General features: G+C 40.9%; 46 protein-coding genes and 1 pseudogene. 17 read left to right on the top strand and 30 right to left on the bottom strand.

Annotated features, from left to right (window positions below; genetic code table 11):
- Positions 1–44 precede the first annotated feature (44 nt).
- Positions 45–293 (top strand): DUF4143 domain-containing protein, encoded by a 249-nt coding sequence (locus CHX27_RS15945; protein WP_094486750.1) that lies wholly within the window; start codon positions 45–47, stop codon positions 291–293.
- A 61-nt stretch (positions 294–354) separates the two neighbouring features.
- Here CHX27_RS15945 and CHX27_RS10580 read toward each other — a convergent pair whose 3' ends face one another.
- The gene (locus CHX27_RS10580) at positions 355–735 is read right to left on the bottom strand and encodes a hypothetical protein (RefSeq protein WP_243388985.1); all 381 of its coding nucleotides are present in this window, start codon (positions 733–735) and stop codon (positions 355–357) included.
- A 65-nt stretch (positions 736–800) separates the two neighbouring features.
- Here CHX27_RS10580 and CHX27_RS15940 point away from each other — a divergent pair.
- Positions 801–941: pseudogene (locus CHX27_RS15940) on the top strand (OmpA family protein); the annotation flags it as partial.
- Between the two features lie 35 nt (positions 942–976).
- Here CHX27_RS15940 and CHX27_RS10570 read toward each other — a convergent pair.
- Positions 977–1,747, bottom strand: coding sequence for a Rossmann-fold NAD(P)-binding domain-containing protein (locus tag CHX27_RS10570; RefSeq protein ID WP_094486747.1), 771 nt, complete (start codon positions 1,745–1,747; stop codon positions 977–979).
- A 541-nt stretch (positions 1,748–2,288) separates the two neighbouring features.
- Between CHX27_RS10570 and CHX27_RS10560 the strand changes: the two genes are divergently transcribed.
- The 4 genes from CHX27_RS10560 to CHX27_RS15935 all read left to right on the top strand — a co-directional run bounded on the left by CHX27_RS10560 (position 2,289) and on the right by CHX27_RS15935 (position 4,694).
- Positions 2,289–2,651, top strand: a complete 363-nt coding sequence (locus CHX27_RS10560) for a single-stranded DNA-binding protein (protein ID WP_094486746.1) — start codon at positions 2,289–2,291, stop codon at positions 2,649–2,651.
- Positions 2,652–2,802: 151 nt separating this feature from the next.
- A complete protein-coding gene (locus tag CHX27_RS10555; protein WP_207758957.1) occupies positions 2,803–3,753 on the top strand; it encodes an NAD(P)-dependent oxidoreductase in 951 nt (316 codons plus the stop codon).
- A gap of 106 nt (positions 3,754–3,859) precedes the next feature.
- Positions 3,860–4,264, top strand: a complete 405-nt coding sequence (locus CHX27_RS10550; protein WP_094486744.1) for a DUF4234 domain-containing protein — start codon at positions 3,860–3,862, stop codon at positions 4,262–4,264.
- Positions 4,236–4,694 carry a DUF2752 domain-containing protein gene (locus tag CHX27_RS15935; RefSeq protein ID WP_094486743.1) on the top strand — a complete coding sequence of 153 codons (459 nt, stop codon included), beginning with the start codon at positions 4,236–4,238 and terminating at the stop codon, positions 4,692–4,694. The genes CHX27_RS10550 and CHX27_RS15935 overlap by 29 nt, the downstream gene beginning before the upstream one ends.
- A 446-nt stretch (positions 4,695–5,140) precedes the next feature.
- Here CHX27_RS15935 and CHX27_RS10540 read toward each other — a convergent pair whose 3' ends face one another.
- From CHX27_RS10540 to CHX27_RS10530, 3 genes are read right to left on the bottom strand one after another with little or no spacing between them, the layout of a single operon-like run.
- Positions 5,141–6,541: a DUF5689 domain-containing protein gene (locus tag CHX27_RS10540; RefSeq protein WP_094486742.1), complete on the bottom strand. Its 1,401-nt coding sequence runs from the start codon at positions 6,539–6,541 to the stop codon at positions 5,141–5,143.
- An 11-nt stretch (positions 6,542–6,552) separates the two neighbouring features.
- Positions 6,553–7,164: a choice-of-anchor J domain-containing protein gene (locus CHX27_RS10535; protein ID WP_094486741.1), complete on the bottom strand. Its 612-nt coding sequence runs from the start codon at positions 7,162–7,164 to the stop codon at positions 6,553–6,555.
- A 12-nt stretch (positions 7,165–7,176) separates the two neighbouring features.
- Positions 7,177–10,029 carry a carboxypeptidase-like regulatory domain-containing protein gene (locus CHX27_RS10530; RefSeq protein WP_094486740.1) on the bottom strand — a complete coding sequence of 951 codons (2,853 nt, stop codon included), beginning with the start codon at positions 10,027–10,029 and terminating at the stop codon, positions 7,177–7,179.
- Between the two features lie 133 nt (positions 10,030–10,162).
- On the opposite strand from CHX27_RS10530, the gene CHX27_RS10525 reads away from it, so the two are divergent.
- From CHX27_RS10525 to CHX27_RS10515, 3 genes are read left to right on the top strand one after another with little or no spacing between them, the layout of a single operon-like run.
- Positions 10,163–11,263, top strand: a complete 1,101-nt coding sequence (locus CHX27_RS10525; RefSeq protein ID WP_094486739.1) for an endonuclease/exonuclease/phosphatase family protein — start codon at positions 10,163–10,165, stop codon at positions 11,261–11,263.
- The gene (locus CHX27_RS10520; RefSeq protein WP_094486738.1) at positions 11,263–11,619 is read left to right on the top strand and encodes a hypothetical protein; all 357 of its coding nucleotides are present in this window, start codon (positions 11,263–11,265) and stop codon (positions 11,617–11,619) included. Before CHX27_RS10525 ends, CHX27_RS10520 begins: the two co-directional genes overlap by 1 nt.
- A complete protein-coding gene (locus CHX27_RS10515; protein ID WP_094486737.1) occupies positions 11,620–12,150 on the top strand; it encodes a 3-hydroxyanthranilate 3,4-dioxygenase in 531 nt (176 codons plus the stop codon).
- 46 nt (positions 12,151–12,196) lie between these two features.
- Here the strand turns inward: CHX27_RS10515 and recJ are convergent, their stop codons facing one another.
- The 5 genes from recJ to CHX27_RS10490 form a co-directional block, all read right to left on the bottom strand.
- Positions 12,197–13,888, bottom strand: a complete 1,692-nt coding sequence (gene recJ / locus CHX27_RS10510) for a single-stranded-DNA-specific exonuclease RecJ (RefSeq protein ID WP_094486736.1) — start codon at positions 13,886–13,888, stop codon at positions 12,197–12,199.
- A 126-nt stretch (positions 13,889–14,014) separates the two neighbouring features.
- Complete coding sequence (locus CHX27_RS10505) at positions 14,015–14,605, bottom strand: hypothetical protein (protein ID WP_094486735.1); 591 nt, start codon at positions 14,603–14,605, stop codon at positions 14,015–14,017.
- Positions 14,606–14,608: 3 nt separating this feature from the next.
- Entirely contained in the window at positions 14,609–15,898 is a 1,290-nt protein-coding gene (locus tag CHX27_RS10500; protein WP_094486734.1) for an ATP-binding protein, read from the bottom strand.
- Between the two features lie 89 nt (positions 15,899–15,987).
- The gene (gene rsmI, locus CHX27_RS10495; protein ID WP_094486733.1) at positions 15,988–16,668 is read right to left on the bottom strand and encodes a 16S rRNA (cytidine(1402)-2'-O)-methyltransferase; all 681 of its coding nucleotides are present in this window, start codon (positions 16,666–16,668) and stop codon (positions 15,988–15,990) included.
- A gap of 2 nt (positions 16,669–16,670) precedes the next feature.
- On the bottom strand, positions 16,671–17,639 hold the full coding sequence (locus CHX27_RS10490; RefSeq protein ID WP_094486732.1) for a glycoside hydrolase family protein: 969 nt from the start codon (positions 17,637–17,639) through the stop codon (positions 16,671–16,673).
- Between the two features lie 184 nt (positions 17,640–17,823).
- On the opposite strand from CHX27_RS10490, the gene CHX27_RS10485 reads away from it, so the two are divergent.
- The 6 genes from CHX27_RS10485 to CHX27_RS10460 all read left to right on the top strand — a co-directional run bounded on the left by CHX27_RS10485 (position 17,824) and on the right by CHX27_RS10460 (position 25,197).
- Entirely contained in the window at positions 17,824–18,441 is a 618-nt protein-coding gene (locus tag CHX27_RS10485; protein WP_094486731.1) for a thymidine kinase, read from the top strand.
- Positions 18,441–20,864 carry a bifunctional UDP-N-acetylmuramoyl-tripeptide:D-alanyl-D-alanine ligase/alanine racemase gene (locus CHX27_RS10480; protein WP_094486730.1) on the top strand — a complete coding sequence of 808 codons (2,424 nt, stop codon included), beginning with the start codon at positions 18,441–18,443 and terminating at the stop codon, positions 20,862–20,864. The genes CHX27_RS10485 and CHX27_RS10480 overlap by 1 nt, the downstream gene beginning before the upstream one ends.
- Before the next feature lie 45 nt (positions 20,865–20,909).
- Entirely contained in the window at positions 20,910–21,293 is a 384-nt protein-coding gene (gene mscL, locus CHX27_RS10475) for a large conductance mechanosensitive channel protein MscL (protein WP_094486729.1), read from the top strand.
- 168 nt (positions 21,294–21,461) lie between these two features.
- Positions 21,462–22,454 carry an aspartate-semialdehyde dehydrogenase gene (locus CHX27_RS10470; RefSeq protein WP_094486752.1) on the top strand — a complete coding sequence of 331 codons (993 nt, stop codon included), beginning with the start codon at positions 21,462–21,464 and terminating at the stop codon, positions 22,452–22,454.
- Positions 22,455–22,559: 105 nt separating this feature from the next.
- A complete protein-coding gene (locus CHX27_RS10465) occupies positions 22,560–22,919 on the top strand; it encodes a DoxX family membrane protein (protein ID WP_094486728.1) in 360 nt (119 codons plus the stop codon).
- Positions 22,920–23,088: 169 nt separating this feature from the next.
- Positions 23,089–25,197, top strand: coding sequence for a prolyl oligopeptidase family serine peptidase (locus tag CHX27_RS10460; protein WP_094486727.1), 2,109 nt, complete (start codon positions 23,089–23,091; stop codon positions 25,195–25,197).
- 51 nt (positions 25,198–25,248) lie between these two features.
- Here CHX27_RS10460 and CHX27_RS10455 read toward each other — a convergent pair whose 3' ends face one another.
- On the bottom strand, positions 25,249–25,914 hold the full coding sequence (locus CHX27_RS10455) for a queuosine precursor transporter (protein WP_094486726.1): 666 nt from the start codon (positions 25,912–25,914) through the stop codon (positions 25,249–25,251).
- A 317-nt stretch (positions 25,915–26,231) separates the two neighbouring features.
- Here CHX27_RS10455 and CHX27_RS10450 point away from each other — a divergent pair, with 317 nt between their 5' ends.
- A complete protein-coding gene (locus CHX27_RS10450; RefSeq protein ID WP_094486725.1) occupies positions 26,232–27,410 on the top strand; it encodes an acyl-CoA dehydrogenase family protein in 1,179 nt (392 codons plus the stop codon).
- 279 nt (positions 27,411–27,689) lie between these two features.
- On the opposite strand, the gene CHX27_RS10440 is transcribed toward CHX27_RS10450, so the two are convergent.
- The 19 genes from CHX27_RS10440 to CHX27_RS10350 form a co-directional block, all read right to left on the bottom strand.
- Positions 27,690–28,022, bottom strand: a complete 333-nt coding sequence (locus tag CHX27_RS10440; protein ID WP_094486723.1) for a 2Fe-2S iron-sulfur cluster-binding family protein — start codon at positions 28,020–28,022, stop codon at positions 27,690–27,692.
- A gap of 12 nt (positions 28,023–28,034) precedes the next feature.
- Positions 28,035–29,087: an NAD(P)/FAD-dependent oxidoreductase gene (locus CHX27_RS10435; RefSeq protein WP_094486722.1), complete on the bottom strand. Its 1,053-nt coding sequence runs from the start codon at positions 29,085–29,087 to the stop codon at positions 28,035–28,037.
- Between the two features lie 153 nt (positions 29,088–29,240).
- Positions 29,241–29,495, bottom strand: a complete 255-nt coding sequence (locus CHX27_RS10430) for a NifU family protein (RefSeq protein ID WP_094486721.1) — start codon at positions 29,493–29,495, stop codon at positions 29,241–29,243.
- An 11-nt stretch (positions 29,496–29,506) separates the two neighbouring features.
- On the bottom strand, positions 29,507–30,649 hold the full coding sequence (locus tag CHX27_RS10425; protein ID WP_094486720.1) for an Mrp/NBP35 family ATP-binding protein: 1,143 nt from the start codon (positions 30,647–30,649) through the stop codon (positions 29,507–29,509).
- Between the two features lie 52 nt (positions 30,650–30,701).
- Positions 30,702–30,947: a hypothetical protein gene (locus CHX27_RS10420; protein WP_094486719.1), complete on the bottom strand. Its 246-nt coding sequence runs from the start codon at positions 30,945–30,947 to the stop codon at positions 30,702–30,704.
- Positions 30,937–31,521 carry a DUF420 domain-containing protein gene (locus CHX27_RS10415; RefSeq protein WP_094486718.1) on the bottom strand — a complete coding sequence of 195 codons (585 nt, stop codon included), beginning with the start codon at positions 31,519–31,521 and terminating at the stop codon, positions 30,937–30,939. The genes CHX27_RS10420 and CHX27_RS10415 overlap by 11 nt, the downstream gene beginning before the upstream one ends.
- 1 nt (position 31,522) lies before the next feature.
- Positions 31,523–32,197: an SCO family protein gene (locus CHX27_RS10410; protein WP_094486717.1), complete on the bottom strand. Its 675-nt coding sequence runs from the start codon at positions 32,195–32,197 to the stop codon at positions 31,523–31,525.
- A complete protein-coding gene (locus tag CHX27_RS10405) occupies positions 32,197–32,835 on the bottom strand; it encodes a hypothetical protein (protein WP_094486716.1) in 639 nt (212 codons plus the stop codon). The genes CHX27_RS10410 and CHX27_RS10405 overlap by 1 nt, the downstream gene beginning before the upstream one ends.
- 77 nt (positions 32,836–32,912) lie before the next feature.
- Complete coding sequence (locus CHX27_RS10400; protein WP_094486715.1) at positions 32,913–33,263, bottom strand: cytochrome C oxidase subunit IV family protein; 351 nt, start codon at positions 33,261–33,263, stop codon at positions 32,913–32,915.
- 12 nt (positions 33,264–33,275) lie between these two features.
- Positions 33,276–34,307, bottom strand: a complete 1,032-nt coding sequence (locus tag CHX27_RS10395; protein WP_094486714.1) for a cytochrome c oxidase subunit 3 — start codon at positions 34,305–34,307, stop codon at positions 33,276–33,278.
- Positions 34,308–34,350: 43 nt separating this feature from the next.
- The gene (locus CHX27_RS10390; RefSeq protein ID WP_094486713.1) at positions 34,351–34,929 is read right to left on the bottom strand and encodes a cytochrome c oxidase subunit 3; all 579 of its coding nucleotides are present in this window, start codon (positions 34,927–34,929) and stop codon (positions 34,351–34,353) included.
- Positions 34,929–35,852, bottom strand: coding sequence for a heme o synthase (gene cyoE / locus CHX27_RS10385; protein ID WP_094486712.1), 924 nt, complete (start codon positions 35,850–35,852; stop codon positions 34,929–34,931). Before cyoE ends, CHX27_RS10390 begins: the two co-directional genes overlap by 1 nt.
- A 258-nt stretch (positions 35,853–36,110) precedes the next feature.
- On the bottom strand, positions 36,111–38,210 hold the full coding sequence (locus CHX27_RS10380; RefSeq protein WP_094486711.1) for a gliding motility protein RemB: 2,100 nt from the start codon (positions 38,208–38,210) through the stop codon (positions 36,111–36,113).
- Positions 38,210–38,959 (bottom strand): deoxyribose-phosphate aldolase, encoded by a 750-nt coding sequence (deoC, locus tag CHX27_RS10375; RefSeq protein ID WP_094486710.1) that lies wholly within the window; start codon positions 38,957–38,959, stop codon positions 38,210–38,212. The genes CHX27_RS10380 and deoC overlap by 1 nt, the downstream gene beginning before the upstream one ends.
- A gap of 65 nt (positions 38,960–39,024) precedes the next feature.
- The gene (locus CHX27_RS15930) at positions 39,025–39,333 is read right to left on the bottom strand and encodes a VanZ family protein (protein ID WP_394335697.1); all 309 of its coding nucleotides are present in this window, start codon (positions 39,331–39,333) and stop codon (positions 39,025–39,027) included.
- Positions 39,334–39,406: 73 nt separating this feature from the next.
- Entirely contained in the window at positions 39,407–39,787 is a 381-nt protein-coding gene (gene gcvH, locus CHX27_RS10365) for a glycine cleavage system protein GcvH (RefSeq protein ID WP_094486708.1), read from the bottom strand.
- A 48-nt stretch (positions 39,788–39,835) separates the two neighbouring features.
- Positions 39,836–47,113 (bottom strand): T9SS outer membrane translocon Sov/SprA, encoded by a 7,278-nt coding sequence (gene sov / locus CHX27_RS10360; RefSeq protein WP_449403967.1) that lies wholly within the window; start codon positions 47,111–47,113, stop codon positions 39,836–39,838.
- Complete coding sequence (ruvA, locus tag CHX27_RS10355; RefSeq protein ID WP_094486707.1) at positions 47,114–47,698, bottom strand: Holliday junction branch migration protein RuvA; 585 nt, start codon at positions 47,696–47,698, stop codon at positions 47,114–47,116.
- Positions 47,699–47,856: 158 nt separating this feature from the next.
- Entirely contained in the window at positions 47,857–50,139 is a 2,283-nt protein-coding gene (locus tag CHX27_RS10350) for an NADP-dependent malic enzyme (RefSeq protein WP_094486706.1), read from the bottom strand.
- A 356-nt stretch (positions 50,140–50,495) separates the two neighbouring features.
- On the opposite strand from CHX27_RS10350, the gene CHX27_RS10345 reads away from it, so the two are divergent.
- Positions 50,496–50,948 (top strand): 6-pyruvoyl trahydropterin synthase family protein, encoded by a 453-nt coding sequence (locus CHX27_RS10345; protein ID WP_094486705.1) that lies wholly within the window; start codon positions 50,496–50,498, stop codon positions 50,946–50,948.
- Positions 50,949–51,038 lie beyond the last annotated feature (90 nt).

Here is a 51,038-nt window from a genome sequence, read left to right as displayed (position 1 = left end):
AGCTGGAAATTAATTTAATACAATTTTTGTCGTGTACTTAGAAATTGTTCTATTGGCGCTCGCAAGCGGGTGTTGAGATTGATTTATTAATTGAGAAAGGCCTCAAACTTTTTCCGATCGAAATTAAATCGGGTCAAACTTTTCAAGAAAATTGGTTCAGGAACTTGAATTTGTTCAAAAGCTACTCGAAGGAAACGAGTCCGCTAACCATAGTATACGGAGGCGAGAATTTTAGTTTTAGTAACAAAAACAAACTAGTGAACACATTCTCGCTGGCCGAACTGTTTGATTGAGGATTCGTTAGATGAATAGTGCTTGAAAATTTCGCGCCATTTCATTGCCAGTTTTTTTGCTCTAGAAATTCATAAACGATTTTTTTGGTATTGAATCTGAGAAGTAGGTTTTTTTGTGAAGTNCTTTGGTAATGTTTGCCTTGTTGTATTCGAAGGTAATTTCATTGAGTACCACTTCGGTTTCGGTGATTTTCACTTCAATTGGTGCTAGAGGCGCTGCTACGGTTACTTTTCCGTTTGGCGATTTAGCGATGGCAAACACGCCGTTTTCAAAACCGTCTTGTGTGGCTTGAATGCCGTAGGCTTTATTACACTCTACCGTGTAGCTTACCAAACCATTGGCATCGGCAGTTTGGGTTTGAATCGGGTTTTGTTTCTCATCGAGTATGGTTACCTGTGCTCCTGGGAGTGGATCGCCGGTTTTTAGATTGGTTACGGCAATCTGCGCCTCGACCGCACACAGGGGTTCGATCAGGTAAATGTCGTCGTTTCCGGTGCGGTTGCTGNATCTCTAAAGGAATTGCCAGCAACCGAATCGCCGGAAAAGGATTCGGAGAAAGCGAACCCAAAATCGATTGCAAAGAAAACTGCACCGAAGAACAATACGCCATTAACAGACGTAGCGAATTCCTAATCGTGAAGAAGTAAAGGGAAAACGAAAATTAAAATTAAAAAGGTCGAACTTAATTGTTCGGCCTTTCTAATTTATCATTAATCCATTTATATCCAAAATCTTCAACTTTATTAACAAGTTCATAAGCTGTTAGCTCCTCTGTGTCAAAATAGAAATGTGGACTTGGCACTCTAAAAGCTCGACTAGACTTTTTATAGTATTCAAATTTAGAAGGATGATAAGGAGCTACGGCAGTTAACAAACTTGGCAATCTTTCAAAATGATTAAAGAGAAAATCTATAGTACCACAGCAGTCTTCAATAGAAATCAAATTCACTAAATCTGCACCATTAATAGCCGAGTTTGATCTTGCCAAGGATAGAACAGGATGGCGATCAGTTCCTATCAGTCCGCCAAACCGTAGAACTTTGAATAAAGAATTTTCTAGGAAAACTATTTCTGACTGTTCTAATAGTATCTTTCGTTCCGATTGAAACAAACTTCCAGCTCCAATTGAACTAATAAAAATTGTTTTAATACCAATTGATACTATTGTAGTCTTCAATTTTTCAAGTAGGATTAAATAGTCTTCAGGTATTTTTGCCGAACTTGGAGGCAAGGCGATAATAATATGGCTTGCCGACTTCAAAATCTCAGAAATAGAATTTGGTAAATTGTCAGAAAACAAGTCTAGTGCACAAACGTTCGTTTTGGCGTCTAATTGATATCGGAGAGCGGCACTTCTTTTAATTCCTATTATTCTTTCAAAATGAAGCTTATTGGCTAAAGCATAATTTTGCCCAAGCCATCCAAACCCGATAATTAATAGTTCTTTTTTCATGGTTATTCTCTTTTCACAAGTAAGTAGTGCTCATTATCGAACATTCTATATCCTTGGTCGTAAATGTAAAAGTAATTTTCGCCGTTAGACGATCTCTCAATCATTGTTATCAGGTTAAAATCAAATCCGCGAATGACTAAACTTGCACGATTAGTTTTAGTAATTCCTTCACAGTTTAATTCACACAATATTCTGTGGTTCTTGCGTAGTCTTTCGTTAATCATCCTAACAAAACGACCACCTGATCGGTTGAGCTGATTGTGATGTTCAATGCGGCATGCATCACTGCAGAATTTTCTTCCATCTCTTCCAACAAGCTTTGTTTGGCAAACAATACAATTTTTTGTCATGGCGTATAATTTTAAGATGGTGTTAAAATTAAAATAGGAATTTGAATTTAGATTACGGAAAAACCGTAAAAATGTAATTGTTAATAACATAGCTAAACGTTTATAAACGTTTATTGATGAAAAAATACATTGTTGTTTAAATTCAAACACAGAAATTTGTTCTTATTAACAAAAACATTTATTGAAAAGCCATGGAAACAATTATTAGAAATCGCGTTATTCTACGCGGACACGCAGGTTCAGATGCAAAAGTGAAAACGTTCGACAGCAATCGAAAAATCGCGACGATTAGTATAGCAACCAACGAGAGCTATACCAACAGAGCTGGTGATAAAGTTGAAGAAACGAGCTGGCATCGTGTTATAGCCTTCGGAAAACTTGCCGATTTAGCCGAACAGCACGTTTTGAAAGGTAAGGAAATAGGAATTGAAGGAAAATTAAGTTCTAGATCTTACGAAGATGCAGCAGGCAACCGGCGTTATGTTACAGAAATTATTGCTAATGAGATTACTGTTCACAGCAAGAAAGAGGAAGAAGCTAAAGCAGAAAACTAGCGTAAACTCTTAAAGCGCTTCGGTGGCGATTTCTTTCCGCAGTTTTTGCACGACATCGATAGTAACGTTAATCCTCTACTTCGTATAGTTTTATCATTTCGAATTATCAATCGTGTTCGGCGTTTTCTGTATCTTCGATTAAAAAGAAATTTTGAAACGAATCGTTCACATAGATAAAAACCATCCAAGCTTGGTAACTGGACTAAGTGCTTTAGGTTTTGAAAACGTACTTCTTAATGAATTGCCTAGGTCTGAAGTTCAGAAACAGTTACATACGTATGACGGTATAGTTATCCGAAGCAGATTTCCCTTAGATGCTACTTTCTTGGAATCCGGCACTAATTTGAAGTTTATATGTCGAATTGGTGCCGGCCTTGAGAATATTGATCTCAAGTATTGTAAGGAAAAGCGAATTGAAGTTATTGCAACACCCGAAGGGAATGCAAACGCCGTGGGTGAACACACGCTGGGTTTACTTCTAAATCTAATGAATAAAATTAAAAAGGCAGATAAAGAGGTTTGTGCGGGACTCTGGCAGCGAGAAGCAAATCGTGGTTATGAAATCGATGGAAAAACAGTCGGAATAATTGGATACGGCGTTATGGGCAGCGCTTTTGCACGAAAATTAGCTGGCTTCGACTGTGAGGTTTTATTTTATGATATCGTTACAAAAGAAGCAGAGTACAATCATAAGCAAGTAGATATTACAGATCTTTACCAGAAAGCAGATGTTATAAGCCTACATGTCCCACAAACACCACTCACGCATTATTTAGCAAATAAAAAATTCTTTGATTCCTTTAAAAAGCCGATCTGGTTGCTTAATGTTGCTCGTGGTTCTGTTTTGGAAATTAACGCTCTAGTTAATGCACTAGAAGACGGAAAGGTTCTGGGGGCAGGTTTAGATGTACTGGAGTACGAAAGTACTTCTTTTCAAGCTAGTTTTGATCTGGAATCCAATCCAGATCTGCAATATTTAACTACCGCGACTAATGTCATTTTAACGCCACATATTGCTGGCTGGAGCTTCGAAAGCGAAGTGAAAATGGCACAGATAGCTATTTCAAAAATAAATGACTTCTATACACATGGGCGACATTAGACACTTCGTATTTTCTGACGCCGGTCGTATTTTCAAGTTTGAGAAGAAAAAGTCAACATCTGTTCGATATTTGTTAAAAAAATATTAAATTCGTTTCTTTTACGTTATGGAAAATTCGCAACCAACTGAATCTTGGAATACACCAAAGCAGCAACTTCCTTCTGATATTCCTGTTTTTAGAGTCGACCCACTTCTTGTACTTATTCTTGGGATAATCACATGTGGACTTTACCTAATTTATTGGAATATAAAAATTGGAGATGTGATGAATGCAGCGAATAAAAGGGAAGTAGTTTCCGGCCCAGTTGCTATCTTGGCAGGTTGCTGTTATCCAGTTAATGTTTACTTCTTTTACGTGGTGGCAAAAGATGGTCTACCAGCGGTCTATCAACTAAGCAACCGACCGCAGAAAGATGATACTACCCTGCTTTTGATCCTAGGATTTTTATTACCAATGGTGGCAGCAATGATAGTTCAAGGAGATGTCAACAAGCTATACGACCAAGCGTAACGATTTATTTGTTTTTACCCTATTTTCAATATTGATTATAGGAGTACCTCTAGCATTGATGCTCAATTCGAGCAGTAGTGAATTGCAATCTCAGCAATCGTTTTGTCCTTTTAAAATGTTAACGGGTCTTCCTTGTCCCGGATGTGGAATTACTAAATCAATCGTTGCTTTGTATGAGGGCAATTGGGTTGAGAGCATTAACTACAATCTTTTCGGAGTAGTAGCTTTTGTTTTGTCGGCTCTGTTTTTATCTATTCGAATTTTGTTAAAGACCGAGCAAATAAATATCTTATACTACCGTTTTTTCGTTAATAAAAAACTTACAATAAGTCTTGCTATAGGCATGGGCGTATATCACAGTATTCGCTTATACTATTTTTTGAGCTCTCACACATTCGATGATGTGCTTCGCGAATCAATTTGGCGATGAGTTCTATTAAAAACTAAAACTAAAGCTTTTTAAACAATTCTACCAATTACTAAAGTCTAAAAAGTAGAAACTCTTCTTTTGGGATAGTTGACAAAAAACAGATGCGCTACTGTCAAGCATTTAAAACTTCAAAAACAAACAACAAGGTGTAAAGAAATTTAAAATTGCTGTAACTACCATATCAAGTAGAATTATATAGGCAAAAATAGATTTAAAATCAAAAGCTATTCTTGCAACGTCGGCTTCCATCAGTAAGTGAAATACGCACCTATTCTAAAGCTACAAACAGATTCTAAGTAACTTACAAAGTTTACTGCATTTCTTTATGAATCTATTAATTACAGAAAGTTCTTAAGTAAAACACTAGTAAAATGAACCGTAGACTAATATGCAATAAAAAAGCCACCCTTTAACAGAGCGGCTTTATTAGTATGATTAACAAAAACCTAGTTAATAACGATATTATCGATCTGCATGGTTGTTGTAAGACCTGCTAAACCACTGCCAACATATTCAAAAACAAAGTAACCGTTTCCTGTAAGTGAGGCGGGTATTGCGTAGCTACCGCTGTTGGTAAAATTGGCTGGATAGCCACTTGTCAAACCCGCAGAAATAGTAAAGCTCGAAGTAATATCAACTAAGTTACTACTATTTACAATTGCGCCAGGAGTATAATTCTCAGCCGTTATATAATAAACTTTTAACACAGCGCCGTTCGTAAAACCTGCTTTAGACTGGAAAGAGAAAGTATTTGCTGTACCAAAATTAACCGGCACGTAAAATAGAGTTCTATTATCCTCTGGCGTTCCACCAAAAGAAGACATTTGGATGTACTTGTTTCCTCCAAAAGTTCGAACTTCCCAGTATCTTGATCCTGCAAACGGATCGTTAACATAGGCAGGGAAGGAACGGTTAGCTGGGGAAGTAGTTGTGTACGACTCGAAGTTTTCGTTTAAAGTGTTCACAAAATTCAATTGACTTCCAACTAGCGTTGGCGCTAAATCAACTGCAAGTCGTGGTTGGTCTAACATAATGTCGCGTGTTGTGCGTGCTAGGAATTGATAGTCACTTCCGAATTTTGTTAGAATACCGCGGACTTTTCCACTGTTTTGAGTTGCAATATCGCCCGCAAAAGACGCAAAACTTGATGTTCTGAAAATAATTCTGTTGTTATTGCGATCTTGTAGAAGGTGATTGGTTGCACCGCCTAAGTCGTTCGCAGCTTCATAGAGCGATCTTCCAACAACTTCATCTACAAATTGCACACCGTCGAGCTCGATCAATGTATTTAAGTTCGCATCGTTTAACGCTTGAGGAATTGTTAATGTGCGCACTAGTTCGCTTTCTGGCGCTATAGTACACGATTTCACAACTACTTTTCCTACATTAAACATCGAAATTCTTCCTACCGCAAAATCTCCAGAATCTAATTGGAACGCACTTCCGATACGCATAGAACCGTTGTAAATGTCGGTGTATTGGTCTTTCATTTTGATGTACACTTTCATACCCACTGGATAATTAGTGAAAGCACCAACGATATCTACGGGTACGCTAAATGCAACTGGTTGCTGACCAGTAGCTGGTTTGGTTTGCAGCGAAATACTTTTGTAGAAGTTTCCACCTTCGTCGCTTGAAACTACGTAGGCTTCAATTACATCGTCTCCCGTATATGGGAAAGCCGGATCAACTACCGGAGGCACTTGATTAATAATTTCCTGAACAGTTTTAGTCACCGTCAAAACATTATCTGCACAATCAGCAGAAGGCTCGGCAAAATCGTCATTAACGCAACTATTTACTGTTACAGCAAATAATCCGAATGCTAGATATCTTAATAATTTCATTTTCTTAAATATTATTTGTTGTAGTACACTCTAAACGAATCTATTTGGTATGATCCGTCCAAAGCACTGTTTGAACCGGAACCGGTATATTTAAAAGCTATACGCACTTTACCAGCTACATCATTCAAACTGATTTCCCCTGAATCTTGAAACTCAAAGTAAGTAGCGTCTGGAGTAGGTAAATTCGCTACGATAGGCGTCCAAGTAGCAGCGGCAATGTTGGTGCCATCGTAATTTGTAGAGTAAAAAACCTCCAACTTATTCTGTGCAGATGAAACGTAACTCTGTGAACTTTGAAATCTCAAAATCTCACCTTCTTGCTTATCTAAATCAATCTCTGGGCTAATTAACCAACCGATTGTACTCGCATCTGTCGACTGGAATGGGCTAAATTCCGCATAGCCGTTCCCTTGATAAATCTGTTGTTTCCACAAAACAGTTCCAGCTGTTGCTACGTTTTGCCAACCATCAATGGTTAACAAGGTATTATCTGCTGAATGCAAGAAGTCTTCAAAAGCTACCACCGGAGTGATATCTGGAATTGAAGTGTCATCTTCCTGTGTACAAGCGCCTGCCAGAATGCTTAATCCAGCGAAAGCTAAAAATTTAAATGCTGTTTTCATATCTGAGACTACTTAAAAGTTTATGTATAAATTTATGAAATATGTTCTTCCAAAACCGTAAAAGTAACGGTTTCCAAAAGCAGGAGTTCCGCTTGATACGTCTTGATTTAGTTCTCTCAAGTTTGCATTACGAGCTTGTTCAAATCCACCAGTTTTGTACTCGGTATCAAAAACGTTATTTATAGATGCAAAAAATCCAAAAGTGTTGCCTTTAATTCTCCAAGATTTACCTCCTGTAAGGTTTACTAAAGTGTATGGATCGAATTTTTCTTGCTTCAACAATTCGCGTGTTAGCTCAGGAGTAGCTTCTGGGAAAGGTAAGTTAAAAGGATCATTGAAGTTCGTAACGAAATCGTTCGTTCTCAATAAAGGTGCAATATCGATGTACGTATCTGCTAAATAGTTCACATTCGCCCCAATCCACCAAAATTTCGGATCGCGATATTCTAAGCCAAAGCTATATGCTTGTTGAGGCATACCAGCCTGACGATAATTGTCAATCAAAGCTTTACCTCTAGACGAAACTGGATTCAAAATCTCAGCATTGTCGGCAGCGGTTGAATCGCTATTTAAGAAAAGGTTCGGATTTCCATCAAAAATATACTCGCCATAAGATGCTGCAACTGTGGCTTTCAACGTAGACGTAATTTGGTACTCTGAACCGAATTCGAGTCCCATATTTCTGCGCCCAACTTCAGTCATGGTTTGTGCAACGAATGCCGATTCTGCTCCATCTCCACCTTCGTCTAGCACAGCGTCAGCGAAAAAGAACGTATTGGTAGTTGCATTTCTAACGCGGGTGATGAATCCGGTGAGTTTAAGTTTGAAAGTTGGAGTTCTCAAAATGTAACTTAAATCCATACTGGAAACATTTTCACTTTGGATGTTGTCAACAACATTGTTGTTTAATCTCGCGTTGAAAAATGTATTTCGCATTGTTGGTGCCTTAGTTAGGTGCGCACCATTGAAGTTGATGAAATTTCTTCCTGTTAATTTCCAAGTGAATCCGCCTTTGAATGCAAAGTTTTCGAAATCAACATTTTCGCTATCTCCAAAAGAGTTGTTTGGATAAATTCCATTTCTATAAAGACCTTCTCTTTGGTAGTTTGTAGCTGTAAACGATTGCGCTAAATAGAAATCTACTTTTCTGTAATTGAATCGGAATTGTGTGAAGGCATCTAGTGTGTTTGCACGAAGAATATAATTGTAACCATAACGATCTCCCACACCTACATTGCGGTTCGGGTTGTTCAAATCGGGTTGCGCTGCGTCTCCCGTGAAGAAAAAGTCGTAATCTGCGAAGTATGTTCCACCCAAGAGGTCAAGTACGTTTTGGAAATTCTCGGAACGCAATGTTCTGTATGAAACGCCCGCGTTTAGCGCTATGTTATCTGATAATTGTGAACTCAAAATAGAGTTAGCTACCCATAATTTATCGTCGGTACGATCTTCGTAAAGAATATAATTACTTCTTCCGTCTACGCTACTGCGGTTTGCTCGGTAAATAGCGTCCCAATTGATTTGACGGTTATTTAAGAACGTTTGTCGAGCTTGGTCGGCTAAAGCAACGTTAGCAGGATCATCTCCTTGGAAATCAGTATAGTCATCTAAGTTCCAAAGCGAAGTGTAGTAGCTAGGTAGGTTTCTGTAGTAGGTTGGTTCCCATAAAAATCCAATGCTATTTCCGTTGGCATCAATACCTGTAGCTTGTTCTGCGGCATCGATACGAGAGTTTCCAATCTTACCAAACTGATGCATTACGTTTGTAGTCAGTTTGTTTTTATCATTAATTTTCCAGTAGTGGCTCAACATGAAAACAGGCTCTTCTACTTCGCGAACACGACTATTTCTGCGTTCACCTTCCTGATAACCCCACCACGAGTTGTATTTAACCCCTGCTAAGTCTGTAACTTCTTGCGTGTTCGCCGAGTTTCTACCACGCTTGTTCTGCGCATAAATTGCTGTAAAGTTCAAGCTGTGATTTTCTCCAATTTTCTTTTCTACTGAAGCAAATAATGAGTTCGCATCGTAATCCGTGCCTTCAAAGTAACCTTGAGTTGCCCAACGACGACCAGCAGAAACAACGTAAGCCCAGCCATCTTTATTCATGCCCGAAGCATGAGTTCCCATAATTCTGTACGAATAGTTGGTATTTGTTCCAGCGAAAGAAACACGAGAACCTGGACGGTAAATCGACGCACGCGTATTAATTTCCTGTGTACCTAATATTCCGCCAAAGGTATAATCCGACGGAGCTGTACCAAAGGTAAACTCTTGGTTACGTGTTGCATCGTTTAGTCCTCCCCAGTTACCCCACTGTGGGCGACCATCAAGGATTTTATTCATGACAACGCCATTAATCATCGTTGTTCCGTACTCGTTATCAAGTCCACGTATTCTAAAACGCGCCTGACCCCAGTTGAAAGCAGCCGCTTGCTGGTAAACGTCGCGAGTAGCTTGTAAAAGCCCCGCCGTGTTTTCAGAACCAGAGTTGTCGTCACCTAAATCGTTTTCTACAATAGTAATTAAAGCTAATTGCTGTTCCTCGGTTTGGTCTTCTGTTAAAACAATTGTTCCCAAATCAAGGGTTTGCCCTTCTTCAATTTTAACATTCAAAAGTTGTCTGTTAAATCCGGCGCTAAGTACACTCACGATCTGGCTTCCTACCGGCGCCTTATCAATCGTAAATTGCCCAAGTTCATTTGTAAATGTTGTTAGAGCAGAATTTTCAACGCTAACAACTACGCCTTGTAATGGCTGTTTGGTTTTAGAATCAACTACAAGTCCGGTTACCTTAGATTCGGTCTGTGCCCAACCTACCAAAACCTGCAAAACAAGTAGTGTACTGATTACGAGTCTCTTCATATAAATATAAAAGTTAATAAAATGTCAAGATTAATTTTTTCTTAACGGGTGCAAAAGTATAGCATTAATTAATATTATCTACTTTTGTGACCGACTTTAAATCGATTCTTCATATTAATTTAATATTCTACTTATGCGAATTTCTAAATGGAATGCCATAATTGTTCTTTTTTTTGCATTTCAGGCCTCATTTTCACAGGCTAAAAAGTATTATGTGCATACCGTTGCGTTTTACAACTTCGAAAATTTATTCGACACCATCAACAATCCAAATAATGATGAAGAATGGTTGCCTAACGGTGCTCAAAACTGGACATCGAAGAAATATAAGAAAAAATTAACAAATCTGTCGCGTGTTTTGTCTGAAATCGGAACTTCAGATCAACAAAAAGAAATGCCCGTACTTATTGGTGGTGTGGAAATTGAAAATCGTGGCGTACTCGAAGATTTAGTGAAACAACCGAAAATGCTGCCGGGAAATTACGGTATCGTTCATTACGATTCGCCAGATAAACGCGGAATCGATGTGGCATTGCTCTACCAAAAAAAGCATTTTAAGCCTACCAGCTACAAGAATATTCCACTCTTAATTTACAGAAACAATCAAAAAGTTAAGGAAAAGAAAGAGGAAGAAGAAGTTTCGGACGATAAAATTGAAGTAGCTACCGACGACCGCGTGTACACCCGAGACATATTATTAGTTACGGGCTTACTCGATGGCGAAGAAATTCACGTTTTAGTAAATCACTGGCCGTCGCGTTCCGGAGGTGAGAAAAAAAGTAGTCCGTTTAGAGAAGCTGCTGGAAAATTGAATCGAAAAATCATGGATTCGCTCTTTAAAATTAATCCAAAAGCGAAAATAATTACCATGGGCGATTACAACGACGGCTCATACAACAAATCTATTAAACTTGGAATTGGCGCTAAATTGAAGAAAGATGAAGTGAAAGAAGGCGACATCTACAACCCGTTCGAACAAATGGCTAAAGAAGGACACGCAACGCTTTTTTACCGTGACAGTGGCGATATTTTCGACCAAATTATGGTTTCTGAAGGATTGGTAAAAGGTGATTACAGCTCATTCAAATATTGGAAAGCGGGAATTTTTAATAAGTCGTATTTAATTCAAACCGACGGTCAGTACAAAGGATATCCGCTGCGCCATTCTGCAAACGAAATTGGTTATAGCGACCACTTTCCCGTTTATATTTATCTGATTAAAGAAGGTAAGTAATGAAAAAGGTTCTTGTTCTTTTGGTGTTTTTCGCTTTCGCGGAAACCTTCGCGCAGGATACAATTTCCACGAAAGTAATTACCAATTTTATTGGCAAAGACAAATTTGTTAAGGGAAAAGTGGTTGGCGTTCGTAAATCAACCGAAACGAATTTGATTACGCTTAATATCGACGTAGCATTTCCCAATAATATTTTTAGCGTAGTTGTTAGCGAAAAGTTGCTTAACCGGCTAAAAATTGATTACAACAAACTGAAAGACAAAAATATCGTAGTAAAAGGAGTCATTGTTAACGGAAAGGAGTCTGGAGGTTTACCTTCGATAATCAATCCGCAAAAGTTCGCAATCGTCAAATAGATGGAAGCACCGTTTAACCTTTTTACTTGGATTTCCGAAAACAAAGAACTCCTAAAACCACCCGTTGGCAACAAACAACTTTTTGTAGAATCGGGCGATTACATCATCATGATTGTAGGTGGTCCGAACGCTCGAAAAGATTTCCACTATAACGAAACCGAAGAATTCTTCTTTCAGCTGGAAGGCACAATTGAATTAAAAATTCAAACAGAAAACGGTTTAGAAATTAAAAAACTTGGTCCGGGAGATGTGTATTTACATCCTGCGAAAACACCACATTCGCCCGTTCGTTCGGCTAATTCGGTAGGTTTGGTTATCGAGAGAAAGCGCGACAATCAAGGTTTTACCGATGGTTTGCTTTGGTATTGCGAAAATTGCAATCACAAACTTCACGAAGTTTATTTTGAGCTGAAGAATATCGAAACCGATTTCCTTCCGCATTTCAAAGCATTTTATGCCAACGAAGAATTAAGAACCTGTTCGGTATGTGGCACAAAGATGGATACCGATCCAAGATTCGTTAGCAACTGATTCAATACAAATCCTTCGATTATTGTAACCCGATTGCAGCATTGAGTTAAACCGATTTTCGAAAGTCAATCACAATTAATTGAAGCTTTCTGACGTCGCGAAATTCGTTATAGTTAATCGTGTACACAACATCAACACTACCCGAAGCCTCGTCAACTCTTGAGCCTTGCTTAAAAGCTATCGCCGTAATTTTTCGCTGATCGTCGAGTTCCAATTCAAAACTCAAATGCGATTTATCTTTGCCAACTGTTCGCGCCGAGGCAGCAATTCGTACATTTTTGCTTAAAAAAACAGGTTTCATGTGTGCGGGTCCAAAAGGTCCAAGCCTGCTGTAATTAGCAACCAAATTATCCGACACGCGTTGGATGTCGATTTCCATGTCGATTTCGATTTCAGGCTCGAGCGTTTCCGGTGCGCGCAATTCCTGAACTACTGCATTAAAGGCTTTTTTAAATTCGATATAGTTTTCCGGTAAAATCGTCATTCCTGCGGCAAAAGTGTGTCCGCCAAATTGCACCAAGTGTTGCTGGCAGGCTTCTAAAGCTTGATACAAATCAAATCCCGCAACCGATCTTCCCGAAGCAGCGTAAACTCCTTTACTTTTAGTAAAAACCAAAGTGGGTCGGTAATGCGTTTCAATTAACCGCGAAGCTACAATCCCGATTACGCCCTTGTTCCAATGCGCATCGAAAACGACTGTAGCGGGTGCCTCCTCCTCTTTGTTTTTACGAATTTGTTCCAAAGCTTCTACCGTCGTTTGTTGATCAAATTCACGTCGCGTTTCATTGTACGATTCTATCGCGTCGGCAAAAGATTGCGCTACTTGTTCGTCGGTTTCAATCATCAATTCTACCGCGTCTCGTCCGAGATTAATTCGACCTGCGGCATTTATTCGTGGCGCAAACACAAAAACCAAGTCTTCTAAATCGAGCACTTTCTTTTTCGATTTCTGCTTCAAAGCTTTTAATCCAACGCGGCAATCTCGATTAATAAGTTCCAAACCAAAATACGCCAAAATCCGATTTTCTCCCGTCAACGGAACTATGTCTGCCGCTATCGCAATAGCCACAAAATCGAGTAAACTCCACACAAAGTCGGTGTCGTTTTCCAATTTACTTTCTATGGCCTGAACCAGCTTAAAACCAACACCACAGCCGCAGAGCTCTTTGTACGGATACGCACAATCAACTCGTTTCGGATCCAAAACGGCCACTGCTTCAGGAATAATAGCACCGGGTAAATGATGATCGCAAATAATAAAATCAATTCCAAGTGTTTTTGCATACGCCACTAGCTCAACCGATTTAATTCCACAATCGAGCGCAATGATCAAAGTAAAGTCGTTATCGGCGGCAAAGTCGATTCCACGTTTCGAAACGCCATAACCTTCGGTGTACCGATCGGGTATGTAATGAGATACCGAAGTTGTTTTTGTAGCTAAATAGGTGTACATCAACGAAACGGCTGTAGTTCCATCTACATCGTAATCGCCAAAAACCAAAATGCGTTCGTTTTGATTAAGTGCTTGTAAAACACGATTCACGGCAACGTCCATATCGCGCATCAAAAACGGATCATGGAGCGCGCTTAAATCCGGGTTGCAAAATTCTCGAGCAGTGTCAAAATCGCGAATGTTGCGTTGCAAAAACAAGCTAGCTAAGATTTCGCTTTTTATTCCGGCTGCTTGTAAGGCTTGTATTTCGTGAAGTTCGGGTAGTGGTTTTAATTTCCAGCGCATAAATTTTCTGTATGGAATAGAGCTAACGAAAGTAAGTGCTTTTTCGGATATGGAATTACGGCTTTTCCGTAAAACTTATGCGGTAAAATCTTCAATATTTAAATTGATCCAGTCAACGCAGAATCTTTAAATTGATAATTGTCGAAGAGATTTAATTGAGACACTGTTTTGTAGCCTTACTATAATGTTTCTTTTAGATTTCAGTTTGAGTAACAAAGCTGGACTTAAAATAAAATTTGGGAACGGTTCACTTTGAAGTGGTAATGAAGCTACTAAATAAGAATTATTAAGAGTACTAATTACATTTTCTTGAACGTAGTAGTATCTAGTTTTATAAAGTTGTTTTAGTGCTTTAGTAAGATTTAAACTATTCCTATTCGGTAAATTGCTATACTTTAATTCACAGAATAAAACCCATGTATTTGCTAAGTCGGAGTTAGGAAAGAAAACAGCCTCACACTGTGTTTTGGTTTTTCCATTTTTATGACGAAAACTAGTATGATCAAAAATCAATCCTCTAAAATCAATTTCATTTTCATTGTAGATAGAGAAATATGCGGCATCTTCTGGAGGATTAACAGCATAAATTTCAACTCCCCGCTTACTCTCATTAATTAGACTAGAATTAGAATAATCGACAACGAAAACAGAACAATTAAATTTTAATAGCCTGGAAATTTGATGTTCAAATTTCTTACTTATACCTAATTCAATCATAAATCAATAATGATTAAGCATAATGTAAAATTCGTCCATCAATTCTTTCATTTTTTTATCAAAGAAATTATCTTTAATAAGGCCATCACTTTCTTGAATTGAGCGGAGCTGGCCATTCTCAACTTCATAAATAGATACGGACAAAGGGTCGATTAATGAGTCGTAACAATCCAGCGATTCAAAATCATTAGTATCCGATTTATCTTTTGTTAGAAAACCTAAAACACAGTTATTTATTGCATATAAAATGTACGGGCTGTGAGTAGTCATTGTAATTGAATGATTCTCATTTGCTGCGACAGATTTAAGTAGATAATATATTAAGGCCTTTTGCGTTGAAGGGAAAAGGTTTTGTTCTGGTTCCTCGATTATCAGATTCGTGCCATGAGTTTTAAATATTTTATCTCTAACTTCATGGTAAAATTTAAATTTCTGATTTGCTGACTCATCACCAGTTTTTAAAAGTTTAACAAATTCTTCAAAGATATCTGCCTTTCTTGTACCACTTTTCAATTGTTCGTTAGAAAACAAAGGGGCTAATACTAAATCATCTAAAAGCAAATCATTAACCTTCATTCTTAGCTCGTCAAATAAAAAGGATATATTCTGCTCTTCAGAATAAATTTTTGTAGTTAGATAATCTACTAAAACTATTAAAGGAACAACAGACTGTAAACCACTTGAAGCTTGTGTTAAAGGGGTATTATAAAGGCCATCTACACTACCAATTATATTATCTTTTTTTCCTTCTAGATAATAAAATTCTACATTGATGTTTAAAATCTTTAATTTATTCGCGTCGTTATAATTTTTCCGAGCGTCAAACCAATCAAACAGAAAGCTCTTCAAATAGTTGTTAGGAAAGTCTACTTTCTCAATTTCTGGTAACATCGCTAAATTTCGCTCAGCAGGGATATATGAAATTTTTGTTCTTTGGTATGAATACTTATTTTTCCAGCTAATGTTTATCTTACCTCTTACATATTCAAGATTTATAACGTTTGTAGAAAACCGAATAACACTATTTTCATTCAAGTAACCTTTAAGCTTGTGAAAAGTCTCTAATTTTTCGATGAAGTAGTTTGGTCTTTTTTCGTAATCAGCAAACGATTGATTAATCGCAATATCTTTTTCAACCCAATTGCAAAAACTTAGAATTTTCGCGATAACACTTTTGCCACTACTTTGAGCACCGATGAAAACGTTAAATTTATTGACGAATAGACTTACCTTCTTGATAGGTCCGACGTTCTCAATTTCTAGTAATCTGTTATTTAAAGTGTCTGCTTTCAAATTGTGTAGAGTTTTGAAAATATGGTTTAATAATTACCGAAGCAAATATACTAGCTAAATTTTTACAAAAATATTTTGATTCATTTTCACTATTTGCGCTGTTTTCCCGCAATGCAAACCACGAATTCTCCTCTTATCGCTTTCGCAGAAAAATGAGCGATCAATTCAATTGCGGTTCCGCGAACGTTTTCCTCGTGTAATTTCGAAAGTTCCCGACTGCAACTAACTTGTCGATCGTCACCAAAATACGTTTTTATTTCCTCTAAAGTCTTCAACAATTTATGAGGAGAAACATACAAAACCACTGTTCTTACTTCTTTGGCGAGCTCAAGTAAACGCGTTTGCCGACCTTTTTTTTCGGGAAGAAATCCTTCGAAAACGAAGCGATCTGATGGAAAGCCGCTGTTCACTAAAGCTGGAACAAAAGCCGTTGCTCCTGGTAAAGTTTCTACCGGTATTCCGTTTTCCACGCAAGCACGAACCAATAAAAATCCCGGATCTGAAATCGCCGGAGTTCCCGCATCACTAATTAAAGCAAGTACATTTCCGTTTTGCAGTTTTTGAATTAAACCCTTTACGGTCTGATGCTCGTTGTGCATGTGATAACTCGACATAGGCGTGGAAATCTCGAAGTGCTTGAGTAATTTCCCGCTATTTCGGGTGTCTTCCGCCAAAATTAAATCGGCTGCTTTTAGCACCTCAATAGCTCGGTAGGTCATGTCGCCCAGATTTCCAATCGGCGTTGGAACAACAAATAATTTACCCGTCATTATTACGAAAAGCGTCTTTTTATGATGTCTAAAAATCGCTCTACATATTCATCCTTTCCATTCCAATTATTGTAATCAGGACGCACCATTTCGTCAATAAATTCAGCGGCTTCTTCGTAAGAATTAAATGTACTGAGCTGAGAAACAACGCGATTCATGTCTTCTGCGCTTCCACCGAAAAGATTGCGTTCAAATCCGATTCGGTCGTTTAGGCCAAACTGAAAACTGCGCAACCCATTTTCGGGCTGCGTTTCAAAGGAAACCGACTTAGTTTCCTCTACTTGAGTTGCCGCAGTGAAAGTAGGTTCAAACGATAAGTCGACCGCTGGAGCTTTAACTTCTTCAATTGGCAAATCAAAAGGCGTTTCGATGCTTTCAACTACATTCTCAGCCTCAAGCCGTGTTTCCAGAATAATTTCTTCCTCAGAATCATCTGCTACTTCTGCGGAAGCGGGCTCTTCATTTTGCGTTTCATTAACAACAGGAACGGCATCTGAAACTTTGTCGAAAATAGGTTCGGTGTAATCGCTACCCAACAAATCGGCGAAACTAATTTGTTTTGGCGCTTCGCTGCGCGTTTCAAATGCAGGAACAGCTAAAGGCTCGGGAGTTGGTTCTGGTTCTGGATTTTCGTCGACAACAACCTCGGTCGTTTCTTCTTCGACCGCTGAAACTTCTGGAACTTCGGCAACCTCAATTTCAGAAATTGGAGTTTCTTTTTCTTCTGCGACAGCGGTGTCCAAAACAGTAGCTGCTGGCTTTTCGTAATGTTCGACAACTAAATCTTGAATTTCAGCCTTACCAATCGTAGGCATAACGGAGCCAAATTGCGTTTCTACAAAAAGCAAAACACTTAATTTCTCATACAAGTTTTTAGCTTCTTCGTGCAAAACCCGAAGATCTGAACTGTCTTTTAGTTTCAAAACACGATGCGCAATGCTAATTAATTCGCCTTCTACTTTCTTTTTCATAAACACGAAGCGGTTGTAAATTTTCTTTTCTATTGATAAACAGTTGTTCTGCGAAGCCGAGATTCTACATTCACGTATAGAAAATTTGGCTACATTTGAAACGCTGAGCTGGGGTTAAAAATGATCGCACAACGGCTACAAAGTAATAAAATCTAATCAGTTTCAACTTCACAATTGCCGAAAAATGTTTCTTGAAAATACCGTTAATCACAAAGAGCAGTTTGGATGGATAGAAGTTATTTGCGGCTCCATGTTTTCGGGAAAAACCGAAGAGCTCATCCGACGACTCAAACGCGCGCAATTTGCCAAGCAAAAAGTTGAAATTTTTAAACCTGCAATCGATACACGCTATCACGACGAAATGGTGGTTTCGCACGATGCTAATGAAATTCGTTCTACTCCAGTTCCTGCTGCGGCTAATATTCGCTTGTTGGCACAAGGCTGCGATGTGGTTGGCATCGATGAGGCGCAATTCTTTGACGATGAAATTATTACCGTTTGTAACGATTTGGCAAACAGCGGTATTCGCGTTATTGTTGCCGGTTTGGATATGGATTTTAAAGGAAATCCGTTTGGGCCCATGCCTGCCTTGATGGCCACCGCCGAATACGTCACGAAAGTGCACGCCGTTTGTACCCGTACCGGAAATTTAGCGCACTACAGTTTCCGTAAAACCGACAACGATAAACTGGTTTTACTCGGCGAAACCGAAGAATACGAACCCTTATCGCGTGCGGCTTACTACAACGCCATTCGCGAACAAGCCGAGAATAAGAGCGAACCTACAAACGAATTATCGTAATGTTTTCGTGGAAAGAAATTTGTTCGTTACTGACTAAAACCGAAATCCCAACGGACGATTTTCTCTTTACACATATTTCCACCGATTCGCGATCGGGTAACAACAACGAAAAAACAGTTTTCTTCGCTTTAAGCGGACCAAATTTTAACGGCGCCGATTTCATTGGAAAAGCCGCCGAACAAGGCGTTCGATACTTTGTGAGCGAACAAGATTATCGCGGAAAAGTACCAGGTATTCAGGTTTTGCTCGTTCCCAATGTTTTGCAAGCCCTTCAAAAACTAGCCGCTTCGCACCGCGCAAAATTTGCCTTACCCGTAATTGCCATAACCGGCAGTAACGGCAAAACAGTAGTAAAAGAATGGCTGTACTACTTGCTTTCGCCGGATTATTATATTGCTAAAAGTCCGAAAAGTTATAATTCTCAAGTGGGCGTGGCGCTGTCTGTACTAACACTTGAACAACAACACACCTTGGGGATTTTTGAAGCAGGAATTTCGACCACCAACGAAATGCAGGCACTTGCCGACATGCTACAACCCGAAATAGCCGTTTTAACTAATATTTATTCGGCTCATGACGCGGGTTTCGAGAATCGGGCGCAGAAATTTTCAGAAAAAGCAAAACTCTACACATCGGCTCGTTTGGTGATCGGTGAATACGAAACATTTGAACAATTTACCAAGATCGATCAGCGATTCTACACATGGAGCTTTTCAAATACTTCGGCACAAATTTATATTCAGAAAGAAGAGCTCGCACACACTACAAGGCTTGAAATACAGACTAATTCAAAAACTTTTTCTTTAAGCTTGCCGTTTACCGACGGCGCTTCGATACAAAATGCAGCACATTGCATTACAACCATGCTGGCGCTGAAGATTGATTTTCAAATTATAGCAAATCGAATTAGTTCGTTGCCTCAAGTTAACATGCGTTTGTCGATTAAAAACGGCGTGCGTAACTTGCAAATCATAGACGATTCGTATAGTGCCGACTTACAATCGCTGCAAATAGCACTCGACTTTTTGAAAAATCAGTCTTCTGCACTGAAAAAGATACTGGTTTTGTCTGATTTTGCAGAGTCGGATGCCCACACGCTATCAAAAATCGAGCAGTTATTACATCAATATGATTTAGCCGAGATAGTCACCGTGGGGGAATGGTCTCGTGAAATTAAAGGTACAGCATTGCGAAAGCATTTTGAGACTACAGCCGCGTTTTTACAAGACGAAACACTTCGCAACTGGTCGGATGCTTCGGTTTTAATAAAAGGTGCCCGGAAATTTGAATTCGAGAAAATTCTAAAAATTCTCGAACAGCAAAAGCACGAAACCGTACTGGAAATTAACTTGAGTGCCTTAACGCATAATCTAAATCACTACAAATCGAAGCTAAAACCCGGCGTGAAACTCATGGTCATGGTAAAAGCTTTTGGCTACGGAAACGGCGGAGAAGAAATCGCGCGATTGCTCGAATTTAACAAAGTTGATTATTTGGGAGTAGCTTTTGCCGATGAAGGTGTGAAACTCCGACAAGCGGGAATCTCGGTTCCGATTATGGTTTTGAATCCAGAGTCGACAGCTTTCGATGAGATTATTCAATATCAATTGGAACCTGAAATCTACAGTTTTCGTGCCTTGAACGCTTTCGCGGAAGCAACACGAAAAGTTGGCGCAACGGCATATCCGGTTCACGTAAAAATCGACACAGGCATGCACCGACTGGGTTTCGCGCCAGATTCTGTGGCCGATTTAGCGCAAGAACTTACAAACGTACCCGAGTTGGAAGTGAGATCGGTATTATCGCACTTGGCCGCTAGCGACGATTTAAACGAACGTTCGTTTACGGAACAGCAAATCGAACGATTTTTACAGGCAACTGAAGTTCTCCAAAAGCAATTGTCGAAAAAGTTCTACAGGCATATTTTAAACACGTCTGGACTCATAAATTATCCCGAAGCGCAATTTGAAATGGTACGTTTGGGAATCGGTTTATATGGATTGGCTTCTAGTGACGAAGAACAAAATCAGCTCGAAACAGTTGGAACACTAAAGTCGATAATCTCGCAAATTCATGAATTACAAGCGGGTGAAACCGTAGGATATAATCGACGATTCAAGGCAAAAGAAAAGACATCAATTGCAACAATACCAATAGGTTACGCCGATGGAATTCCGAGATTTTGGGGTAATGAAAATGGTTATGTGATCATTCACGAACAGCCGGCACCGATAGTAGGTTCGGTTTGTATGGACATGCTGATGGTAGATGTTAGCGCAATTGCATGTCGCGAAGGCGACGCGGTAATCGTCTTCGGAAAGCGTCCTACTGTTCAAGAAATTGCCAAAGCGGGAAGTACGATCAGCTATGAAATTTTAACCGGTATTTCCCAGCGCGTGAAAAGAATTTTTTTCCGAGAATAAGGTTTTTAGTACTTTCACAATTATTAACCAAAAAAACCACAAAACGTGGGAATGATTTCTGAATTTAAAGCCTTTGCTATGCGAGGCAATGTCGTTGATCTCGCAATCGGGGTCATTATTGGAGCGGCATTTAGCAAAATTGTTACGTCTTTTATCGACGACGTTTTAACACCTTTGCTTTTAAAGCCGGCTCTTGAAGCAGCGAATTTGAGTAAGCTCGAAGAATTAACGATGTTCGGAACCGTAAAATACGGCCTGTTTCTATCTGCCGTCATAAACTTTTTAATTGTTGCATTTGTTTTGTTCCTTGTAATTAAAGGAATAAATGCCGCTCGCAAGAAAGAAGCTGAAGCGCCTGCAGCTCCGCCAGCACCAAGTAACGAAGAGAAGTTACTTATGGAAATTCGCGACGCACTAAAAAATAAATAACAGCTTTTTTCAAGCTCAGAATTTATTGTAGGAATCGAAATTCATACCGCTCACTACATATTCTAACTTAAGCCATCCCACAAGGATGGTTTTTCTTTATTGTATCATAAAATTTTAGTTCGAATCGGAGTGTATTCGCTAATTTTGCGAAGCTTAAAAATTATCAAAATGAAAGTTGCAGTTGTTGGTGCCACCGGAATGGTTGGCGAAATCATGTTACAAGTTCTTGAAGAGCGTAATTTTCCCGTTACCGAGCTAATTCCGGTTGCATCTGAGAAATCGGTTGGAAAGAAAATTTCGTTTAAAGGTCAGGAATATACTGTTGTTTCTCTCGAAACTGCTGTTGCCATGAAACCACACATAGCACTTTTTTCAGCCGGTGGCGGAACCTCGCTCGAATGGGCGCCAAAGTTCGCAGAAGCAGGCACTACAGTAATCGATAACTCGTCGGCTTGGCGCATGGATCCGACCAAAAAGCTTGTCGTTCCAGAAATCAACGCACAAGTGCTAACCGCTGCCGATAAAATCATTGCCAATCCGAATTGTTCAACCATTCAAATGGTTATGGCTTTAGCGCCGTTGCACAAAAAGTACCAAATTAAGCGAATCGTTGTGTCTACCTATCAGTCGATTACCGGAACGGGTGTTAAAGCTGTGAAACAACTCGAAAATGAATTCGCGGGAATAAGTGGTGAAATGGCTTACAAATACCAAATTCACAAAAATGCAATTCCCCAATGCGACGTCTTTGAAGATAACGGCTACACGAAAGAAGAAATGAAACTCGTTCGCGAAACTCAGAAAATACTGAGCGACAACAGTATTGCCGTAACTGCAACGGCCGTTCGCGTGCCTGTTGTAGGAGGTCATTCGGAAGCGGTAAACGTAGCGTTCGAAAATGATTTTGAACTAGCGGATGTTCGAAAAATTCTTGAACAAACTCCGGGCGTAACTTTAGTCGACAATATTCAAGAGTTTGAATATCCGATGCCGCTATTTGCACAACATAAAGATGATGTCTTCGTGGGGCGTATTCGCCGCGATGAAAGTCAGCCAAACACATTAAATCTGTGGATTGTTGCCGACAATTTGCGCAAAGGAGCAGCTACAAACACGATTCAAATAGCTGAATATTTGGTAGCTCATAAAATCGGGTTTTAAGAATCCGATATTTTTTTGTGAATTGAATTCGTAAATATTTAGTAATTTAGGAAACTATTAACCATTTTCCTATTACGTTAAGTTAAACGCTAAAATGTTTACGCTATGAATTCACAGTTTACCAAAATCGTTCGTATTTTCTTAGGCATCGTGTTATTGTTCTCTGGAGCCAACAAATTTTTTGAGTTTTTGCCCAATCCCGAAGCCGACTTTCTGGATTCATTTGGCGAAGTTTCTTATCTGCTAACCTTTGTTGGCGCACTTGAAATCCTTATTGCAGGTCTCCTATTAGCAAAAAAGTGGGTTGCCTTCAGCCTAATTTTACTTGCGCCCATTTCAATCAACATTTTGCTGTTTCACTTGTACGTGCACCCAAGCACTATTGCTCCGGCGGTAGTTATTGGTTTGTTTAATGCGATTTTAATCTATAAGCACTGGCCGCAATACCGTCCGTTATTTATGTAGTTAGCGGCATTCTATTTACTATTGAAGCCATTTTTAATAGAATGGTTTGACGAACAATTTTTAGTCACGGCATTCTTCATTTTGGTTGAGCTGCGTGCTGAAAGTGATTTTTAATCTCATTCGAGTAAATACGTTTTCTTTACTAACTTGCCACTAAATTTTAAATCGTATGAAAGTAGTGGCAATTTCTGTATTCTTGGGTCTTTCGTTCGCCTCGCTTGCGCAGAACAGAAGCGAATATCAATATCCAAACACACGCAGAGGATCGGAATCGGACGTATATTTTGATTTAAAAGTCGATGATCCTTATCGATGGTTAGAAGACGATCGTTCGGCCGAAACCGCAGCTTGGGTAATCGCGCAAAACGAAACTACTGCCAAATATCTGGAACGCGTTTCTTTTAAAGACGAAATCAGAATTAGGTTGGAAAAGAAAATGAACTACGAGAAAGTTTCGGCTCCTTTCGTTCGTGGAAACTACACCTACTACTACAAAAACAACGGATTGCAAAATCAATCGGTACTTTTTCAAATCGACAAAAACGGAAATGAAAAAGTTTTCCTCGATCCAAATACTTTTGCCAAAGACGGAACCACGTCGCTCGGAGATGTGTCTTTCTCTCTAGACGGAAGTCTAGTAGCCTATTCTATTTCTGAAGGCGGTAGCGATTGGCGAAAAATCCGCGTGATTGATGTAGAAACAAGAAAACCAATTGGGAATGAATTAATAGACGTTAAATTTAGCGGCGTTTCTTGGTATAAAAACGAAGGCTTTTACTATTCGAGTTACGATAAACCAAAAGGCAGCGAACTTTCTGCAAAAACCGATCAACACAAGCTCTATTACCACAAACTAAAAGAACCTCAAAGTAAGGATAAACTGATTTTTGGCGAAGAAATCAAACGCCGCTACGTAGGCGGTTATGTAACCGAAGACCAACGCTATTTGTTTATTTCAGCGGCAAATTCTACTTCTGGAAACGAGCTTTATTTCATTGATTTAAACAGCAAAGAGCGTAAAATCGTTTCCCTTCAATCGGGCTTCGATTACGATCTCGATGTATTGGATACGGAAGGAAACTATGCGATTGCAAGTACAAACAAAGATGCACCAACGGTTCGTGTAGTTCGAATCGATTTACAAAACCCAACAAAGTCTTGGAAAACAATTATCGAGGCAACCGAAAACGTACTTTCAGCATCAACCGCAGGTGGTTATCTTTTTGCTTCGTACCTTAAAGATGCTAATACTGTCGTTTACAAACACGATTATTCAGGGAAATTACTCGAAGAAATAAAACTACCTGGTTTAGGAACAGCTTCGGGGTTTTCTGCAAAAAAGAAAGAAACAACTTTGTATTATTCGTTCACAAATTACATTACACCGGGCGCAATTTATCAACTCGACATTAAAGAAGGAGCATCACAGCTTTTTAAAGCTCCAAAAGTAAACTTCAATTCAGAGAATTATGTTTCTGAACAGGTTTTCTACACTTCAAAAGATGGAGAGAAAATTCCGATGACCATAACTTACAGAAAAGATTTAGTGAGAGACGGGAATAATCCGACTATTCTTTATGGTTACGGCGGCTTCAATATTAGCCTGACACCGCAATTTTCGCCAACCGTTGCAGTATGGCTCGAAATGGGAGGCATTTACGCAGTAGCCAATATTCGTGGCGGCGGCGAGTACGGTAAAAGATGGCACGACGGTGGCCGACAGTTTAAGAAACAAAACGTATTCGACGATTTTATTGCCGCAGCCGAGTACTTAGTTCAAGCAAAATATACTTCGCCACAGCGATTGGCCTTGCGCGGCGGTTCTAACGGTGGTTTACTCGTGGGTGCAGTTATGACGCAGCGCCCAGATGTTGCTAAAGTGGCTATTCCAGCCGTTGGCGTACTCGACATGTTGCGTTATCACACCTTTACGGCAGGCGCTGGCTGGGCGTACGACTACGGCACAGTTGCCGATAGCAAGGAAATGGCGGCCTATCTTTTCAAATATTCGCCTGTACACAACGTACGTGCGGGCGTGCAATATCCGGCAACTATGATTCTTACCGGCGATCACGACGATCGCGTTGTGCCCGCACACAGTTTTAAATTTGCAGCCGAATTGCAATCAAAGCAATCCGGAGAAAATCCAACTTTAATTCGTATTGCAACAAACGCAGGTCACGGAGCAGGAACACCACTTGCTAAGGTAATCGACGAAACAACCGATGTGTATGCATTTATCTTGCATAACTTCGGATTTAATAAAATGCCAAAATAGCAAATGGAACGAACACCCAACACAAAACGCTACTCGATTGAGTGGCGTTTTTTATTGCGAAAGCCGCGCCGGATCGTTCTTTAAATAATTACTTATCGCGTAGTGTCCGAGGTAAATCAGTGGTGTTAGCAATATGGCCAACGAAAGTTTAAAGGTATAGCCTGTTAGTGCCGAGCTAATAAACGTATCAAAGTCGATTTTCCCGGGCAAGTAAAATGCAATTCCCAAAACTACAAACGAATCAATTAATTGGGAAATGACCGTCGAACCCGTACTGCGCAACCAAATTTTCGATCCGCCGGTTTTCGATTTTACGAAATTGAAAATCGTTACGTCTATGAGTTGCGACAATAAAAATGCAGCAATACTTCCCACAATAATCCACATACTTTGGCCAAATACCGCGGTAAAAGCCTCATCCGAAACCGGCGAAATTCCTTTGGCGGCCGGAACGCTAATAGCAACAAACAACAAGATAAAGGCATAAACAATTAAACCCGCCGTGATAAACGATAGCTTTTGAACTCCTTGCTTGCCAAAATACTCGTTGATTAAATCGGTAGTTAAAAAAACAATCGGCCACGGAATAATTCCAATACTCATAACAAATGGGCCGATTTCAATAAGCTTTCCGCCAATTAATTCCGCAACAACAGCATTTGTGATGAAAATTCCACACAGTATTACAAAAACTAAATCCTTTCTGGTTTTAAACATAAATCGGCTTTGTGTAAAGATATAATTAAAAAAGCTACCTGCTTAGCGAGTGTATAAGACCAACGTAAATATCTGTTTGTCAGAAATTAATTAAAAATCCTTGTCTCGCTAACATGTATTCAAATGAATAACAGCTCGCGTTCTGATATGTTCATTGTTAGTGCTAAACCCACCCAAACCTCTTTTTCTACTCTTTTTAAAAAAACAAGAGCGCGAATTTACGCCGCTGCTCCTTAAACCATTCCAAAACAATTGTTATATCCTTACGAAATCGAGATAGTTTAGCTAAATTTGCAGCCGAATTGTAATTCACTTCTATGAAACCAGATTTATTCCAAGCACCGGATTATTATTTGTTAGATGATTTATTGACTGAAGAACACAAACTCGTGCGCGATGCCGCTCGTGCTTGGGTTAAACGCGAAGTTTCTCCCATCATCGAAGATTATGCACAACGAGCTGAATTTCCTAAGCAAATCATTAAAGGTCTTGCCGAAATCGGTGGCTTCGGTCCGTATATCCCAGAAGAATACGGCGGCGCTGGTTTGGATCAGATTTCATACGGACTCATCATGCAGGAAATCGAACGCGGCGATTCAGGCGTACGTTCTACCTCTTCAGTGCAATCGTCGCTCGTAATGTATCCGATCTGGAAATACGGAAACGAAGAACAACGCCAAAAATACCTTCCAAAATTAGCTAGTGGCGAAATGATGGGCTGTTTCGGATTAACCGAGCCCGATTTTGGTTCGAATCCAGGCGGTATGGTCACCAATTTCAAAGATATGGGCGATCACTACCTGCTAAACGGTGCAAAACTATGGATCTCTAACGCTCCGTTTGCCGATATCGCAGTGGTATGGGCGAAAAACGAAGAAGGTCGTATTCACGGCTTAATCGTAGAGCGCGGTATGGAAGGCTTTTCAACGCCAGAAACACACAACAAATGGTCGTTACGCGCTTCAGCTACGGGCGAGCTCATATTTGCAGATGTAAAAGTTCCAAAAGAGAATTTATTGCCAAATAAAAGTGGTTTGGGCGCACCGCTAGGTTGTCTCGACTCAGCGCGCTACGGAATTGCTTGGGGTGCTATCGGCGCCGCTATGGATTGCTACGACACGGCCTTACGTTATGCTAAAGAACGTGTTCAGTTCGACAAACCTATCGCGGCCACGCAATTGCAACAAAAGAAATTAGCCGAAATGATTACCGAAATCACTAAAGCACAGTTGTTAACGTGGCGTTTAGGTGTGTTGCGTAACGAAGGGCGCGCTACAACAGCTCAAATTTCGATGGCAAAACGCAACAACGTCGAAATGGCGCTAAACATCGCTCGCGAAGCACGTCAAATCCTTGGCGGTATGGGAATCACCGGCGAATACAGCATCATGCGCCATATGATGAACCTCGAATCTGTGGTAACTTACGAAGGTACGCACGACATTCATTTGCTCATCACCGGAATGGACATCACAGGCCACTCGGCTTTCAAATAATAGAAATTCAAATTTCAAGTAAGAACGCGCTTTTTATAGGCGCGTTTTTTTATGGTTGTCGGTTTTATATGGGCGTATCGGCGGGTAATTTTTGGCAACAAACGAAACGTCCTTACGCCCGCCGTCGCGCTTTCCGTTCCAAAAAAAGGCGGCGCTTGCCTATTTCTTAATATTTTAAAATCGGCTTCTTTGAGTCGCCCATTTTCAAAAACAAAAATTGGGCAGGCGTCGCCTTTTGTTTTCACTGCAATCGCTTACGCAGAAAATACGTTCAAACGTTTATTCTTCCGGCGCAAGTGCAACAGCCAAACCAGCAATTTCGGGTGTAATGTGTATTTGGCATCCTAACCGACTGTTGTCTTTAACGAAATTAGCCTCGCTCAGCATGGCCTCTTCTTCATCCGATTTTTCGGGCAACTCAACGTCGTTTAGTACGTAACATTGACACGAAGCGCACATGGCCATACCGCCGCAAATACCAATGGTTCCTTCGGGAGCTAATTCGTACGCACGAACTACTTCCATCAAATTCATATTCATATCGGTCGGAACAGCAAGCGTGTGCGTAACACCCTCGCGATCGGTAATGTGTAAGGTAATTTCGTTTTCCATGCTCGTTCGAATTTAGTCGATGGCTTTTACAACAGCTTTTTCTGCTTCTTTTCGGCTGCCGTCAAAGCCGTCGATTCCCGAAACGGTCGTGTATTTCATTACGTATTTCTTACCCGGATTGAGTATTTGATATACACTTTGACACATTAACGTAGCTTCATGAAAACCGCACAAAATCAGTTTTAATTTGCCTGGATAGGTGTTTACATCGCCAATAGCATAAATACCTTTGATGTTGGTTTGGTAGTCGAGTGCATTGTTCACTTTTATCGCGTTTTTCTCAATTTCCAAACCCCAATTTGCAATAGGTCCGAGTTTGGGAGTAAGTCCAAATAACGGAATGAGGTAATCGCAAACAATGTTGCGCTGACTTCCGTTTTCGTCTATGGTAATAGCTTCGAGTTTTTCCGCACCGTGTAACTGCGCAACTTCGGCTGGCGTTATGAGTTTAATTTTACCTAAGTTTTTTAACTCTTGAACTTTCTCAACACTGTCGAGCGCACCTCTAAATTCGTTACGTCGGTGAATAAGCGTTACTTCTTCGGCAACGTTTGCAAGAAAGATACTCCAATCCAAGGCCGAATCGCCACCTCCGGCAATAACTACTTTTTTGTCGCGAAATTTCTCTGGATTTTTCACGAAGTATTCGACACCTTTATTTTCGTAAAATTCGAGGTTTTCGAGTACGGGTTTGCGCGGTTCGAAACTACCCAAACCGCCAGCAATAGCAATGGCTTTGGCGTGGTGTTGGGTTCCGGCATCGGTGGTAACGATAAACGATCCGTCTTCTAACTTTTCGATGTGTTCGGCTTTTTCGCCTAGAGTAAAACCGGGTTGAAATTGCTTGATTTGCTCCATGAGGTTGGTAACCAAATCGCCCGCCAATACTTCGGGATAACCCGGAATATCGAAGATGGGTTTTTTGGGATACAACTCCGAAAGCTGCCCACCAATTTGCGGCAAGGCATCGATGAGGTGGCATTTTATTTTAAGCAAACCGGCTTCGAACACGGCGAATAAACCTGTGGGTCCGGCTCCGATGATAAGCAAATCCGTTTGAATCATTTTTCTTTTAAGCTACGTTATTTGGTTACGTATTTCGGTAACGTATTTGGGTGAGGGATTGAAGCGTAAATCCTGCTACGACGCAAGGAGTAGCAGATTGCAGCGGAAAGCCCGACCGCCCGGAGGTACGGAGGGTGGGCACCCCCAAAAAAATCAAGCACTAATATTAACAACCGTCTCAATTTGGGGCGCCCACTTTTTAATTGTGGTTTCCACGCCAGCTTTGAGTGTCATTTGGTTTACACTGCAATGCGTGCAAGCCCCTTCGAGCTTTACGGTTACGTGTTTGTCATCGTCAATGGAGATGAGTTTTATGTCGCCACCGTCGGAATTCAAAAAGGGTCTGATTTCCGCGAGTGCGCTTTCCACGCTGTTTTTTAATTCTTCTGAGTTTTGTATTGCTGTCATGTTTGTGTTCTTTAAGAAGTTTTCTTAACCGCCGAGCAGCCTGCCATCGTAGTAATTTTAACGGCTTCGGTTGGTGGTAAATTTTCGTTTCTAAGAACGGTTTCTTCAACCACATTCTTAGTAATTTCTTCGTAAATGTACTCGACATGCGAGTTGGTTTGCAAAGCTGCGGGGCGACCGTAATCGCCGGCTTCGCGAATGCTTTGAATCAGTGGCACTTCGCCAAGGAAACGCACGTCAAGATCGGCGGCTAAATTGCGCGCACCATCTTGTCCAAAGATATAGTATTTATTTTCAGGCAGTTCTGCTGGCGTAAAGTATGCCATGTTCTCAATGATTCCAAGAACGGGTACTTTAATGGCATCCGACAGGAACATGGAAACACCTTTTTTGGCATCGGCAAGCGCCACGGCCTGTGGTGTACTTACGACTACGGCACCTGTGATTGGCAGCGCTTGTAAAATGGAAAGGTGAATATCGCCGGTTCCCGGAGGCAAATCGATTAATAGGAAATCGAGTTCGCCCCAATTGGCGTCGAAAATCATTTGGTTTAAAGCTTTGGAAGCCATTGGTCCGCGCCAAATAACGGCTTGCGAGGGCGAAGTAAAGAAGCCAATAGACAGTAATTTTACGCCATAGGCTTCAATCGGTTTCATTTTCGAACGTCCGTCTACGTCTATCGAAATGGGTTTTTCGTGTTCTACATCGAACATAATGGGCATGGATGGTCCGTAAATATCGGCGTCGAGTACTCCAACACGAAATCCCATTTTCGCCAAGGTTACTGCTAAGTTTGCCGTTACGGTCGATTTTCCAACACCACCTTTTCCGCTGGCAACAGCAACGATGTTTGAAATACCTGGCAATTCGTTTCCTTTTATCGGAGCTTGTGTTGGCTTTTCGGGTTGAACAACTTTGGTATTTACTTTTACGATTACTTCTTCACCAAAGCGTTCGGTAAGAATTTTCTTGATGTCGTCCTCGGCGCGTTTACGGATGTGCAGGGCGGGCGAGGCAAGGGTTACATCGACAACCACTTCGTTGCCGAACGTGAGTACGTTAGTTATTGCACCACTTTCTACCATGTTTTTTCCTTCTCCGGCTATGGTGATGGTTTCGAGTACGTTGAGTATTTCTTTTCTATCTAGTTTCATAAAGCGTTGAACCGCACAAAGATACTTGTGCTTAGGGATTTAAACCAATTTGTTATTGAATTTCGTGGTGCTGCATTTTTCGTTGCGCAGCACTTTTTTGTCGATTTTTATAAATGATGTACCCGATGGCGCCAACCAAAATGTAGGGAAATGCCATAAGATATACGATTCCGTCGTTAACAGCTGCTGCTTTTTCGGCGCCGTCTTCGGTTTCTAATACCGCACGACACATGGCGCACTGTGCTTGAGCACTTAGCGTTGACAACAACAAGGCAGCAAAAACTAATTTAGTTCGCATAATACGGTGAAATCATGAGGTAAATAATCACTCCAGTAACGGCAACATACAGCCACATGGGGAAGGTAATTTTAGCCAGTGCTTTGTGTCGCGCGAAATTATTGCTGATGGCTCGCACATACGTTAGCAGAACAAATGGGATGATAATTACCGATAAAGCAATGTGTGTCAGCAAGATAAAATAGTACACATAACGCACAAACCCTACGGCTTGAATTTCAGCTTCTGATAGTATTTGGTCGTGGTTAGTGTCCCCAAAATTCGTGCTTTCAGCGCTGCTGTGATAGGCTACATACATACCTAGAAAAGCAACGGAACACGCGATAGCTGTTTTCATGAGGCGTTCGTGTAAAGTGCGATTTCCGTTCTTAATTGCAAAAACGGCGGTAACGAGAAGCACTGCTGTTAGTCCGTTAATTCCGGCGTAGATTGGCGGCAGAAACGAGAAAGGTTTCACGTGTATGCCAAAATCGCTGAGTTTTACACTAAATAAAAGAGCAACGACAACGGGTATGGCTATTGATAATACGGCAATCCAAATGTTGTATTTTTTCTCTGCAGAGGTATTTTCCATGTTAGTTTAGAAGCGTTTTGATGTCGGTTATTAGTTCATTAACTGCTTTTGCGGAAAGTCCGTCGTAGTAAACAATTGGGTTTCCAAAATCATCGGTTCGGCTTTTAATATTTCCATTTTTATCGACTAGCGCAAAAAGCCCGGAATGTTCGAAACCGCCAGCAACCTTGTTGTTTTGACCCGCATAGAGGTTAAAACCGCGTGTAGCTACCTCGAAAGTATATGCTTTATCAGCACGAACAAAGTTCCAGTTTTCCGATGCGCCGAGCTTTTCCGCGTGTTTTTTCAGTACGTCGAAAGTGTCGTTTTCGGGATCGATGCTCACCGAAACAATCTGGAAATCTTTTCTATTGGCAAATGTACTGTCGATCTGACGCATGTTTTTGTTCATAACCGGACAAATCGTTGGACATTTAGTAAAGAAAAATTCGACGAGGTATATCTTTCCTTCGAGCGATTTGTTATCAACGACTTGTTCGTTTTGATTTTTGAAGCTGAATTTTGGTGCAGGTCCGATTTTCAAAACGTTGGTTGCTTTACGATCAATATTGGCAACGTTAAGGCGGTCGTTCTTAACAACATCGCTATTTTGGTACCGGTTAACGATTTTTGGCACGGCCCAAATCCCAAAAATGAGAATCACAAAAGCAATTCCGATGTATGATTTGTTCTTCATTAGATTTGACGTTTAGGCAAGTTCTTTTTAAGTGCCGCTCGGTACTCGTAGATTAGAATTTTAAAATCGTCGAGCATTTCGTTGCTCAATTCCGATGGGTAAAAGGTTGAATAACCTTCCTTGTACTCGTCGTCGTCTTTTCTTCCGCGGAGGTTTCGATCTTTATCAATCAAGAACACTTTATCGGTTCCGGCATACGAATCTAACTTTTCTGTAATTCCGTACGATTCGAAATAACGTTTAATCTCTTCCTGCGAAGCAAATACTGTCTTGTAGCCGGAAAGGTTGGTGGTAGGTTTTAACGCGGTGAAAATAGCAGCAACTTCGTCTTGAGTCTCGGTAGGGCAAACGTATACGAACTGCAAATCTTTAAACTCGAAATAGCGGCGGTAGATTTTCTCATTTAGATTAAAAAAATTACCTCGATGTTTGAGTAACTGCGCACCGGGAAAAGCAATCACAGTAATTTTCCCTGTAAGCTTTACAGGTTGTTTGACTGTTGTTTTCCAATCTGGGAGCTCTGCTACAGCTGTTTTTAAAGTGGGTAATTTAGTAAAGCTGTTCACTCCCGATGCAAAAAACAGGTATGCTACAATGGGCAAGACAAACAGAACAAAAAGAACTACATTTTTCTTCATTTTACGCGAAGCTCAGATGGATACAAAAATAAAAAAGGTATGCCAAAGCATACCTTTTTACATGATATAATATGTTGTTAAAAATTCCATTTAATGGTCGAATCTCTGAAGATTTCAAAGATATAATTCGCTTCCACCAAAAGGATGAATAACAAATAGAGAACAAGGAAAATTACGGGTGCAACAACCGACCAGCGCAAACTAGCTTTTTCACCTTCGATGTGCATAAACGCCCAAACAATGTAGTACGCTTTAACGATGGTTAAGATATAGAAAACCCAGTTTAGCAAATTCATGCCTAGCGCATTGGTGTGCAATAAACTTTCTGGTTTAATGATACCCAAGATAACTTCTACGGTTGTTACCACAGATAAAAGTGCGAAAACAAACCAAATTCTTTTTGTATTTGAAACGTGCTCGTGTGCCATTTTCTAATGTTTTTAAACCAAGTAAAATACTGTAAATACGAATACCCAAACCAAGTCAACGAAGTGCCAGTAAAGTCCAACTTTTTCTACCATTTCGTAAGTTCCTCTACGCTCGTATGTACCTAACAACACATTAAAGAAAATAATGATGTTAATGATTACACCCGAGAATACGTGGAAACCGTGGAATCCAGTGATGAAGAAGAAGAAGTCTGCAAAAAGTTTGCTTCCGTATTCGTTGCGAACCAAGTTTGCACCTTCCACCACGTACTTCGCGTTTGCAAGCATTTTCTCAGACTCTGCACGAGTTAAGATTTTCTTGTGTTTCGCTTTTTGAAGTCCAGGTTGTAAGGTTTTATCTGCTCTGTTTGCAGGTGTATCTTGATAGATAACTTCAGTTCGGATTAAAATATTTGGATTGGCAGCAAATCCAGCTTGAACTTCTTCTACAGAATAAGTTGGAAGTTCAGATTCTTTCATAAACCACACTCCTTTGTTGCGTGTTAACGTTTCACGCTCTTTTGGCAACGATTGTGCCACTTCAGCCAACGACAAACGCTTTCCGGTGTTGTCGACAAACTGCAACAAACTACCGCCTTTTGTTTCTATCGCTCCGTATTCTCCCTTAATGAAGTTTTTCCACTCCCAAGCTTGAGAACCCACAAAGATTAAACCACCAATAATGGTAAGGAACATGTAAAACGTCACTTTCTTCTTATTCATTTGATGACCTGCATCAACTGCCAGTACCATAGTTACCGACGAGAAGATAAGAATAAACGTCATTAACGCTACATAATACATCGGTGCGGTTACGCCGTGTAGAAACGGAAAGTGTGTAAACACCTCGTCTGCTAAAGGCCAAGTCTCAATAAATTTAAATCTGGAAAAACCGTAAGCTGCAAGGAATCCAGAAAAAGTTAACGCATCCGAAACGATGAAAAACCACATCATCAATTTCCCGTAACTTGCAGACATTGGCTCGTTACCGCCGCCCCAAGTTTTCTGACCCACACTACCTGGTGTAGTTACTGTCGCATCCATATAAGAGTGTTAGTTAAAAAGTTCCCAAATGTACGGTTTTTTCTTATTTGACGAAATACAAAAAGAAAAACAGATAAAGCCAAAGAAAGTCGAGAAAGTGCCAAAACATTGAACTTAACTCTATTCCCAAGTAATTGCCAGCACTATATTTTCCACGTAGCTGATTTACAAGGGTAACCACCAACGAAAGCAAGCCTCCAGCCAAGTGCGCCAAGTGCACCATAACAAAAGCATACAAGAATTGTGAGGTAATATTACTCGTCGGCCCCGTTAAAAACTGCCCGTTGGCCACCATTTCATTAAATCCTTCAAACTGCTGCGTCACAAATAAAACGCCTAAAACAAGCGTAACCGCCAAAAAAACAGTAGTTTTTTGCAACTGATTCGCAGCTATGCTCTTCTTCGCAAACCAAAAAGTAAGCGAACTAATAACCATAATTATTGTACTGTATACAAAATGTACCGGCAATTCAACCGGCTTCCAATCAGGACGCGATTTACTAACAATAAATCCACTCGTTAATCCGGCAAAAACCATCACCATACTAATGATCGCAAACCACAGGAGTAACTTCTTCGATCGGGCCGATTTTTCATCGTAAGTCAAATCTGCTTTTTCCATTATCTCAAAAATTTATCGATGACATAAACAAATTGCAATAGCGTAATATAACCCACACTTACCAGCATCAATTTCTTTGCTGCTTGCGCCGTGCGTAGCTTATACAAGTTAATTGCCGCCATAAGCATCCAACCGCCTAACACCAGCGTAACTACAGCCGCCGGAATACTTAGATACAACTTCGAAAGCGGAGCCACATAAGGTAAAACTGCTGGTAATAAACTCGCAACAATCAACCAAATGGTGTATAATATCGTTTGTGTGGCGGTCGACTGGTCTCGTTTTCCACTCGGCAACATAAAACAGCCCGCCTTCTGGTAATCGTCGTATAAAAACCAGCCAATTGCCCAAAAGTGAGGAAATTGCCAGAAAAATTGAATTAAAAACAAGGTTCCTGCTTCAATTCCAAAATGCCCAGTTGCGGCAACCCAACCCAACATAAACGGGATAGCTCCCGGAAAAGCACCCACAAAAACCGAAAGCGGCGTTATAGTTTTTAAAGGCGTATAGGCACAGGTGTACAAGAAAATCGAAATCGCACCAAACATGGCCGTTTGCTCGTTAATCGAATACAAGATTACCAGCCCAAGTAGCGTCATCAGCGTGGCCACAATAAACGCTTTGGTAACCGACATGCGGCCAGACGGAATCGGTCGGTTCTTTGTACGATCCATCAACGCATCCAAATCTTTTTCAATAATTTGGTTGTACGCATTACTGGCTCCCACCATGCAGTAGCCGCCAATTGCCAACAAAATTAAGGTGTAAAAGGTCTGTAAATTAACGGTTTCAATTCCCAGCAAGAATCCGGCAACACTTGAAAAAACAACACTTACAGCCAAACCGGCTTTGGTAATTTCTTTAAAATCGAAGAAAAGCGCTTTAACTGTAAAAATGTTTTGTTTCTCTGCCTGTGTTTGCATGATGGCTATCTAGACCGCTACGGGTGCGCAAAGATAAGTCAGCATTTTCAATTTAACCGAATAACAATTCGAAATAGTTCGTTAATAAGCCTTTCTATTTTTTGGGCGCACCGGCAAAACAACTCCTGCAAGTACTTCCTTACGGTTTTGCCGTCCTGCTTTCGCTCATAGTCCTCGCATCGTGGCTCGTAGCCTCGCCAAGTGCTGCGGGCTAATCCGCTCAATCAGTTGCGCAACAGCCGTCCGTACGATAAAAGTCTAATAATCGAAATACATATTAAATAAGTCGGCACGAATTCCCAACGAAAACCAAGTAGTTTGTAACGACTTTACGGTCAACGTCTCTGTTTCCGGACTAAAGTTACGTACCATCAAATGTGCAAATGCTTTTAAATTCGTCACCGGATTTACAATATAACCGGCCTGTAATTCACCGATAAACAAATCGGTTTTGTTTCCTTGTCCAACCAATACATTAGTATCAAACGGTCGGTCGGTGTTGTAATTCTTATACGGATCGCCGCCATAATTAAAATTGTCAGTATCAGTTTCAAAATCCAAACCACGAATACCGAAATTGAGTTTCGCTTCGCCAAAATAACGGCCTTTTTGGTAACGCCCAATAAGCACTAATTCTTCTAAATTCGCGCCCCATTGGTGCCCCAAAGCTTGATTGTTATGTCCGTAATTTGTTAACGGATCGCTGTGTTGATACACATACGGACGCAATCGGTTGTATTCAGCTTGTAAGTTCAAACCTTTAATTTTAAACGCATCGAAATACTTCACGCCTAATTGATAACCGTATTTGTTGCGCCAACTTTTGTTTTGTTCCTGAATATCGCCCAAAGCAAATTCGTCTAAGATAAATTGCCCATAACCCGTAACCGCATTGTTGAATTTGTATTTGGCCGTTAAGCCCAAAACGGCATTTCCGCTGCGCGCCGACGAGGTAAACTCCACCGAACGATAAAATATAATCGGATTTATAAAATTCGAATCAAATCCGCGTCCGTTCGAATTCGTCCAAACAACCGATTCAAAGAATCCCAAATTGAGGCGGTTTGATACGTTCCAACTCAAATAATGGTTGGCCATGTACTTACTGGCGTAGGTGCGTTCTTGGGTAACTTCTGGCCGCACATCTTTCAGAAACAAATACGTATTGGTGTACTTTATTTTCCAAAAGCGCGTATTCACTTTGATGAACGGATAGGGTGAGGCGCCGTCGGAGAGTAATAACGATCGGTAACCATCGCCCAAGAAATTTCTCCCGTAACCCAATTGCAAGTCGATAAAATCCGAGGGCGTAACGGTAATAATCGCCTCAGCCGACGGAAAGTCGTATGAGTCGGTTTTAAAACGTTTGGCAATGCCAACGCCGGGAATAATTGCCGGATCTCCTCCAGAAGGCGCGATCGATTCTGCATAAGCGTTGTAAAAACCAGCAAACCGACCCTGACTCTCATAGATCGAGGTGGTAAAAACAATCGCTTTCCCCAAACCACCTTGGAGCTGCACGCCACGGGTATTTTGAAAAGTCGAATTGTTGTCGAAATCGTTTGTTCGACCCATGCGTAAATCCACAAACGGATTGAGGGTAAACCAATAATCTTTACCTTGAAACTCAAAGAAATTCTCGTTCCAGAATTTGCGTCCCCACCAACCTTTGCGATCTTTTTTCATCGCTACCGTAGCAGCCTGAATGTCGAAATACTTGGAAACCTCTGCGTAAGTATAGGGCTTCGACCCCGTGTGATTGTTAGTGCCCATTTGGTTTAACGATTTGTCGAACCAACTGTAATAAAAGTGTGAGAACGGAATATTTAATTTGCTAGTAAACTGCGGATTGTTAAAAGGTAGCGACTTAATACTGTCGAGTTCGTTCGATTTTTTTTGCAGGTCCAGTCGAAACGAACGGTCAATTCCTTCTTTTGTTTCCTCTGGGGTAACTTCATTTAACGGAATGCGAATTTTGTAGGTAAATTTTTGATATGCTGGTTTTCCGTTGTTAACGCCCGGTTTTAGCGTGGGCAACATTCCTATCACTCGTTTAGCTTCTTGAATGAGTTCGGGATAAACGGCATCGGCAAAAAGAAATTGCGCTTTTCCTTCGGTATCTACAGCAAACAATACGGTAACAGTTCCTCGGTATCCGGCGGTTTTAATGGCCTCTGGAATTTGAAAATTATCGCTTACAAAAGTTTGCAAGGTTTGATTGAAACAATTTTTTTGCTCGGCTAGCTCTAAGTTCTCACAAGATGGAAACAACGGAACGCGATCGCGATCTTGCGCAGTTACAAATTGAAAACTCAAGCAAAATATGGTAATAAAAACAATCGAGTAATACTTTCTCATCAGTAATCAGAAGTAATTTTTTCTTGGTTAACCAACTGCAAAGCAGCAGAAGTTCCTATGCGTTTAACACCCATTTTAATGTATTGGTGTGCTTGTTCAAAAGTACGAATTCCGCCGGAGGCTTTCACCGGAAGTGGAAATCCGTTTTCTAATAAAATGGCTACCGTTTCGCGAGTTGCACCAGAACTAGCAGTTGCGGCCGCTTGATAAAATCCTGTCGATGTTTTCAGAAAAATTCGGTGCAAATCGTTTTCATGAAAGCGATCCACGCAATACTGTTTGATCTTTGAAACTACTTTTATCAACGTAGCAGGATCGATAGCTGCAGTCTCTAATATAATCTTACTCGTCTTTCCTGCTACATGCACTAAGTCGATTACTTGAAAAATATCTGAATAAAAAGCAGCCGTTTCGCCTTCGTGTAGTAAATGGTAATTGCATACCACATCAACTTCTTCCGCGCCAAGCGAAAATGCTTCGCGACAAGCATTCAATTTATCTTGCGTACTGCTATTCCCAAGTGGAAAATCGATAACAGTTGCGAAAATCGGGCGGTTCGTATCTTTAGAAAAGTACTTTATGGTGGTTGTAAGTTCGTTTGGATACACCACAACTGTTTTTACGCTCGCTTGTTTTGATTCTTCTAGAAATGTAGTAAACGCAGATCGGTAGGCAACTTCATCGGAAAAGTCGCTCGGTCTTTTAAGAAAAGTAGCATCCAAAAACGATGCGAATTGAGTTTCGTTCATTTGTACAGAAGCGTTTTCGTGTCGTTGCTAAAGGTACTAAATCATTTTTTGAGATCGATCTCTGCTTAAGAAGCGGTTTGCTTTCGTTGTTTTAAGCGCCGAAATATGTTATAACAAAGAATAAAAGCAATTGTTCCGAAGCTGTTTCCCACAACATCGCGCCAATCGCCATGTCTGCCTACAGTGCAATAGTGCTGTAAAAACTCAATAATAAGGCCGTAGCTAAACGATAATAGTGCAGCCTTTTTTAAATGACTACTCTTAGATTTTTCTGGTTTCCACTCTGCGAAAGCGAAAAACCAAAGCGCAGTAAATATGAAATGAAAAGTGAAGTGCGATAGCTTGTCGAACTCGTAAATCTTAACGTGCGGCAAACCGGTAACGTCAGTTAAACAGAGGTACAAAACTACGGCACTCCACAATATTGCGGGTACACTTTTTATGATTTTAGGCGCCAATCAATGCTTTATAATCGGTGTCGCTGAGTAGTGTTTCAAAGTCGGACGGATTCTCAACTTTAATTTTAATCATCCAACCATCGCCGTACGGATCAGTATTAACGAGCTCTGGATCCGATTCCAGTTTGTCATTAAATGCAATAATTTCTCCAGAAATAGGAAGGAACAAATCCGAAACTGTTTTTACAGCTTCCACAGTTCCGAAAACTTCGTCTTTAGCCAAAGTTTGGTCGAGGGTTTCAACTTCTACGTAAACAATATCACCGAGTTCTTTTTGAGCAAAGTCGGTAATTCCAACAGTAACGATGTCGCCATCAATACTTGCCCATTCGTGATCTTTCGTGTAACGTAAATTAGAAGGTATGTTCATGAGGTGTTGTTTTAATTTCTACAAAAGTATCAAATCTGCGGATGTTTTCTAATTTCCGAAGTTATATCTGAGTGTAAATCCGGAGCGAATGTTTGTAATAGGGAACGCGGTAGAGATAACTGCTTTCGAAAACGAGTGATCGTAGAAGAAAATCGCAGTGAAATTTTTGCTAAACGAATAGTCGGCGGTTAATTTTAGGTTCCAAAGATTTTGCCCGCCACCGAGTTGGTTGTTGTCGTAATCGAGATAGCGAACGATCGTTTTGTTGTTTCTCAAGGTGAAATCGGCTCGTAAATTTATATCGGATTTAATTACACCTGTTGGGTTATCTGCAAGCGCAGAGTTAAAAATAACATCTTTAATTCGGTACCCTAATCCAATGATGTATTCCATTCCCTGCACTTCAGTAAGCAAGTTGTTGTCGAAACTCAACGAGAGGGCGCGGTCTTTTTTCAATTCGGCGGTTACTTTCATCGAATTTTGCATTTCCATATCAATTTTAATCAGTGGATTAAATTGCTCCACCAAGTTGATGTTAGAGATAATGGTTCTAGAGAAGAAATTTCCGCCCGCATCTAAACCGTTCGGATTGTTATCGTATTCGAAGTTCGAACGGAAGGCGTTAATGGTGTACGAAGCGCGATACCCGTGTTGTAAACTAAAGCGTTTAAATCGGTCTTTAAAAAATTTGTAACGCATCAAACCGCTGTACTTGATGTTCCAGTTTGGGATTGGGAAGTCTCTAAACGGACTCAAAGAAACATCGCGAGCATCTTGACCCACGTAGGCAGCCATGAATGCGGGTAAAAGAACTTGTTGGCTATTTTTTCCATAGCCGCTTGGGAAACCATCGGCATCAACGTCGGTTGGGTCAAGACCGCGCTGAGCCGCTAAACGTTGCGCAACAATCAATCGATTTTCTCTAAAGTCATCGAAAGCTGCAGAACTTGTTTCGTCGCTTTTTGAAAAAGCCGTGCGAATCAGGTTGGTTGAAATGGAAAAGTTTCCAAATTCGTAAGGAGCACGCGGGGTGTAATTTCCGTCGCTAACGTCGAACTGTTCACTTTGGTTATTTACGTAGGTGCGGTTTGCTACTAAGTCGATTTTAAAATCTGGGAATAAGTCGATGTTAGCAGTAGCATCGATCGTTTTTGAAAGCACCTGAGAGTAGTTTCCGTTAAAATCTGGATAGTTGGTTAACCATCCGTTTTTAGCCGCTTCGTAGCGAACATCGGCCTGACTACCGAACACGAAACCTAAACTAGGCTTACTACTTCCGAAGAATCCCAAACCGGGTAAATAGCCTGGTAAAATGGTACCTGCTGTTTCTGTGTAGTTGACTTGAACATTTTTGACGCTGGTAAGCACTCCAATTAATCCGGTCATGAAAACACCACGCTCATTTTGAACGGCCGCTTTTTGAGCAACAACTTTCTCTCCCGGTTTTGGGGCGGCTGCAGGTTTCGTAGGTTGTTTGGTTTTTTTACCAGTAAGACCAATATAACGGTAAAACAAGTCCATGTTTAATGTCGTATTTAAACGATGCGCGCTATTGTTTTGAATGGTGTTACCTAAGTTGTAGGTAAGTCCGTTTACATCGGTAAAGGCTTGAAGCGCTTCCGATGCGCGTTGCCATTGGTAATCGCCGGTATAGGTGTACGACGATTTCAAGAAACTCAAGAACGGCAATTTGCTTAAAGGCAATTCGTAATTGACGGTAAGTTGCCGGTTGTGTGTATTGGCTTCACCCACGTTCAAGAAATCTTGCCAAATAGAGAAATTTTCGATAGGTGTGCCATCGGCTTGAAGGAAATTCTGAACCAAATTGCTGTTCGAAGCTTGATAGTTTACCTTTAGGTTTTTGGTGATGTTGTAGTTAAATCCGTATTGGTAATTGAACAAGAAATTTCTTCGGAAAAGCGGATCTAAACCAATTCCTTGCACATCAACTTGTCTGAACTGTTGTCGGTTGTATTGTCTAAGTACTGTTGAACTGAAGTTAATGTTTGTGGGTAAGTAATTGAAATTGAAATCGCTCAATAGTTTCCAATAACTGCTTTTCGACATGAACTTGATTTTCTTGAACGGTTCTACAGGTTTCGATTGAAAAGTGTACGAGTAATCGGCGGTCGTTCTAACTTGCTGATCGAGGTAATCTTCGATTTCGTAATCGTGGCGTTTCGTTTCGTTAAATGAGTAACCAAGCGTGAGGTTTTCAACATCGTAAATACGTTGTTTTTGTTCGGGTGCACGTTCTTTCTTAACTCCAATAAAGTTAATGCTCTTAGTTTTCGTGTACTCGATGGCACGTTCGCGAATGTTGTCGCGTTCGGCCTGATCTGCAGTCGCGTCGATAAGCTGATCCAATTTAATATCTTGATTGAACGGATCGTATTCTGGAGTAATTATTTCCTCTCCAACGCCGTAGTTAAACGGAATGTTTACACCCCATTTTTTAGGAAGTAATTTCCCGACATTGATGTTCGTAACGATATTATACTGTCGGATATCTTCCCGACTGCGTTCATTCGGACCGTCTTCCAGGGAACCGAAACCAATGGTCGACATACGTCCGGTTGCTGAAATTGTTGCGAAATCTGCTAAATTACCATCCAAGCTAGCAACGGCTGCCATACCTCCTTGGTTATCCATTTCGGCTAAACGCAATTCGTTAAACCAAACTTCTCCCACAATTTCGTTACCCGACACGGCTACAACTTCGGGATTATTTTTAACACCCACCATCAGTGTTCGCACCAAACCAAAATTTGGATTTCCTTTCACGCTAATTCGCATTTCATTGACTTTTCCAGCTAATGATGGATCGAGTTCTGATTCATTTAAAGAGTAAACTCCATCGACAGCGCCACTTGGGTTTTGTAATGCCAAGACTTTTAGTTTTGTCAGTAAACTTAAGTTTAGGTCTACTTCATTTTCTTGCGGCCAAACTAATTCGGCGGCTAAGTTTCCGTTCGGATTTTCAGGAACTGAAACTTTAAGTGGTAATTCAACTTGATAATAATTTTGGGTAAAGTCGTTTCCAAAACGAATAAAACCAATCATTTTTCGATCAGGTAGTGGCTTGTAGTCTGGCGATTCAATAGGTAGCGCTTCTGCATGCAAGAACATTTTCAACTTATTGAATTGACGCATATCTACACTTACGTTTTTGAAAACCGCTCGGGAGTCGTTTTCTTCCAAACCATTGCCGTACACGCGCAAAGCCAATGATTGCTCGTTTTGGCGAACAACCGTGTTGTTGTTAAACAACTGTTCTCTACTTACACCAGGAGGCGTTACGTAGTTTATTGGTTTTTTATCGCCATTCTCTTGAACATTCACGGCCTGAACATCGAAGTTGGTCTGGTCGTTATCTGGATTGTCATCAAGTGGATCTAAAGTAGCCGTATAACGTCTCCATTCGCCACGAACAAGATCAAGCGTTGCAAATCGAATAGTTATATCTTCTGAGAATCCAGTCAAAAACATACGCATGAAACGAATGGCGCGGAAGTCTTCGATAGGTCCAACCTTAACTGTATTGGCTCCTTGATCAATCGGAATTTTTAATTGAATCCAGCGAACGGGAATTGTTCCCGATTGTGATCCCTGAGGTATACGACCAACGGTGATACGTTCGTCAGTGATGTATCCTTCGCCGACAGGCATATTGGGTCGAATATCAACAGCATACTGAAAATATGCGTCGATAGTATTCATCGTATTATCTCTATTGATGTCCTCAACATCAGGAATAGTGGTATTTCCTCGGTTATTATCTGAAACTGAAACAGGCGAATTGCCTTCTAAACCGTTGTAATTTTTGTAGCGTTCCAGAACGTCTCCTTCTGCACTTAAATAAAATTGATAGTTATCCGCAGATGCATCGCCGGTGGCAGCGAAACTTGTAAACCGAACATTTTCATCTTTATCTTCTAAACCATCATAACCAACATCTTGCACCGCTCGATTGGCTTCGTTGGTATCAAACGCATAAATTAACGACTGCGATGCCGGAATTCGACCCCATGCAGAGGTGATCGTATTTTGTGTACTTCCACTTTCAGGTAATCCGTTTTCGTATTGTTTACGGCCGTCTCGAAGCACATCTTCAGAAATTTCTCCCAGGTTGAAGAATAATTTTCCCGTATTAAGCGGATTCTCGCTATCGAAATCGGCAGGTGCTCCACTACCGCGATAATAAGGGTCCATGATCCAAAATTGAATGTACTCGACGTTACTTTGCTCAAAATTAGTGGAAGTAATTGCGCGAGTGATTCCTCCAAAATTTTGCTCTGGGTTGGGAAGCGTATTAGATCCGTTTGCCGATGGGTTGTAGTTGTAAGGACCTCTTTCGGTTGGGTAATACGTTAAATCCAGTGTATTGATTACCGTTTGCTGACCATCAGCAACATCAACTTCTGGGAAAACCTCGTCGATGTAAACGCGGCGTGTTTTATTAAGAGATAAATCGGCGTCTGTTAAACCTCCCGGGCGTTGGCTAGTAAAAAATATGGGGTCGATGGTATACCACGAGAGTTTAGCACGTTTATAACCATACTCTAAATTGTCACTCAATTCTCCGTTAAAGTCGAACGGATTGTTAGGGTCTGTGCTGTCTTGCGGAACGCTGGATAACGACCAGGCAAGCGGACCTTTCATGTCGATTGTTGTTTGCGAACCTTCAAAATCGTCGACATACAAAGTTGCCTCTCCTTCAAACTGATCGGCTTTCGGCGTGTCGGGCTTTAGATACGCAAATTCTCCACGGAACGAAATGTTTGATGGCGCATCGGTATCCATGTTCGGCAATTTGTTTACCAAGCGCGTTAAGAAAGGTACTTCAGTGGCATAGTTTACGTTTGCTCCGTAGATGGAGTTGTTAACCGATTCTTGTCCGTAATTGGATTTTTGTGTGAACGGACGTTCAGTCATTTTTAAGAAAGTAGCTCCAACAAGGAATTTATCGCTGAATTTGTGTTCAACGTTAATTCCCATAAATCGGCGTGTTTGCTGTCCAAATACAGAATTGTTTTCAACGGAGATCTGTATCGGTGTGTTCGCTGCTGCTAAAGACGGATCCAAAATCTGAACGCGTCCTAATTGATAATTCACCGAATAATCAATCCCTTCTTGCAAGACACGACCACCTGCTGTTACGACAACAGATCCACGCGGCACGTTGTAGGCACCAATGGCAATACCGTCGCCGGCAGTCGATTTATATCGACCTCGAAGCTCGTACTTGTTTTTATCACTATCCTGTAGCGCTCTTGCTTGTGTGCTGCGATACATAGTTCTGAAAACGTATTTCGCCTGATTGCTGTTATAAGTAGCTGGATCGTTGTAATTTTCCGTTCCGGTTGTCGTAGCAAGTTTCTTAAATAAGAATTCACCAAAAGGTTCTACTGTTGTAAAAATGATGCGCCCATTTTGTGTATCGACAGTCAATCCTGGTATAAAGTCGAAAAATCCGTCGCCTCCAACTTGTGGGTCGTTTGTTACGTTTAAACGATCTATATTGAAAACCTTAAGAAGTGGTGTTCGTTCAACATCGTCGGGAAGCGGTAAAGTTCCGGCTGCTGTAATGTAGTTTAAAGGTGAAGGGTCTGAATACAAGATGTTGAAGCGGAAATCTTCTTGTTCTAACTGACCTCCAGGAGCAATTTGATAGATGTTTTTCATCATCAAATTCCATACAGGAGCGGTTAATCGTTGCCCATTTTGCAACTCGTTTTCCACATTAGTGAGGTTGCTTTTCAACATCTTTAAAACCAAACTTTGAGTAGAAACTACTTGTGTTTCTGGATTCTGCCCGTCGACAACCGTTGATTCTACACCGCCATTTGCGAATTCTCCAACCTGAAAAACTTCTCCACCACTGGTAAATTCATACGCTACGGCTAAGACTTCGTCGTTATTCAATCGCTGTTGTAAGGAAATGTAACCCAACTGCGGATGAAAGGTATATTCGTTTGAAGTTAGTTTGCGCGCGTTTTCCAATTTCGCATAATCCTGACCTTCAGCAACGACAACACCAGGAATATTAAAAGCTTGATTCGGACTCGTAGTGCTTATTTCTCGAATGGCATCTGTAAGATAACCGCCAGATCCGATTAAAGCAGGATCGAAACGGTTGTTGTTGTTATCTGGTGGGGTATTTGGTGCCGCGGTGAAAAAGCCAGAGGGAAGCGGATCGAGATAAACGACTTCATTGTCTTGTAAACCGCTTAATTGCGCTTCACCTAAATCTTGAAGCGCAACGATATTTCGCAAGTTGTTCTCTGTAGAACTTACTCGATTCTGACGATTGGTTACCCAGACTTCGATACGTGTAATTTGAATACGCGTATCTAAAACCGGATAATTTCGCATCGCAGCATCGTAGCGATTTCTAAAATACTGCGACAAGAAGAAGTGTCGATCGTTATCGTAATCTAAGGCAAAAAGGTCGAAGTCTTGAAGAGTGCCTCCGCCTTGCGCGGTAACTTGTCTGGTTTGTGATTTTTGCTCAGAGAAAACCCCGGTAACAGTTGTTCTTCCAAATTGGAACTGTGCTTTCACACCAAATAAACTCTGCGCACCTTTTATTAGCGAGGTATTTAGTGGTAGATTCACGTTACCTACTTCTATTTTTTGCAAGATATCGTCTTCGGTAGGCGTGTATTCGAGCTTGATTAAATTTTGAAACGCAAAAGTTGATTGGGTGTCGTAGTTGGCATTTACGTTAAGTCGAGTACCTACCTTTCCATTTAAAGCCATGCTAATACGCTGCTGAAAATCAAACGCAATGGCTTGTCTGTTCCTTGGAGAAAACGCCGGATTGTCTTGTCGGGTGAAACGAACACCCATGTCCATTTCAACTGATCCTGTCGGCTTCACGTCAATCGTGTTACTTCCAAAAATAGTTTCAAAAAAACTGGAGTTTACGTAGTAAGTTGGCAGCAAATTTTTCTTTTCGTCTTCACTGCCGGGACGATCTTCAAGTGCTTTTCCCTTTTCTCGAAAGTACTTTTTCATCGATTCTTTCAAAACTCGGTCTTCGTACTCTTTCGGCGTCAAAACCAAAGGAAGAGTTATATCAAAACCTCCAACGGTATTCGTATACACGTAGCGATCGGTTTTTGGGTCGTAAGTATAGAGTTCTACAATGCTTGGTGGATTTCCGAGATCAATTTTTCCCGAATTATATCCAACAGTGTCGCGCACTTGTTCGTTTTCCTCTTCATCAACCTGCGATACAGCGTTCTGTGAAGAGAAAAGTATTGCTAGCAAAAGCAATAATTTATATAGGTATTCTGATTTCTTCAGAAATTTCTTTTCCAACTACGATAATATTTTTAAAGCCTGTTTGATATAAGTCTCCACATTTGCATCGGGCTGTTCAAAAACAATCTTTTCGAGTGCTTTTTCTGCTAACTTTTTGTTAAAGCCCAAAACTTCCAATGCTGATAACGCTTCATCTCGTTTTGTATTGTTTTGCGAAACGGAAACTTCGTCGATATCGTATAATTTTAACACCTTATCGCGCAAATCAATGATTACACGCTGAGCTGTTTTTACCCCAATTCCCTTTATGCGCTGAATCGTAGCCACATCACCCGAGCCTATAGCTTCGATAATTCGTTTCGGCTCGATCGACGAAAGCATCGTTCTTGCAATTCCGGCACCAATTCCGTTGACTGATATCAACATTTTGAAAATCTCGCGTTCCGATTTTTCGAAAAAACCAAACAAAGTATGCGCGTCTTCCTTTATCTGAAGATGTGTATAGAGTTTAATATATTCGGAATCTTGAATCAAGGAATAGGTGTGAAGCGATATATTGACTTGATAACCAACGCCATTACAGTCAATAACCACTTCGGTTGGCAGCTTTTCAATCAGTTTCCCTTGTATTTGAGCAATCATGGTGTCAGAGTCAGCGCTCAAATGTAGCAAAAATCTTAAAAAAGGCTTAAAATCAAAGGTCAAATTGCGTATTTAACCGACACACAAGGCTATTTTATATCAGCAATAGCAAATAACGAACTTTTTAGACTTGTTATCTGACTGAAGAAATCCTGAAATTAGCGCTTTTTGCGTTTTTCTTTTTCCTGCGCATCCACTACAGCAACAGCAGCCATATTTACCATTTCCTCGACGCTGGCACCCAACTGAAAAATGTGTACCGGCTTGTCCATCCCTAAAATAATTGGGCCCACCGAATCAACATCGTACAACTCTTTTAATAGCTTGTAAGTGATGTTAGCCGACTCCAAATTCGGGAAAATCAGCGTATTTACTTTTTTTCCCGCGAGTTTTGAAAACGGAAACTTCTTTTCTAACATTTCAGAATTCAAAGCAAAATCTGTTTGAATTTCGCCATCAATAATCAAATCCGGATAGTAATTATGCAGATACGCCACGGCCTCGCGAACTTTAGCAGCGCTTCCATGAGCCGAAGAACCAAAATTCGAAAACGAAATCATCGCTATAACCGGCTCCATACCAAACATGCGAACAGTGCGAGCCGTCATCAAAGCAATTTTCGCCAAATCGTCTGCACTTGGGTTCGGATTAATCGCCGTATCCGATAAAAACATCGGCCCGCGATTTGTCATCATCATATTCGCAGTAGCAATTAACGAAATACCAGGCGCCTTGTCTATTAATTGCATCATCGGCTTGATAACCGACGGATAGCTGCGCGAATATCCGGTTACCAAAGCATCGGCATCGCCTTCATTCACCATCATCGCCGCAAAGTAATTGCGTTCCCGCATCCACTTTTGGGCATCGAGTAGTTGTATGCCTCTACGTTGGCGCGATTTCCAATAAATATCGGCATATCGCAAGCGGCGCACGTCTTCTTCTTTTGTTTTCGGATCGTAGATCGGCACATCGGCATCAAATCCAATTTCCGATTTCAATTCCAAAATAACTTCTTTATTACCTAGCAATATCGGATGTCCAATCTTCTCTTCGTAAACAATTTGTGCCGCTTTCAAAACATCCAAATGATCGGCTTCCGCAAAAACAATACGTTTCGGATCCATTTTTGCGCGGTTCATCAACAAACGAACCATCTTATTGTCGCTACCCAAACGCTCTAAAAGCTCATCTTCGTAGCGTTGCCAATCGGTAATCGGATGTGTTGCCACGCCCGATTCCATCGCCGCACGCGCTACTGCCGGAGCTACTTTTGCAATCAATCGCGGATCAAACGGCTTCGGAATGATGTAATCTCTTCCGAAATTTAGCTTCGTTTCGCCATAAGCAATGTTCACTTGTTCCGGAACGGGTTCTTTCGCTAAGGCTGCTAACGCACGAACTGCCGCCATTTTCATAGCCTCGTTTATCTTAGTCGCTCGAACATCTAAAGCGCCACGAAATATGTATGGAAATCCTAAAACATTATTCACCTGATTCGGATTATCGCTTCGACCCGTGGCCATAATAATGTCTTCTCGAGTTGCTACGGCTAAGTCGTAATCGATTTCGGGTACCGGATTCGCCATCGCAAATACAATCGGATCCGCAGCCATACTCAACAACATTTCTGGCGTAAGCAAATTCCCGGCTGATAATCCCAAAAATACGTCGGCACCAACCATCGCGTCTTTCAAAGTAGTTCCTGGAGTCGCCGAAGCGTATCTTTTTTGCAAATCCGATAAATCAGTACGTGCCGAACTCAAAACGCCGTCTTTGTCGAACATCACAACATTTTCAGGTTTCACACCCAACAATACGTATAAATTCGCGCAAGCTAAGGCTGCCGAACCTGCGCCAGAAACAACGAGCTTGATATCGGAAATCGATTTTCCAGCCAATTCTAACGCATTTAGCAATGCAGCCGACGAGATGATGGCCGTTCCGTGCTGGTCGTCGTGCATCACCGGAATGTTGAGTTCTTCCACCAAGCGGCGTTCAATTTCAAACGACTCCGGTGCTTTGATGTCCTCCAAATTAATACCGCCAAATGTGGGCGCTATGTTTTTAACGGTATTGATAAACTCGTCGATATTTTTTGTGTCGATTTCAATATCAAATACGTCGATGTCTGCAAAAATCTTAAACAACAAGGCCTTGCCCTCCATAACGGGTTTAGAGGCTTGCGGACCGATATCTCCTAATCCTAAAACTGCAGTTCCGTTGGTTATTACCGCAACCAAGTTTCCTTTCGCAGTGTACTTATACACATTGTCTATATCTTTTGCAATCTCCAAACATGGCTCGGCTACACCTGGCGAATAGGCCAAAGAAAGATCGCGTTGTGTAGCGTATTTTTTGGTGGGTACCACTGCAATTTTGCCCGGTTTCGGCTTTGCATGATACAATAGAGCGGCTCGACGTTTGCTGTAATCAGACATAAGAAAACGATATAGTTCAGCGCAAAGGTAAGGGCTCAAACGAAACATCAAAGTTAAAAGGATTGATTTTAAAAAAATGTTCGTATTTCCTTTCTTTTTATTTGGGCGCCCCGCTCCCCAGCCTTTCCCAAGCAGCGGCCCGGCTATTCGTTGCAAGTCCTCAACACCCGTTTTGCTCCGCTACAACAGGTGTTTCCGGGCTTTCCACTGCTATCCGTGGCGCGGGCATCCGTTTCCACGAAAGTGCGCAAACATAAAATGTCTTGTTTTCCAAAACAGCATCGCAAAACCTTTGTGAGTTCACGTGAAATTGTCGACTGTAGATTAACTACTTTTGCAAAATCAGATTTCCATTCATGTCAAAAATTAGAATTACCAAACAATTTAACTTCGAAACTGGCCATGCGCTATATGGTTACGACGGAAAATGCAAGAACGTGCACGGGCACAGCTACAAACTTTCAGTAACCGTAATTGGAGTTCCCATTGCCGATCCAAATAACGTGAAGTTTGGCATGGTCATCGATTTTTCGGATTTAAAACGCATCGTAAAAGAAGAAATCGTCGATCAGTTCGATCATGCAACCGTTTTCAATAAGAATACACCACACGTTGAACTTGCGGCGGAGTTAATTCAACGGCAACACCACGTTTTGTTGGTCGATTATCAACCGACGAGCGAAAATATGGTGATCGATTTTGCGGCTCGTATTAAAGCGCGACTGCCGCAAAACATTGAACTGCATTCGTTAAAATTGCAAGAAACCGGCACTTCTTTCGCCGAATGGTACGCTGCCGATCAAGCATAAAAAAAACCGACTAATTGTCGGTTTTTTTATTCGGTCAAATCATCCTTACTTCTTCACGATTAGGAATTCGCTACGTCTGTTAATGGCGTA

This window comes from Flavobacterium aurantiibacter (assembly GCF_002251775.1).
Lineage (GTDB): Bacteria > Bacteroidota > Bacteroidia > Flavobacteriales > Flavobacteriaceae > Flavobacterium > Flavobacterium aurantiibacter.
This window is presented reverse-complemented; position numbering and strand designations above follow the sequence as displayed.

Excerpts from the sequence above, each read along its gene's own strand:
- CHX27_RS10570 (WP_094486747.1), bottom strand. The coding sequence starts at position 1,747 with ATGAAAAAAGAACTATTAATTATCGGGTTTGGATGGCTTGGGCAAAAT.
- CHX27_RS10560 (WP_094486746.1), top strand. The coding sequence starts at position 2,289 with ATGGAAACAATTATTAGAAATCGCGTTATTCTACGCGGACACGCAGGT.
- CHX27_RS10550 (WP_094486744.1), top strand. The coding sequence starts at position 3,860 with ATGGAAAATTCGCAACCAACTGAATCTTGGAATACACCAAAGCAGCAA.
- CHX27_RS15935 (WP_094486743.1), top strand. The coding sequence starts at position 4,236 with ATGTCAACAAGCTATACGACCAAGCGTAACGATTTATTTGTTTTTACC.
- CHX27_RS10540 (WP_094486742.1), bottom strand. The coding sequence starts at position 6,541 with ATGAAATTATTAAGATATCTAGCATTCGGATTATTTGCTGTAACAGTA.
- CHX27_RS10535 (WP_094486741.1), bottom strand. The coding sequence starts at position 7,164 with ATGAAAACAGCATTTAAATTTTTAGCTTTCGCTGGATTAAGCATTCTG.
- CHX27_RS10530 (WP_094486740.1), bottom strand. The coding sequence starts at position 10,029 with ATGAAGAGACTCGTAATCAGTACACTACTTGTTTTGCAGGTTTTGGTA.
- CHX27_RS10525 (WP_094486739.1), top strand. The coding sequence starts at position 10,163 with ATGCGAATTTCTAAATGGAATGCCATAATTGTTCTTTTTTTTGCATTT.
- CHX27_RS10520 (WP_094486738.1), top strand. The coding sequence starts at position 11,263 with ATGAAAAAGGTTCTTGTTCTTTTGGTGTTTTTCGCTTTCGCGGAAACC.
- CHX27_RS10515 (WP_094486737.1), top strand. The coding sequence starts at position 11,620 with ATGGAAGCACCGTTTAACCTTTTTACTTGGATTTCCGAAAACAAAGAA.
- recJ (WP_094486736.1), bottom strand. The coding sequence starts at position 13,888 with ATGCGCTGGAAATTAAAACCACTACCCGAACTTCACGAAATACAAGCC.
- CHX27_RS10505 (WP_094486735.1), bottom strand. The coding sequence starts at position 14,605 with ATGATTGAATTAGGTATAAGTAAGAAATTTGAACATCAAATTTCCAGG.
- rsmI (WP_094486733.1), bottom strand. The coding sequence starts at position 16,668 with ATGACGGGTAAATTATTTGTTGTTCCAACGCCGATTGGAAATCTGGGC.
- CHX27_RS10490 (WP_094486732.1), bottom strand. The coding sequence starts at position 17,639 with ATGAAAAAGAAAGTAGAAGGCGAATTAATTAGCATTGCGCATCGTGTT.
- CHX27_RS10485 (WP_094486731.1), top strand. The coding sequence starts at position 17,824 with ATGTTTCTTGAAAATACCGTTAATCACAAAGAGCAGTTTGGATGGATA.
- CHX27_RS10480 (WP_094486730.1), top strand. The coding sequence starts at position 18,441 with ATGTTTTCGTGGAAAGAAATTTGTTCGTTACTGACTAAAACCGAAATC.
- CHX27_RS10470 (WP_094486752.1), top strand. The coding sequence starts at position 21,462 with ATGAAAGTTGCAGTTGTTGGTGCCACCGGAATGGTTGGCGAAATCATG.
- CHX27_RS10465 (WP_094486728.1), top strand. The coding sequence starts at position 22,560 with ATGAATTCACAGTTTACCAAAATCGTTCGTATTTTCTTAGGCATCGTG.
- CHX27_RS10460 (WP_094486727.1), top strand. The coding sequence starts at position 23,089 with ATGAAAGTAGTGGCAATTTCTGTATTCTTGGGTCTTTCGTTCGCCTCG.
- CHX27_RS10455 (WP_094486726.1), bottom strand. The coding sequence starts at position 25,914 with ATGTTTAAAACCAGAAAGGATTTAGTTTTTGTAATACTGTGTGGAATT.
- CHX27_RS10450 (WP_094486725.1), top strand. The coding sequence starts at position 26,232 with ATGAAACCAGATTTATTCCAAGCACCGGATTATTATTTGTTAGATGAT.
- CHX27_RS10440 (WP_094486723.1), bottom strand. The coding sequence starts at position 28,022 with ATGGAAAACGAAATTACCTTACACATTACCGATCGCGAGGGTGTTACG.
- CHX27_RS10435 (WP_094486722.1), bottom strand. The coding sequence starts at position 29,087 with ATGATTCAAACGGATTTGCTTATCATCGGAGCCGGACCCACAGGTTTA.
- CHX27_RS10430 (WP_094486721.1), bottom strand. The coding sequence starts at position 29,495 with ATGACAGCAATACAAAACTCAGAAGAATTAAAAAACAGCGTGGAAAGC.
- CHX27_RS10425 (WP_094486720.1), bottom strand. The coding sequence starts at position 30,649 with ATGAAACTAGATAGAAAAGAAATACTCAACGTACTCGAAACCATCACC.
- CHX27_RS10420 (WP_094486719.1), bottom strand. The coding sequence starts at position 30,947 with ATGCGAACTAAATTAGTTTTTGCTGCCTTGTTGTTGTCAACGCTAAGT.
- CHX27_RS10415 (WP_094486718.1), bottom strand. The coding sequence starts at position 31,521 with ATGGAAAATACCTCTGCAGAGAAAAAATACAACATTTGGATTGCCGTA.
- CHX27_RS10410 (WP_094486717.1), bottom strand. The coding sequence starts at position 32,197 with ATGAAGAACAAATCATACATCGGAATTGCTTTTGTGATTCTCATTTTT.
- CHX27_RS10405 (WP_094486716.1), bottom strand. The coding sequence starts at position 32,835 with ATGAAGAAAAATGTAGTTCTTTTTGTTCTGTTTGTCTTGCCCATTGTA.
- CHX27_RS10400 (WP_094486715.1), bottom strand. The coding sequence starts at position 33,263 with ATGGCACACGAGCACGTTTCAAATACAAAAAGAATTTGGTTTGTTTTC.
- CHX27_RS10395 (WP_094486714.1), bottom strand. The coding sequence starts at position 34,307 with ATGGATGCGACAGTAACTACACCAGGTAGTGTGGGTCAGAAAACTTGG.
- CHX27_RS10390 (WP_094486713.1), bottom strand. The coding sequence starts at position 34,929 with ATGGAAAAAGCAGATTTGACTTACGATGAAAAATCGGCCCGATCGAAG.
- cyoE (WP_094486712.1), bottom strand. The coding sequence starts at position 35,852 with ATGCAAACACAGGCAGAGAAACAAAACATTTTTACAGTTAAAGCGCTT.
- CHX27_RS10380 (WP_094486711.1), bottom strand. The coding sequence starts at position 38,210 with ATGAGAAAGTATTACTCGATTGTTTTTATTACCATATTTTGCTTGAGT.
- deoC (WP_094486710.1), bottom strand. The coding sequence starts at position 38,959 with ATGAACGAAACTCAATTCGCATCGTTTTTGGATGCTACTTTTCTTAAA.
- gcvH (WP_094486708.1), bottom strand. The coding sequence starts at position 39,787 with ATGAACATACCTTCTAATTTACGTTACACGAAAGATCACGAATGGGCA.
- ruvA (WP_094486707.1), bottom strand. The coding sequence starts at position 47,698 with ATGATTGCTCAAATACAAGGGAAACTGATTGAAAAGCTGCCAACCGAA.
- CHX27_RS10350 (WP_094486706.1), bottom strand. The coding sequence starts at position 50,139 with ATGTCTGATTACAGCAAACGTCGAGCCGCTCTATTGTATCATGCAAAG.
- CHX27_RS10345 (WP_094486705.1), top strand. The coding sequence starts at position 50,496 with ATGTCAAAAATTAGAATTACCAAACAATTTAACTTCGAAACTGGCCAT.